General features: G+C 62.9%; 54 protein-coding genes (2 of these 54 running past the window's edge). 30 read left to right on the top strand and 24 right to left on the bottom strand.

What is annotated here, in order from left to right; all coding sequences use genetic code 11:
- Positions 1–39: the beginning of a 4'-phosphopantetheinyl transferase family protein gene (locus EKO19_RS09795; RefSeq protein ID WP_157995196.1), read on the bottom strand. The gene continues 711 nt to the left of window position 1, outside the view; only the first 39 of its 750 coding nucleotides appear in the window; it begins with the start codon at positions 37–39; its stop codon lies off the left edge, out of view.
- Between EKO19_RS09795 and EKO19_RS09800 the strand changes: the two genes are divergently transcribed.
- The 8 genes from EKO19_RS09800 to EKO19_RS09835 all read left to right on the top strand — a co-directional run bounded on the left by EKO19_RS09800 (position 38) and on the right by EKO19_RS09835 (position 7,041).
- Entirely contained in the window at positions 38–862 is an 825-nt protein-coding gene (locus EKO19_RS09800) for a lysophospholipid acyltransferase family protein (RefSeq protein WP_129776249.1), read from the top strand. The two genes, EKO19_RS09795 and EKO19_RS09800, sit on opposite strands and share 2 nt — an antisense overlap.
- A gap of 139 nt (positions 863–1,001) precedes the next feature.
- On the top strand, positions 1,002–1,250 hold the full coding sequence (locus EKO19_RS09805) for an acyl carrier protein (RefSeq protein ID WP_129776250.1): 249 nt from the start codon (positions 1,002–1,004) through the stop codon (positions 1,248–1,250).
- Between the two features lie 25 nt (positions 1,251–1,275).
- Complete coding sequence (locus tag EKO19_RS09810; protein ID WP_129776251.1) at positions 1,276–2,085, top strand: glycosyltransferase family 2 protein; 810 nt, start codon at positions 1,276–1,278, stop codon at positions 2,083–2,085.
- 17 nt (positions 2,086–2,102) lie between these two features.
- Complete coding sequence (locus EKO19_RS09815; RefSeq protein ID WP_157995197.1) at positions 2,103–2,546, top strand: acyl-CoA thioesterase; 444 nt, start codon at positions 2,103–2,105, stop codon at positions 2,544–2,546.
- Entirely contained in the window at positions 2,530–3,756 is a 1,227-nt protein-coding gene (locus EKO19_RS09820) for an NAD(P)/FAD-dependent oxidoreductase (protein WP_129776253.1), read from the top strand. The genes EKO19_RS09815 and EKO19_RS09820 overlap by 17 nt, the downstream gene beginning before the upstream one ends.
- The gene (gene fabG, locus EKO19_RS09825; protein ID WP_129776254.1) at positions 3,753–4,481 is read left to right on the top strand and encodes a 3-oxoacyl-ACP reductase FabG; all 729 of its coding nucleotides are present in this window, start codon (positions 3,753–3,755) and stop codon (positions 4,479–4,481) included. The genes EKO19_RS09820 and fabG overlap by 4 nt, the downstream gene beginning before the upstream one ends.
- Complete coding sequence (locus EKO19_RS09830; protein WP_129776255.1) at positions 4,481–5,704, top strand: beta-ketoacyl-ACP synthase; 1,224 nt, start codon at positions 4,481–4,483, stop codon at positions 5,702–5,704. The genes fabG and EKO19_RS09830 overlap by 1 nt, the downstream gene beginning before the upstream one ends.
- Positions 5,705–5,712: 8 nt before the next feature.
- On the top strand, positions 5,713–7,041 hold the full coding sequence (locus EKO19_RS09835) for an AMP-binding protein (protein WP_217705235.1): 1,329 nt from the start codon (positions 5,713–5,715) through the stop codon (positions 7,039–7,041).
- Here EKO19_RS09835 and EKO19_RS09840 read toward each other — a convergent pair.
- Positions 7,018–8,076: a chorismate transformation FkbO/Hyg5 family protein gene (locus EKO19_RS09840; protein ID WP_129776257.1), complete on the bottom strand. Its 1,059-nt coding sequence runs from the start codon at positions 8,074–8,076 to the stop codon at positions 7,018–7,020. The two genes, EKO19_RS09835 and EKO19_RS09840, sit on opposite strands and share 24 nt — an antisense overlap.
- Before the next feature lie 148 nt (positions 8,077–8,224).
- On the opposite strand from EKO19_RS09840, the gene EKO19_RS09845 reads away from it, so the two are divergent.
- The 5 genes from EKO19_RS09845 to EKO19_RS09865 are packed head-to-tail and all read left to right on the top strand — an operon-like array spanning position 8,225 to position 12,570.
- Positions 8,225–8,500: a phosphopantetheine-binding protein gene (locus EKO19_RS09845; RefSeq protein WP_129776258.1), complete on the top strand. Its 276-nt coding sequence runs from the start codon at positions 8,225–8,227 to the stop codon at positions 8,498–8,500.
- A 37-nt stretch (positions 8,501–8,537) separates the two neighbouring features.
- Positions 8,538–8,957 carry a hypothetical protein gene (locus EKO19_RS09850; protein ID WP_129776259.1) on the top strand — a complete coding sequence of 140 codons (420 nt, stop codon included), beginning with the start codon at positions 8,538–8,540 and terminating at the stop codon, positions 8,955–8,957.
- A gap of 13 nt (positions 8,958–8,970) precedes the next feature.
- A complete protein-coding gene (locus EKO19_RS09855; RefSeq protein ID WP_129776260.1) occupies positions 8,971–10,155 on the top strand; it encodes a beta-ketoacyl-[acyl-carrier-protein] synthase family protein in 1,185 nt (394 codons plus the stop codon).
- On the top strand, positions 10,152–10,946 hold the full coding sequence (locus EKO19_RS09860; RefSeq protein WP_129776261.1) for a beta-ketoacyl synthase chain length factor: 795 nt from the start codon (positions 10,152–10,154) through the stop codon (positions 10,944–10,946). The genes EKO19_RS09855 and EKO19_RS09860 overlap by 4 nt, the downstream gene beginning before the upstream one ends.
- A 4-nt stretch (positions 10,947–10,950) precedes the next feature.
- Positions 10,951–12,570 (top strand): NAD(P)/FAD-dependent oxidoreductase, encoded by a 1,620-nt coding sequence (locus EKO19_RS09865; protein ID WP_129776262.1) that lies wholly within the window; start codon positions 10,951–10,953, stop codon positions 12,568–12,570.
- On the opposite strand, the gene EKO19_RS09870 is transcribed toward EKO19_RS09865, so the two are convergent.
- The 6 genes from EKO19_RS09870 to EKO19_RS09895 are packed head-to-tail and all read right to left on the bottom strand — an operon-like array spanning position 12,554 to position 17,904.
- Positions 12,554–12,979 carry a hypothetical protein gene (locus EKO19_RS09870; RefSeq protein WP_217705236.1) on the bottom strand — a complete coding sequence of 142 codons (426 nt, stop codon included), beginning with the start codon at positions 12,977–12,979 and terminating at the stop codon, positions 12,554–12,556. The two genes, EKO19_RS09865 and EKO19_RS09870, sit on opposite strands and share 17 nt — an antisense overlap.
- A 4-nt stretch (positions 12,980–12,983) precedes the next feature.
- Positions 12,984–15,374, bottom strand: coding sequence for an MMPL family transporter (locus EKO19_RS09875; protein WP_129776264.1), 2,391 nt, complete (start codon positions 15,372–15,374; stop codon positions 12,984–12,986).
- Entirely contained in the window at positions 15,371–16,018 is a 648-nt protein-coding gene (locus EKO19_RS09880; RefSeq protein WP_129776265.1) for a LolA-related protein, read from the bottom strand. The genes EKO19_RS09875 and EKO19_RS09880 overlap by 4 nt, the downstream gene beginning before the upstream one ends.
- Entirely contained in the window at positions 15,930–16,895 is a 966-nt protein-coding gene (locus tag EKO19_RS09885; protein ID WP_129776266.1) for an LpxL/LpxP family acyltransferase, read from the bottom strand. Before EKO19_RS09885 ends, EKO19_RS09880 begins: the two co-directional genes overlap by 89 nt.
- A complete protein-coding gene (locus EKO19_RS09890; RefSeq protein ID WP_129776267.1) occupies positions 16,892–17,218 on the bottom strand; it encodes an ApeI family dehydratase in 327 nt (108 codons plus the stop codon). Before EKO19_RS09890 ends, EKO19_RS09885 begins: the two co-directional genes overlap by 4 nt.
- A 5-nt stretch (positions 17,219–17,223) precedes the next feature.
- Positions 17,224–17,904, bottom strand: coding sequence for a COG4648 family protein (locus EKO19_RS09895; protein ID WP_129776268.1), 681 nt, complete (start codon positions 17,902–17,904; stop codon positions 17,224–17,226).
- Between the two features lie 132 nt (positions 17,905–18,036).
- Here EKO19_RS09895 and EKO19_RS09900 point away from each other — a divergent pair, with 132 nt between their 5' ends.
- The 12 genes from EKO19_RS09900 (at position 18,037) to EKO19_RS09955 (ending at position 31,814) form a co-directional block, all read left to right on the top strand.
- A complete protein-coding gene (locus EKO19_RS09900) occupies positions 18,037–19,161 on the top strand; it encodes an NAD(P) transhydrogenase subunit alpha (RefSeq protein ID WP_129776269.1) in 1,125 nt (374 codons plus the stop codon).
- A 64-nt stretch (positions 19,162–19,225) separates the two neighbouring features.
- On the top strand, positions 19,226–19,552 hold the full coding sequence (locus EKO19_RS09905) for an NAD(P) transhydrogenase subunit alpha part 2 (protein ID WP_129776270.1): 327 nt from the start codon (positions 19,226–19,228) through the stop codon (positions 19,550–19,552).
- Between the two features lie 6 nt (positions 19,553–19,558).
- The gene (locus tag EKO19_RS09910) at positions 19,559–20,992 is read left to right on the top strand and encodes an NAD(P)(+) transhydrogenase (Re/Si-specific) subunit beta (protein WP_129776271.1); all 1,434 of its coding nucleotides are present in this window, start codon (positions 19,559–19,561) and stop codon (positions 20,990–20,992) included.
- Positions 20,993–21,130: 138 nt separating this feature from the next.
- On the top strand, positions 21,131–21,808 hold the full coding sequence (locus EKO19_RS09915) for a response regulator transcription factor (protein WP_129776272.1): 678 nt from the start codon (positions 21,131–21,133) through the stop codon (positions 21,806–21,808).
- Entirely contained in the window at positions 21,795–23,180 is a 1,386-nt protein-coding gene (locus EKO19_RS09920) for a sensor histidine kinase (RefSeq protein ID WP_129776273.1), read from the top strand. Before EKO19_RS09915 ends, EKO19_RS09920 begins: the two co-directional genes overlap by 14 nt.
- Before the next feature lie 78 nt (positions 23,181–23,258).
- Positions 23,259–26,447 (top strand): efflux RND transporter permease subunit, encoded by a 3,189-nt coding sequence (locus EKO19_RS09925; protein WP_129776274.1) that lies wholly within the window; start codon positions 23,259–23,261, stop codon positions 26,445–26,447.
- Positions 26,434–27,630: an efflux RND transporter periplasmic adaptor subunit gene (locus EKO19_RS09930; protein WP_129776275.1), complete on the top strand. Its 1,197-nt coding sequence runs from the start codon at positions 26,434–26,436 to the stop codon at positions 27,628–27,630. The genes EKO19_RS09925 and EKO19_RS09930 overlap by 14 nt, the downstream gene beginning before the upstream one ends.
- A complete protein-coding gene (locus EKO19_RS09935; protein ID WP_129776276.1) occupies positions 27,617–29,029 on the top strand; it encodes an efflux transporter outer membrane subunit in 1,413 nt (470 codons plus the stop codon). Before EKO19_RS09930 ends, EKO19_RS09935 begins: the two co-directional genes overlap by 14 nt.
- A 133-nt stretch (positions 29,030–29,162) precedes the next feature.
- On the top strand, positions 29,163–29,717 hold the full coding sequence (locus EKO19_RS09940; RefSeq protein WP_129777339.1) for an HNH endonuclease: 555 nt from the start codon (positions 29,163–29,165) through the stop codon (positions 29,715–29,717).
- The gene (locus EKO19_RS09945) at positions 29,711–30,625 is read left to right on the top strand and encodes a 5'-3' exonuclease (protein ID WP_129776277.1); all 915 of its coding nucleotides are present in this window, start codon (positions 29,711–29,713) and stop codon (positions 30,623–30,625) included. The genes EKO19_RS09940 and EKO19_RS09945 overlap by 7 nt, the downstream gene beginning before the upstream one ends.
- Before the next feature lie 130 nt (positions 30,626–30,755).
- On the top strand, positions 30,756–31,172 hold the full coding sequence (locus EKO19_RS09950; RefSeq protein ID WP_129776278.1) for a DUF4124 domain-containing protein: 417 nt from the start codon (positions 30,756–30,758) through the stop codon (positions 31,170–31,172).
- A 120-nt stretch (positions 31,173–31,292) separates the two neighbouring features.
- Positions 31,293–31,814: a tetratricopeptide repeat protein gene (locus tag EKO19_RS09955; RefSeq protein ID WP_175597009.1), complete on the top strand. Its 522-nt coding sequence runs from the start codon at positions 31,293–31,295 to the stop codon at positions 31,812–31,814.
- 53 nt (positions 31,815–31,867) lie between these two features.
- Here EKO19_RS09955 and EKO19_RS09960 read toward each other — a convergent pair whose 3' ends face one another.
- On the bottom strand, positions 31,868–33,649 hold the full coding sequence (locus EKO19_RS09960) for a M14 family metallopeptidase (RefSeq protein WP_129776280.1): 1,782 nt from the start codon (positions 33,647–33,649) through the stop codon (positions 31,868–31,870).
- Between the two features lie 139 nt (positions 33,650–33,788).
- Between EKO19_RS09960 and EKO19_RS09965 the strand changes: the two genes are divergently transcribed.
- The 3 genes from EKO19_RS09965 to EKO19_RS09975 all read left to right on the top strand — a co-directional run bounded on the left by EKO19_RS09965 (position 33,789) and on the right by EKO19_RS09975 (position 36,336).
- Positions 33,789–34,517 (top strand): 2OG-Fe dioxygenase family protein, encoded by a 729-nt coding sequence (locus tag EKO19_RS09965; RefSeq protein WP_129776281.1) that lies wholly within the window; start codon positions 33,789–33,791, stop codon positions 34,515–34,517.
- 106 nt (positions 34,518–34,623) lie between these two features.
- The gene (gene pyrF / locus EKO19_RS09970) at positions 34,624–35,457 is read left to right on the top strand and encodes an orotidine-5'-phosphate decarboxylase (RefSeq protein WP_129776282.1); all 834 of its coding nucleotides are present in this window, start codon (positions 34,624–34,626) and stop codon (positions 35,455–35,457) included.
- A 9-nt stretch (positions 35,458–35,466) separates the two neighbouring features.
- Positions 35,467–36,336: a fructosamine kinase family protein gene (locus tag EKO19_RS09975; protein ID WP_217705237.1), complete on the top strand. Its 870-nt coding sequence runs from the start codon at positions 35,467–35,469 to the stop codon at positions 36,334–36,336.
- Here the strand turns inward: EKO19_RS09975 and EKO19_RS09980 are convergent.
- From EKO19_RS09980 to EKO19_RS09995, 4 genes are all read right to left on the bottom strand, one after another.
- Positions 36,333–37,109: a DUF4097 family beta strand repeat-containing protein gene (locus EKO19_RS09980; protein WP_157995198.1), complete on the bottom strand. Its 777-nt coding sequence runs from the start codon at positions 37,107–37,109 to the stop codon at positions 36,333–36,335. The two genes, EKO19_RS09975 and EKO19_RS09980, sit on opposite strands and share 4 nt — an antisense overlap.
- A 98-nt stretch (positions 37,110–37,207) precedes the next feature.
- Positions 37,208–39,388, bottom strand: coding sequence for an acetyl-CoA hydrolase/transferase C-terminal domain-containing protein (locus tag EKO19_RS09985; protein WP_129776285.1), 2,181 nt, complete (start codon positions 39,386–39,388; stop codon positions 37,208–37,210).
- A gap of 36 nt (positions 39,389–39,424) precedes the next feature.
- On the bottom strand, positions 39,425–40,009 hold the full coding sequence (locus EKO19_RS09990) for a YceI family protein (protein WP_129776286.1): 585 nt from the start codon (positions 40,007–40,009) through the stop codon (positions 39,425–39,427).
- On the bottom strand, positions 40,009–40,569 hold the full coding sequence (locus tag EKO19_RS09995; protein WP_157995199.1) for a cytochrome b: 561 nt from the start codon (positions 40,567–40,569) through the stop codon (positions 40,009–40,011). Before EKO19_RS09995 ends, EKO19_RS09990 begins: the two co-directional genes overlap by 1 nt.
- Before the next feature lie 124 nt (positions 40,570–40,693).
- On the opposite strand from EKO19_RS09995, the gene EKO19_RS10000 reads away from it, so the two are divergent.
- Positions 40,694–41,413, top strand: a complete 720-nt coding sequence (locus EKO19_RS10000; RefSeq protein ID WP_157995200.1) for a YceI family protein — start codon at positions 40,694–40,696, stop codon at positions 41,411–41,413.
- A gap of 3 nt (positions 41,414–41,416) precedes the next feature.
- On the opposite strand, the gene EKO19_RS10005 is transcribed toward EKO19_RS10000, so the two are convergent.
- The 5 genes from EKO19_RS10005 to EKO19_RS10025 form a co-directional block, all read right to left on the bottom strand.
- On the bottom strand, positions 41,417–43,483 hold the full coding sequence (locus tag EKO19_RS10005; RefSeq protein WP_129776289.1) for a S46 family peptidase: 2,067 nt from the start codon (positions 43,481–43,483) through the stop codon (positions 41,417–41,419).
- Positions 43,484–43,498: 15 nt separating this feature from the next.
- On the bottom strand, positions 43,499–44,218 hold the full coding sequence (locus tag EKO19_RS10010; protein WP_129776290.1) for a hypothetical protein: 720 nt from the start codon (positions 44,216–44,218) through the stop codon (positions 43,499–43,501).
- Between the two features lie 5 nt (positions 44,219–44,223).
- Positions 44,224–45,309 carry a ferrochelatase gene (gene hemH, locus EKO19_RS10015; protein WP_217705238.1) on the bottom strand — a complete coding sequence of 362 codons (1,086 nt, stop codon included), beginning with the start codon at positions 45,307–45,309 and terminating at the stop codon, positions 44,224–44,226.
- An 87-nt stretch (positions 45,310–45,396) separates the two neighbouring features.
- Positions 45,397–45,945, bottom strand: a complete 549-nt coding sequence (locus tag EKO19_RS10020; RefSeq protein ID WP_157995201.1) for a PEP-CTERM sorting domain-containing protein — start codon at positions 45,943–45,945, stop codon at positions 45,397–45,399.
- A gap of 596 nt (positions 45,946–46,541) precedes the next feature.
- Positions 46,542–47,819 carry an acetyl-CoA C-acetyltransferase gene (locus EKO19_RS10025; RefSeq protein ID WP_129776292.1) on the bottom strand — a complete coding sequence of 426 codons (1,278 nt, stop codon included), beginning with the start codon at positions 47,817–47,819 and terminating at the stop codon, positions 46,542–46,544.
- A gap of 162 nt (positions 47,820–47,981) precedes the next feature.
- Here EKO19_RS10025 and EKO19_RS10030 point away from each other — a divergent pair, with 162 nt between their 5' ends.
- Positions 47,982–49,349: an MATE family efflux transporter gene (locus tag EKO19_RS10030; protein ID WP_129776293.1), complete on the top strand. Its 1,368-nt coding sequence runs from the start codon at positions 47,982–47,984 to the stop codon at positions 49,347–49,349.
- On the opposite strand, the gene EKO19_RS10035 is transcribed toward EKO19_RS10030, so the two are convergent.
- From EKO19_RS10035 to EKO19_RS10060, 6 genes are all read right to left on the bottom strand, one after another.
- Positions 49,331–49,708 (bottom strand): DUF2845 domain-containing protein, encoded by a 378-nt coding sequence (locus EKO19_RS10035; protein ID WP_157995202.1) that lies wholly within the window; start codon positions 49,706–49,708, stop codon positions 49,331–49,333. The genes EKO19_RS10030 and EKO19_RS10035 overlap by 19 nt on opposite strands.
- Positions 49,709–50,036: 328 nt before the next feature.
- Positions 50,037–51,221, bottom strand: a complete 1,185-nt coding sequence (locus EKO19_RS10040; protein ID WP_129776295.1) for an iron-containing alcohol dehydrogenase — start codon at positions 51,219–51,221, stop codon at positions 50,037–50,039.
- A gap of 11 nt (positions 51,222–51,232) precedes the next feature.
- Positions 51,233–52,615 (bottom strand): aldehyde dehydrogenase family protein, encoded by a 1,383-nt coding sequence (locus tag EKO19_RS10045; RefSeq protein ID WP_129776296.1) that lies wholly within the window; start codon positions 52,613–52,615, stop codon positions 51,233–51,235.
- A 166-nt stretch (positions 52,616–52,781) separates the two neighbouring features.
- Positions 52,782–54,152 (bottom strand): glutamine synthetase family protein, encoded by a 1,371-nt coding sequence (locus EKO19_RS10050; protein WP_175597010.1) that lies wholly within the window; start codon positions 54,150–54,152, stop codon positions 52,782–52,784.
- Positions 54,149–55,711, bottom strand: a complete 1,563-nt coding sequence (locus tag EKO19_RS10055) for an amino acid permease (RefSeq protein ID WP_129776297.1) — start codon at positions 55,709–55,711, stop codon at positions 54,149–54,151. The genes EKO19_RS10050 and EKO19_RS10055 overlap by 4 nt, the downstream gene beginning before the upstream one ends.
- Positions 55,712–55,838: 127 nt before the next feature.
- Positions 55,839–56,294, bottom strand: the 3' portion of a protein-coding gene (locus EKO19_RS10060; protein WP_129776298.1) for a diguanylate cyclase. Its footprint extends 423 nt past the window's final position; 456 of the gene's 879 nt are visible here — the last part of the coding sequence; its start codon lies off the right edge, out of view; the stop codon is at positions 55,839–55,841.

Consider the following 56,294-nt stretch of genomic DNA (forward strand, 5'->3'; position numbering starts at 1 on the left):
GTTGCCGTGCATGACCAGGGCATCATAATTCCTCCCCATGAACGCCGAACCGCAACTCGCCGCCGCCGCCGACGACGCCACCGAAGGCCGTCGGGACTGTTGGTATTGGCGGTTGTTCATGACGGGATTCAGCTTTTCCCTGTTCGGCCTGGGCGCGCTACTGGTAGGCGCGGTCTGGCTGCCGATCGTCAAGCTCCTGCCGGCCTCGCGTGCGACCAAGCGCAATCGTGCGCGCGCAGCCATGAGTGGGGCGTTGAGGTTCTTCATCTGGGTCATGCATCGGGGCGGCGTGCTGACCTATGAGGTCCACGGCCGGGAACGCCTCGGTCGATTCGGGCAGATGGTCGTGGCCAACCACCCGACACTGATCGATGTGGTCTTTCTCCTGGCATTCATTCCCACCGCGGGTTGCGTGGTCAAGCAGGGGCTGTGGCGCAACCCGTTGACGCGCTGGGCGGTGACGATGGCGGAATTCATTCCCAACGACCAGACCGCGGGCATGATCGAAGGCGCCGCCAGTGCCTTGCGCGACCGGCAATCGTTGATTTTCTTCCCTGAAGGGACACGAACCCGGCCGAATGAGCCCATGGTGTTTCACCGCGGCGCGGCCAATGTCGCCTTACGCGCGGCGACCGAGCTCACGCCCGTCTATATCCGCTGTCAGCCGACCACGCTGACCAAATCCGAGCCGTGGTACCGGATTCCGGCCCGGCGGCCCCATTTCAGCCTGGTGGTCGGCGAAGACCTGGACTTAAGTCCCTACCGGAACGCGCCGTTACCGCTAGCATCACGGGCCTTGAACGAGGCCATGCATCGGCATTTTCAGCAGGCATTGGCGGTGCGCCGAGCCCCGCAGGCGTAAGACCGTCCGACAGCCCGCGCGGCTGTACGGTGTGTGTGCCCCGAATTAAACTGCGCGCCGAGTTCACGGACCGGTGAAGCGCGCGCAGACGTGCTCGAGACACCGAGCCGCAGGCCACCGATCCCCAACAGAGCACTTCATGCAGTCGCAAGATCAAATCCTCGAACGTATCCGCCAGACGCTGGTCGAGCTGTTCGAGCTCGAGTCGGCCCGGATCACGCCCGAGGCGCGCCTGTACGAGGACCTGGAGATCGACAGCATCGACGTGGTGGACCTGATGGATGAAGTTCAGAAGCACACCGGGCGTAAGGTCACCCCCGAGGACTTCCGTTCGGTGCGCACGGTCAAGGATCTGGCGGCGGTCGTGCAGCGACTGCTGAATGCCTGACGCGCCTCGCGGTTGAGATCGAGCCATGCTTTCTCCGGCCAAGTTCAACGCCAAATTCGCCGTATGCGTGGTCGTGCCCGTGTACAACCACGAGCATGCGATCGGCACCGTCGTCAGCAGACTGCGCGAGCAGGGGCTGCCCGTGATCCTGGTCGACGATGGCTGCAGCCCCGCGTGCGCCAGGGTGCTGGATGAGCTGAGCGAATTGCCCGAAGTCACGTTGCTGCGTCATGAGGTCAATCGCGGCAAAGGCGTGGCGGTCATCACCGGTTTCCGTGGCGCTGCCAAGCTCGGCTTCACCCATGCCATTCAGGTCGATGCCGACGGTCAGCACACGCTGAGCGATGCTCGTCGATTCGTCGAAGCCGCGCGCGAAGCGCCCGACGCAGTGATCTGCGGCCGCCCGGTGTTCGACGCCAGCATCCCGAAGGCGCGCTACTACGGTCGTTATCTCACGCACGGCATGGTCTGGCTGCAGACGCTGTCGTTCGACATCGTCGATTCGATGTGCGGTTTCCGTCTGTATCCGCTCGAGACCACGCTGGCACTGGCGGACTCTCAACACATCGGTCCGCGCATGGATTTCGATTCGGAAATCATCGTGCGGTTGCATTGGCGCCAGGTGCCGATGCGCTGGATCGAGACGCGCGTGTCCTATCCCATCGACGGCGTGTCCCATTTCCGCATGTTCCTGGACAACGTGCGCATGACCTGGCTGCACATCCGCATGACGCTCGGCATGATGATCCGCTTGCCGGTGTTGCTGTGGCGAAAGATCGCGCGGCCCAAGCCCGCGGCCGGGGTGCAGGAACGGGAGCGCGATGCGAATGCTTGACGCTCATGCGCCCTGACATGCGAAAAGAGGGCGCGATCAGCGCAAGCATCGACGTGACCGTGGCCTTCCACGACATCGATATCATCGGTGTCATGTGGCACGGCCACTATCTGAAGTATCTGGAAACCGCGCGCTGGGCATTGATGGACCAGCTCGACTTCGGCTACGACACCATGGCGGCGTCCGGCTACGCCTGGCCCATCGTGGAAATGCACGTCAAGTATCTGCACGCCGCGCGCATGGGCGAGCGATTGAATGTGCGCGCTTCGCTGGTCGAGTGGGAAAATCGGATCACGATGAACTATCTGGTGACGCGCGTCGGGGATCGGGAACGGGTGGCGCGCGGCAAAAGTGTGCAGGTCGCGGTGGACGCCAGGACTCACGCTCTGCAGTTCGAGACGCCGGAGCCGCTGCTCGCCCGGGTGCGTCGGACATTGAAGAGGAATGAAATTGGAACGTGACGTGATCGTCATTGGCGCCGGCCCGTCCGGCGCAATCAGCTCGGCTCTGTTGAAGAAGCGTGGCTGGAACGTGCTGGTGCTCGAGGGGCAGCGCTTCCCGCGTTTCTCCATCGGCGAGAGTCTGCTGACGCATTGCCTGGATTTCGTCGACGAGGCCGGCATGATGCCGGCGGTGGAGCGCGCCGGCTTCCAGTTCAAGAATGGCGCGGCCTTCGTGCGCGGCGACGAATACGGCGATTTCGACTTCAGCGACAAATTCACCAAGGGGCGCGACTCCACGTTTCAAGTGCAGCGCGCGGCCTTCGACAAAGTGCTCGCCGACGAAGCGGAGCGGCAAGGCGTCGAGATCCGGTATGAAACTCGCGTGACTGCCGTCGACAACAGCGGGGACGAGCCTCGCGTGCGCGCGGTCGATGCAAAAGGTGTCGAATACGAAGTCGAGGGCAAGTTCCTGCTCGACGCCAGCGGTTTTGGCCGGGTGTTGCCCAAGCTGCTCGATCTGGAAACACCCTCGAAGTTTCCGGTGCGCAATGCCGTGTTCACGCACGTGGCCGATGGCGCCGCGCCCGGTGCTTTCGATCGCAACAAGATCCAGGTCATCGTTCATCCGCAGCACCGCGATGTGTGGTTCTGGCTGATTCCGTTTGCGAATGGCCGCTGCTCGCTGGGCTGTGTCGCGCGCAAGGAGTTTTTCGACAGGTACCCGGCGCAGCTGGAAGAGCGTTTGAAAAAGCTGGCGAGTGAAGAGCCGTTTCTCACTCGCGTGCTCGCGAATGCAACCTGGGATACGCCGGTGCGCGAGCTGACCGGCTACGCTGCCAATGTGAAGTCGATGCACGGCAAAGGTTTCGCGCTGCTCGGCAATGCCGCCGAGTTTCTGGATCCGGTGTTCTCCTCGGGCGTCACCATCGCGATGCGTTCAGCCAGCATGGCCGCGGCATTGCTGGATCGACAGTTGCGCGGCGAGACCGTCGATTGGAGCAACGATTTCGAGCTCCCGCTGCGCAAGGGTGTGGACACGTTCCGCGCCTACGTGAAAGCGTGGTACGACGGCCGCTTCCAGGACATCATGTTTGCGAAAACCCAGCCGCCGGGCATCCGCGCCATGATCTGTTCCATCCTGGCCGGGTATGCGTGGGATGAAACCAATCCATTCGTGGCCGAACCCGAGCGTCGTCTCGACATGGTTGCTAAGCTCTGCGCGGTATGAGCGACACGATTCTGGTCACCGGCTCCAGCCGAGGCATCGGCCGTGCCATCGCGCTTCGCGCGGCGGCGGACGGCTTCGATGTTGTCGTGCATTGCCGGTCACGGCGTGATGAAGCCGACGCGGTCGCGGGCCAGATCAAAGCGCTGGGCCGTCAGTCGCGAGTGTTGCAGTTCGATGTCTCCGATCGCGCCGTCTGCGCCGAAGCCCTGGCCGCCGATATGAGCGCCAACGGCGCTTACTACGGCGTCGTGCATAACGCGGGCATTCATTCGGACGCCGCCTTTCCGGCCATGACGGGTGAGCAATGGGATGGCGTCATTCGGACCAATCTGGACGCGTTCTACAACGTGCTCCAGCCTGTGATCATGCCGATGGTGCGTCGACGCGCGCCGGGTCGCATCGTCACATTGGCCTCCGTTTCGGGCGTCGTCGGCAATCGCGGTCAGGTGAACTACAGTGCCGCGAAGGCCGGGGTCATCGGGGCGACCAAGGCGCTGGCGGTCGAGCTGGCGAAACGAAACATCACGGTCAATTGCGTCGCGCCCGGGCTGATCGGCACCGAAATGGTCGACGAGAACGTGCCCACGGAAGAAATTCTCAAGGCGATTCCCGCGCAGCGCGCTGGAACCGCAGAAGAAGTCGCCGCGGCCGTAACGTTTCTTTTGTCGCGTGACGCTTCGTACATCACGCGTCAGGTGCTCTCGGTCAACGGAGGACTGTGCTGATGCGCCGTGTAGTCGTCACAGGCGTTGGCGGATTATGCGGGCTCGGCACGAGCTGGTCCGAGATTCATGCAGGGCTGCGTGCGCGCAAGAACGCGATTCGCACCATGCACGAGTGGGATCGCCACAAGGATATGAACACCCGGTTGGGCGGCCCCATCGAATTCGCTCCGCCGGCGCATTGGACTCGCAAACAGCTGCGAAGCATGGGTCGAGTGTCGCAACTCGCGGTGCGTGCCGCCGAGCTGGCGATTGCGGATGCTGGATTGACCGGCTCTCCCATCATTGCCAGTGGCGCGACGGGGGTTTCTTCCGGCTCCTCCACCGGCAGCACCGCGGACATCTCGGCCTTCGCGGCCATGATTCTGCACGCCGACTCGAGCGGGCTGAACGCGAACTCGTACGTGCGCATGATGCCGCACACGACCGCGGCCAACGTCGGGATCTTCTTTGGCGCGAAGGGCCGGATCATTCCCACCTCGAGCGCCTGCACGTCGGGCAGCCAGGGAATCGGTTACGCGTACGAGGCCATCAAGTTCGGCCGGCAGGATGTGATGATTGCTGGCGGTGCCGAGGAACTGTGTCCCACCGAAGCGATGGCATTCGATACGTTGTATGCAACGAGCCGTCGCAACGATCAGCCGCATACGACGCCGCGTCCTTACGACCGCGATCGCGATGGCCTGGTGGTCGGTGAAGGCGGCGCGATGCTGATCCTCGAAGAGTTGGAACACGCGCAGCGGCGCGGTGCTCGCATTCATGCGGAACTGGTTGGTTTCGGGAGCAACTCCGACGGCGTGCACGTCACCAAGCCGGAGGAATCGACGATGCGCGTGGTGATGGAGCTGGCGCTGCAGGACGCCGGCATTTCACCCGATGTCATTGGCTACGTGAACGGTCACGGCACGGCGACCGAGCATGGCGATATTGCCGAAACACGCGCGACCTCCGCTTTGTTCGGCAAGCGCATGCCGCTCAGCTCGCAGAAGAGTTACCTGGGCCACACGCTCGGCGCCTGTGGTGCGCTGGAAGCCTGGTTCAGCATCGAGATGATGAATGCCGGCTGGTTCGCGCCGACCTTGAATCTGGACAACATCGATCCGCGCTGTGGCGAGCTCGAATACATCACCGGCGAGGGGCGCGGCATCAGCACCGAGTACGTGATGAACAACAACTTCGCGTTCGGGGGCGTGAACACTTCGATGGTGTTCAAACGCTGGCAGTGAGTCGTCGAGTGACCACTGCCGGGGTCGAGACCCTGCCATTGTTTCTGTCGTCCGAGGCGCAGCGACCCATCGCGTGGCGTCGTGGCGCGCCGGTGCTGCTCGCCGAATTTCGAAGCCACGTCGCTTCGGTGGTCGCCAGGCTGCCGAAGCCCCCGGCGCCGGCGGCCATGATCAATCTGTGCGAGGACCGTTACAAATTCCTCGTCGCTTACGCCGCGGCATTGAGCGTTGGCCATACCGTGCTGTTGCCGTCGTCGCGCGCCGATCAGGTCGTGGCCGACGTGGCGGCTGCCAATGCGGGCAGCTATCGCATCGATGACAACGCGGTCGATGCAGCTCTGGCGCAGCCTTCAACCGACTCGATCAACGAGCGCATCCCGGCCGACACGACCGTGATGATCGGGTACACCTCGGGCAGCACCGGTCAGCCCAAAACATTTCCCAAGCTCTGGCGCACGGTGAACGGCAGCAACGCGCGCAATGCTCAGTCGATTCGCGCGGCGATTGCCGATAAGACCTCGACGGTGTGGGCGCTGGCGACCGTTCCGCCCCAGCACATGTACGGCATGGAGATGAGCGTGCTGTTGCCGTTGCTCGGCGACATGGCCGTTCATGCTGGCCGGCCGCTGTTTCCAGCCGATATCGCCGCCGCGTTGGCCGAAATTCCGAGGCCGCGCGTGCTCATCAGTACGCCAGTGCATTTGCGCGCCATCGTCGGTTCCGACCAGCAGTTTCCTGAAGTCGATGCGATCGTCAGCGCGACGGCGCCGTTGGATCAGTCGCTGGCAGCCGCGGTGACCGCAAAGCTCGGCGGTGAATTGGTTGAAATGTTTGGATCCACTGAAACTTGTGTATTCGCGAGCAGGCTCACCGCCGGTGAAGCGCAGTGGCGGCTTTACGAGGGCGTTCAGTTGGAGCCGCGCGACGATGGCACGCTGGTCAACGCGCCCTGGTTCGTCGAACCCGTGTTGTTACAGGACATGGTCGAGCTGCAGCCGGGCAATCGCTTCGTGGTGCGCGGGCGCAGCTCCGACATGATCGAAGTCGCCGGCAAGCGCGCCTCGCTGACCGATCTCACCAAACGATTGCTGACCATTCCCGGCGTGCAGGAAGCAGCGGTGTTTCAGCCCGATGCCGACGCGGTGGGCACGATTCGACGGGTCGCCGCGCTGGTCGTGGCGCCGACGCTCACCGCGCGTGAAGTGTTGGATCAACTCGCTGCCGGAGTCGACAGCGCATTCCTGCCGCGACCTTTGCTGATTGTGGATAGCCTGCCGCGGAACGAGCTGGGCAAGCTGCCGCGCGAGAATCTGTTACGAGCCCTGCGGCGCGAGTGAGATCGCTTCGATCTCGAGCAGCAGCTCGCGACGGCAGACATCCGCCGCCACGAACAGAATGTCGCTGGTGGGATAGAGCTGGCGCAGGCGTTCGGCGATGCGCGGCGTCAGCGCCGGGTCCCGCACGTACACTTTCAGCAAATCCCCGCGATTCGCGTGCCGGGGACGCCGGACGTGCGGTGCGAACGAGCTGAGATTGCGGATCGTCTCCTCGAGCTGCTCCATCGCGTCGTCGTGATGCTGGGAATGATGGCCGACGATGCTCGCCGTACCTGAAATCAGCAATGTATCGTCCGGCGCGATCAACGCGCGGGCGAACACGGGGCTGACCGGCCCGTGCACCCGGGGATAGTGATACGCGCTCACCTGCCGGGGATTTTCCAGCGATTGGCCGGCCACCGTGCCCGCCAGCCAGAACACCTGCAGGATGTGGTCGGAGTGATGTTTGCCGATGGCCGTCGCTGAAGGGTAGCTCAGGGACACTTCGCCCAGCCCGCGGCCGCGGCCGACATTGAACTGACGGTAGCGCTCCAGGTCGCCCGTGCCCTCGTTGATGGCGTCCATGTAATTCCACATGCGCAGCAGGTGGGGAAACCCCGATTGCTGCTGGAACCGCCGGATCGCGGCGTAGGCGCGCTCGGCTGTCAGCAGAATGCCGCCATGCTCGCGCTCATCCAGCTCCACGGCCGCGAACAGATAATGACCGTCGTGGGCATAACGCACCTGGCACGCGGCCGACCCCGAGTCGTCGGACCATTGGCCAGTGTGGACCGGTCCGGTTGCGAACCATAATTCCGCCCCTGGTGTCGGCGCCGAGTTGGCGGCGTGCAGCGGTTCCAGTCCCACATCGATGGTCAGCCCGGCGGGCTGGCTGCTCGCCGCAGCCTCGATTTCGGGCCGCAGGCGCGCCCCGAAACGGATGGCGGCCAGCACCCCGGCGGGCAACTCGTGGGCGCGGTCGAGCGGATGATAGGCGACGCGCAGGGCGGTGGCGGGAAGGGGCTGGGCTGGTTGCTCGCCAGAACTGCTGCGCATCACGTCGTCAAAATCAGTGGTTGGTTCGGGGGTTGGAAAACGTGCGCGCCATTCGAAGCGCGCGCGGGCCGGATGATACACTTCGCGCCCCGCGGTTCGCCGCTCCAACGTCGCAAATCAGCCTTTCGTACAAGGGCCTGTTTCGTTCATGTCAGCAACCCAAACCGCCGGTGAGCGCGAGCTCGCCGAACTCATCGTGACCGCCCTCAACCTGGAAGGCGTCGCGCCCGGGGATATCGATCCGGAAGCGCCGCTGTTCAAGACCGGCCTCGGGCTGGATTCCATCGACGCGCTCGAGCTCGCGCTGGAGATCTCCAAGCGCTACGGCTTTCAGCTGCGCTCGGACGATGAAAACAATGTGCGTATTTTCAGCTCACTGCGTTCGCTGGCCGCGCATATCGCCACGAATCGCGTCAACGGATGATTGATTTGGCAATCGTTTGACAAAAAGGGAGAGAACCATGGTTCGTTCGCAGCGGGCACGTTGGTGGTCGGGTCTGTTGTTGTTGCCTTTGCTGGCGTTGCTGATGGGCGCGCGGCAGGTCCCGTTGGTCGATCCGGAGCCGTTCCCGGTGCCGGCCGGCCTGAGCGAGGCCAAGGTGGTCAAGTCCATCAAGGTGGCGTTGACCGGTCGCCAGTGGCAAGTGACCGAGGAGCACCCCGGCAAGATCATCAGCACGCTGCATCTGCGCGAGCACATGGCCAAGATCAGCATCGATTACGACGCCAGCAAGATCGCCATCCGCTACCTGGATTCGGGCGAGCTGATGTACGCGCAGAAAAAGGGCGTGACGGTGATCCATCGGAATTATCTGAGCTGGATCCAGAATCTGGTGAACGACATCCAGCGCAACATGGTGCTGGTGGCGGACGCCACCTGACGACGCAGGACCGATGCAATCCCGACCTCTGAGAATCACTGCTTACACACTGTGCTCCGCGGTCGGGGATGGACGCGCGGCGACGCTCTCAGCACTGCGTGAGCGTCGCTCCGGTCTGAGCAGGAACGATTTCGGTGCTGCGCCCATCGACACCTGGATCGGGCGCGTCGCGGGGCTCGAAGAGCAGCCGCTGCCGGCGCAGCTCGCCAATTGGGACTGTCGAAACAATCGGCTCGCGTGGCGCGGCCTGACCACCGATGGTTTTCTCGCCGCGGCTCGTGAAGCTCGCGAGCGTCATGGCGCCGACCGCGTGGCCGTCGTCATGGGCACTTCGACATCGAGCATCGGTGCCAGCGAAGACGCCTATGCGCGACTCGATCCCGAGGGCCGTTATCCGGCCGAGCTGCGTCGCCCCATCATTCATACGCCGCACTCGTTGGGCGATTTCGTGCAAAGCGCGCTGGGTCTGACCGGCCTGAGCGTGACGGTCGCGACGGCGTGCTCTTCCAGCGCCAAAGTGTTCGCGCAGGCGGAACGTTTGATTCGCGCCGGCCTGGCCGATGCGGCCATCGTCGGCGGCGTGGATTCGCTGTGCGGCAGCGTTCTATTCGGTTTCAATTCGCTGGAGCTGGTGTCGCCCGAGCAATGTCAGCCGTTCGATGTGCAACGTCGCGGCATCAATCTGGGTGAAGCGGCTGGCTTCGCATTGTTGGAAAAGCAGGCGCCGAGTGGCGCGTGGCTGCTGGGCTACGGCGAGTCCAACGATGCGCATCACATGTCGACGCCGCATCCCGAAGGCGTCGGCGCGCGGCTCGCTTTGAACGATGCGCTCAAGCGCGCGGAGTTGCAGCCCGAGGATATCGATTACATCAATCTGCATGGCACCGCGAGCCAGAAGAACGATGAAGTCGAAGCAAAGGTGGTCGCCGATCTGTTTCCCGCGAGCACCTGCGCCAGTTCGACCAAAGGTTGGACCGGCCACACCTTGGGTGCTGCGGGTATCGTCGAGGCCGCCATCAGTCTGATCGCGCTCGAACATCAATTGTTGCCCGGCACGTTGAATTTGCGAGTGCCCGATCTGGCCTGCGGTCCGCAGATCCAGCGTGACAACGTGCAGCGCAAGGCGCGGCATGCGTTGAGCTTCTCGTTCGGTTTCGGCGGCAGCAATTGCGTGCTGGTGTTCGGGAGAGATCGATGACGCTCCGGGTCGCGATCGAAGGCGTTTCTTTCTGGGCCTCGCGTCTGCCGGGTTGGGAAATCGCACGCGCCGTGATTCGTGGCGATCAAGCGCCGCCTGAAGCGCCGAGTCCTCGTCCATCACCGACGCTGCTGGCACCGACAGAACGGCGGCGCGCTCCTGACACGGTTGCCGTCGCGCTGGAAGTCGCGGTTCGTGCGTGCGAAGCGGCCGGGCGTAAGCCGTCGGAGTTGCCGTCGGTGTTCGCATCGACCCACGGCGATCTCGCCATCAGCGATTACATGTGCTCGACACTGGCGACCACGCCCACGTTGATCTCGCCGGTCAAGTTTCATAACTCGGTTCACAACGCCGCGGCGGGCTATTGGAGCATCGGCACCGGCAGCCTCGCGCCGTACACCGCGATCAGCGCTTACGAATCCACCTTCGGCGAGGGCTTGGTCGAAGCGGCGACGCAGGTCGTCTGCGAGCAGCGACCGGTGTTGTATGTGGCGTTCGATATCGAAGCGAAGGGCGCGCTCTCCAGCATGGCGCCGAGTCGCGGTTTGCTCGGCGCGGCTTTGGTGCTGGCGCCAGTGAGCTCGTCGCAGCAGCAGCGCAGTTTGATTCTCACGACCGAACCGGTCGATCAATGCCAGCCGACTCTGGCGCGTTCCGCGGCAGCCCCGTTGGTTGCCGACAATGCGCTCGCGCCGTGTCTGCCCTTCTTCGAAGTCCTGGCGAGCTCGAGCCCTCGCACGCTCTGTCTGGCGCTGAGCCGGCAGCTGGCGCTGAATGTCCAAGTGAACTGAAAAAATGAATGCATCGACCGAAGTCCCCAAGGTGGATGTCACCCTGCTCGGGGGCGGCCTGGCGGGACTGACGCTCGCCATTCAATTGCGCCGGCAGTTTCCTTCGCTGTCGCTGCGGATCATCGAGCGCCGCCGTCATCCCGTGCCGCCGGCCGCGCACAAGGTCGGCGAGTCGTCGGTGGAAATCGGCGCGCATTATTTCGACACGGTGCTCGGTCTCAAGGAGCATCTGATGAGCGCGCAGCTGAAGAAATTCGGCTTCCGCTTTTTCTTTTCCGAGGGTCGCGAGGACCTGGATGGCGTCACCGAGCTGGGCGCGAGCCGTTATCTCTCGACGCCGAGCTATCAACTCGACCGCGGCGTGTTCGAAAACTATCTGGGCGAGCACGTGCGCGAGCTGGGCGTCGAGTTCATCGATGGCGCGGTCGTGCGCGGTTTCGACGTCGGCACACAAGGCGCCGAGCATGTCGTGCGCTATGAAGTCGATGGCGAGCAACACGAAGTTCGGTCGCGCTGGCTGATCGATGCTTCCGGTCGCGCAGGCTTGCTCAAGCGCAAGCTCGGCCTGCAGCAGGACAATGCTCACAACGCCAACGCCATCTGGTTCCGCATCGGCACGAAGATCGATGTGGACGAGTGGTCGTCGGATTCGACCTGGCTGAATCGCTGCGATCCGCCGTATCGCTGGCTGTCCACCAATCATCTGTGCGGCGCAGGCTATTGGGCGTGGTTGATCCCGCTGTCGTCGGGCTCGCACTCCGTGGGCATCGTCTGCGACGCGGTCGCTCATCCGCTCGAGACCATGAACACGTTCGAGAAATCGCTCGAATGGTTCCGTGTGCATCAGCCGCGGCTCGCGCGGGAACTCGAGGGTAAGCAGCACCTGCTGCAGGATTTCTGTTTCCTGCGCAATTTTTCCTATGGCTGCAAGCAAGTGTTCTCGGGCGATCGCTGGGCACTGACCGGCGAAGCGGGCGTGTTCCTCGATCCGTTCTACTCGCCCGGCAGCGACTTCATCGGCATCAGCAACACGTACATCACCGATCTGATCGCCCGCGATCTGCAGGGCGAGCTGATCAATGGTCGGTCGCACGTGTATCAGCAACTGTATTTCTCGTTCTACGAGAGCACGCTGTCGCTGTACACGGATCAGTACGCCATGTTCGGCGATCCGGAAGTCATGCCGGTGAAAGTGATCTGGGACTACACGTATTACTGGGGCGTGCTGTGTCAGCTGTTCTTCCAGCGTCGCCTGACCGATCTGGCCAACCTGAGCCGGCTCTCGGATCACTTGAATCATTCGCGCGCCTTGAACGTGGCCATGCAGAACTTCATGCGCGAATGGTCGAAGCTCAGCGCGCGTCGCAACGACGCCGTGTTGCTGGATCAGGCCTCGCTGCCCTGGTTCGCGGAGTTGAATCGCGGCTTGCGTGACGATCTCGATGAGGAAGGGTTCCGCGCCCGGGTGATCGAGTACACCGGGTTGTTGAACTCGCTGGCCGCTGAAATCATCGAGAAGGCATGCGGCGAGCATCCGTCGCTCGACGCCAGCGCAGCGCGCAAGCTGTTGAGCGCCGTCCCGGCGACGGTATCGGAATCGCTGCTGTTTACGAAGGCAGCTTGAGCAGCACGGCGGCGCGACCTTCCGCCGCCACTGCGCCGTTGTGAGTGATTTTGAAGCTGTACTGCTGGCTGGATTCCGCCGACTGCAGACAGACCGCCTCGACGCGTAGCGCGCCAGCCAGCCCGTCGATGTAATCGCAGGTGAACGTCACCGATCTCAGCGCCACCAGCATGCCCGGTCGCGCTTGCCTGGGCGCAGCCCTCAACGCGCCGTGCACTGCCATCGCCTGCGCTCCGTATTCGCACAGGTGAAGCGCGCGCAGCTTGCCATCCACACGCAGCGGGTTTTCGGGATCGCGATGGGAGGCGGTTTCCAAAACGATGCGCGTGTCGTCCCACTCGACGATGTGCTCCCACAGGCACATGCCGCCTTGGTGAGGAATCAGCGCTGCGATGTCGTCACGTGCCATGAGTTTACGCGGGCCGGTCCTGCGCATCCCTGCGCCCCCGGCATTCGGGCATCCTGCCCAGCACCGGTCGGGTGAGCAGGAGGGCGAGCACGAAATTGGAGATCACGCCAATCGATACCGTCAAGCCGAGCGCTCGGAGCACCGGCAGTGACGACAGCGCGAGCAGCGCGAACACCATCAGCGTCGAGATCGAGCACACGAGCAACGCGTGCAGAGTCCGCCGCTGTTCCATGGGATCGTCGGCCGCGTGCTCGAAGAACAAGGCGTAGTCGAGGCCGAGACCGGCGGCGAGGATCAGCGCGATCAGATGAAACAACGTCATCGATACGCCCGCGGCCTGCAGGATGCCGATGATGAGCAACGTGGTCAGCGCCATCGGCGCGAGCACGCGATAGACGCGCGAGGCCTGACGCAACGAGAACATCACGACGCCGGCGAGCAGCACGGCCGCAATCGCCAGGCTCCACAGGATCTTGATGCGCTGATGGGTCACGAGCGTTTCGGACGCGTCCTTCGTGTCCAGCAACGTCACGCCTTCCCCGGCGCCGGCGGCGAAACGTTCCAGCGCCGCGACGTCTGCAACGCCGCTGAATGTCACGAGCGCGGTTGTGCGCTGAGTGGTCTTATCCTTCTCCCTGGCGTGCTGAGTCAGCAGCATTTCGACGCTCACGCCGAGCGGTGAGTCGCGCAACCGATCGACGGTCAGCAAGCGCAGATGCCGTGCCTTTTCCACGTCTTCGAGGAACGGTTCGAACACATCCGGTCGGAATGGTGTGTCTTTCACCGCCGCATCGATATCGGCGCGCAGCGTCGCCGGCTCGGGCAGGCGAGCTTGTCGTTGACGCTGCTTCTCCGCCGTCGGCACGTAGCGAGCGGCGTGGTCATAGCCGGTGATCGCGCCATCGGCGACCAGCTTCTGCAGCGGCTCGTCCAGCTGTTCCAGTTTCTTCAGCGCATATTCGGTGTCGGCGGCGTTGATGACCAGCAGATAGCGCACATCCGGCGTACCCAGCTCAGTGCGCAGCGCTTGATCCTGGATCAACAGTTCCTTGGGCAGCGGCGTGAGCTTGCTCAGATCGCTTTCCCACATGGGCTGTGGCGCGAGCACCATGGCGCCGATGGATAGAACGACGGCGACCACGCCGGCCCAGAGCGGGCGTGGCAGGTTTTCCATTCGTTGCCACAGTTTGCCCAGCCACACCGAGTCGCCGAAGTCGCGACCCTTCGTAGCCATCAGCGGCGGCAAGCCAAATCGGGTCGTCAGGCCGGCGACGGCCAGGCCCGCGACCGTGAAGCACGCGAGCTGTGCCAGCCCGATGACTCCGGAGAGCAGGAAGGTGACATAGGCGATGCACGTGCTGGCGACGCCCGTGGCAAGCGTCGGCCACAGCGCGCGAGCGGCTTCATCGGGCGATCGATTGGCATGCGCGTGGCTGAGCAAATGAATCGGATAGTCCTGCGCGACGCCGATCAGCGTGAAGCCGAATGCCAGCGTGATGCCATGAACCTCGCCGAATAGCGCACTCACGGCGGCGAGCCCCGCCAGGCCTGCGCTGGCGAGCGGCAATGAGCTCAATATGACCGCGCCGATGCTTCTATAAGCGACCAGCAACAAGATGATCATGCCCACCGTCGCGCCCGCGCCGAGCAATGTCGCTTCGCCGCGGGTCCGCTCTTCCATCATTACGGAGAATTTGCCGGCGCCGCTGAAAGTCAGCGTCACGCCGTCGTCACGTTTCAGGCGCTCGCCTTCCGCGTTCAATTGCTCGACCGCAAGACGTTGCTGATCGGGATCGAAAGCGGCAGCGCGCGTTTGAGCAATCAGCAGCGCCCGCTTGCCTTCGCGATCGAACCAGACATCGAACAACCGGTTGGGCTCCTGCATCGGCTGCCAACGCTGCAGGACCTTCAGCAACTCGAGCGTCGGATCGCGCGGCAGCCACGGTTCCAGGAAGGCGCCCGCCGGTGACGCCAGATCGCGCGCGCGTTCCTGCAGCTCCGAGTGCAGATACTTTTCATCGAGCGGCCGCTCGTCCAACGTCGTCGACAGCAAGTATCGGTACGCCAGCAACTCGTCCGGGACGCTGTCGAGAGAAATATCGCCGTTGGTGACGATGCGGAAGTACGGGCTCGATTGCAGAGTCTCGACCAGCGTGCGCGACGCGTCGGCAAGCTGCTCCGGCTCCGCGCCTTCCAATGCGATCACCATCACGCGCGATGCGGGGCCCTCGCCGATTTCTTCCAACAACAGCTGTTGTTCGGGCGTCGTCGGGCTGGGAAGAAACAAACGCAGATCGGTGCTGACTTGCAGCTGCCGTTGCACGAACCAGGTCAGACCGGCCAGCAGCACCAGCCAGATGAACAGGATCAATAAAGCCGAGCGGGTGAGCTTCATGCACCACAGCGCCGCTGCAAGGCGACCAAGGTCACATCGGTGGCAACGGGCTCCGCCGCGTTCGCGCCCAGAAGCAACACACTGGAGGCGCCATCGGCGGTCGTCATCGAAAAGCAGCGCGGATCGCTCTGGTGGCCGTTCACTTCGATCCGCTGCAAGCGGCGGCGAGCTTTGGTATCGGTCGGCGTGAGCTTCAGGGTCCACGCATCGTCATTGCCACTCATTTCGACGTCGAATGTCTTGCGCAGCGACGCGGCGTCGCCCGAAAGCATGGCCGAGAATCCCGACAACAGCCCCCGCAGCTCCGGCGCATGTTTCAAAGCGAAGCTGCGCGGCTTCTCGCCTTCGCGTTCCACTTTGACGGACTCGCCGCGAATGGAGGTGTGCTCGCGATAAGGCGTCGTGACCCGTCGATCCAGGCTCTCCGGTCCGGAATATCCCAGGTCGCCCGACACGATCAGCGGCGCCCGCAGCAGCTTCGAGAAGCGGACTTCGGTGAAGGAGACCGTGGCGGGCGCGGGCTTGGCCAGGCGGCCGATCAGCGTATCGGCGCTTTCAGTCTGGCCGGCGCTCCACGCCGTCAGGGGCGCGAGCAGCGCCAGAATGGTCAGGGCCAGGGATCGAATTGAGGTGCCAGAAATCATAGAAGTTGAACCAATTGTACGGCGCAGCGCGCGTGTAATGGGCCAGCCGGTCCGCATACCGTTGAATGATGGCATTGAGACTCGCCTCGCGGTTGGAGCGTTCCACGCGCACCGTGTCGGCGAACGCTTCGAAGTGCAGGTCGTAGCGATTGCCGCCGCGGTACAGGCCGAAGCACAGGACCACCGGCACCTTGAGTGCCGCCGCGATCTGCCACGGCCCGGTCGGGAACGGCGCGGGCTCGCCGAGGAAATTCGCGAGCGACACTTGATTGCCCGGCCGGGCGCGATCGACCAGCAAGGTGACCAGAGCGCCTTCGTCCACCGCTTCCTTGATCGCCAGCGCGGTGACCGTGCCGTCCTGGCGGGCATTGATGATGGAGCGCGCCAGCTCCGGATTGAACGCGTGCAGGAAGTTGGTCAGCGCCGCATTGTGTTCGACGTCCAGCACGACGCGCACTTTCACGTCTTTGCGCACCTCGCCCAGCACGCGCAAGGCATCGAAGCTGCCCAGATGCGAGCCGAAGATCAGCACGCCTTGTTTCTTGGCGAACTGGGCACGCAGGACGTCAAGGCCATGCACGCGGACATCGAAACGTTTGAAACTTTCGAGCAGCAGGAACAGGCGATCGAGGATGACGGAGGCGAAACAGTGGAACTGCTTCGCGACATCTTTCAGCGTGGCCTTGCGTCCCAGCACCCGCTGCAGATAGTCGCGTGAGGCGCGTCGTTCCGGCGCGCGCTTCAGCAGAAAGAACGCGGTGATGGGAAAGAGCACCAGGCGCGCGGCCGAGCGCCCGCACAGCCGCGCGAACAGGCTGATCAGTCGATAACCGAAGACCGAGCCGGCTTCGGGACGGTCGAGCCATTGCTGTTTCACGCCGCCGGTCCGTGGTCGCCGGCGGCGATTCGAAATAATCCCTGTGCGATCGCCGAACCGTCGCGGCTGAGGGTGAAGCGCAGCTCTGCGGCGTCCAGTTTCAATTGCAGATCCGCCGACTCCTCGGGCAGCAGCGGCGCGGTGAACTTGGCGTTGGGGAGCGCAACCACGCGCACCGGGCGCCGCAGCCAGCGCTCCGCTTCCTGCAGGACGCAGTCGAGCAGGACGACGCCGGGCACGATCGGCTGGCCCGGAAAATGGCCGGGCAGCGACGGATGATTCGCGTCGACCCGCAGAACGGTGGCGTGGGCGAGGGGGCTCATGTCGTTCAATGACGAGGGGCAGCGACGTTGCTGACCAGGCGCGGCATGGCCGCGAATACCTTCAGAAAAAAATCCAGCATGTTGCGATAGGGCTGCCGCGGAAAGCGGTGGCTGCGGTAAGCGTACTCAATCAGGAAGAAGGCCGCGACCAGCAAATATCCGATGAGGTTGGCGAACAGCGACCACCATTCCTCCGGCACCGTGACCGGCGGCGTGAGCCCGGCGGCCAGCAGCATGCCGCCGGGTGCGGCGAGCAGCCCCAACACCAGATTGGTCGCCGACAGGCTGACGAAAAAGAATGTCCAGGTGGCCGTCAGCTTGCGCGCGTACTCCAGCACGTCCGGCTCGGGCTCGCCGATGCCCCCGGGGCCGGACTCCATGACCCGGACCAGCTGTTCGATTAGCGGAACCTGTCCGGCGAGCAGCGTGCTGCCAAATACGCCCGCCATGAATCCTGGCACCAGCACCGGTGCGATATACAGCGGCAATGTCGCGTGCGTGGAACGTGATAACCACCACAGGCCCGCGACCACCGGTGGCAGCGCCAGCCAGGCCGCGACATTGCGTCGGCCGAGGGCCGGCACCATGGGCAGGACGATCAATAGCCCCAATGCAATGGCGATCAGGGTCACGTCGTTCAAAATGACGCCGAAGTGGGCGACGAGCGGGTACGCGAGCACCAGCACGGCCCGGCCAATCGCGGTAAACACTCGGGAGTCAACTGCCATCATCGCAGGCGCGAAGCATGCGCGTGTTGCCGAGCGCGAACAAGGCATCCACAATGGTCTGAATGGATTAGTGGGGGAGGATCAGTCGGCATGGCGGTGAAGATTGCTGTTCTGAAAGAAACTCGCGCCAACGAGAAGCGCGTGGCTCTGGTACCGGCGGTGGCTGACAAGCTGAGCAAGCTCGGGGCCGAGATCCATATGCAGGCCGGCGCGGGCGACGCCGTCAAGCTGCCGGATTCCGCATTCAAGAATGTGAAATTCAGCGCCGATCCCATCGAGCTGGTGCGCGACGCCGACGTGGTCGCGAGCGTGCAGCCGCCCGATGCCAGCATCGTGAATGCGATGAAGCCCGGCGCCATCCTGATTTCATTCATCTACGCGCACAAGGAAGTCGAGCTGACCCGGCTGTTGCGCGACCGTCATATCACGACGTTTGCCATGGAGCTGGTGCCGCGTATCACTCGCGCTCAGGCCATGGACGCGCTGTCGAGTCAGGCGGCGCTCTCCGGATATTACGCAGCGCTGCTCGGCGCGACCCATCTGGCGCGGATTCTGCCGATGATGACGACCGCCGTCGGTTCGATTCGTCCGGCCCGCACGCTGGTGATGGGCCTCGGTGTCGCAGGCCTGCAGGCGCTGGCAACGGCGCGTCGCTTGGGCGCGATGACCGAGGGTTACGACGTACGTCCTGAAACAAAGGAACAGGCCGAATCGCTCGGCGCGAAATTCGTCGATACCGGCGTCGACGCCCGCGGTGCAGGCGGTTATGCCCGCGAGTTGACGCCAGAAGAAAAAGACAAGATTGCCGGTGTCGTGACCAAGCACATTCAGCAGGCCGATATCATCATCACGACCGCGGCCATTCCGGGCCGGCCCTCGCCGAAGCTGATCAGCAAGGCGCAGGTCGATGGCATGAAGGCCGGCAGCGTGATCATCGACCTGGCCGCGGAGGGTGGCGGCAACTGTGAATACACGCAGCCGGGCGAGACGATACAAGTGGGTCAGGTGACCATCGTCGGCCCGCTCAACGTGCCGAGCATGCTGGGCGAGCACGCGAGCGAGCTGTACGCGAAGAACCAACTCAACCTGATCGAGCTGTTCGTCAAGGAAGGCGGCATCCGGCTCGACTGGACCGACGAGGTGATTGCCAAGACCGCGCTCACCCACGACGGCAAGATCGTCAACGAGGCTGCCCAGAAAATAATCGGCGCATGACTGTAGCCGTCAGGCCTTCCGGCTATTCATTAGTCATTAGTCACGAGTCACTTCGAGGAAAACCATGGACCTCGCTACCACGCTGACGGGCTTCGTAGCCCTGTACATCTTCATGCTCGCGGCCTTCACCGGTTACGAGATCATCGGTCGCGTGCCGGCCATTCTGCATACGCCGCTGATGTCCGGTTCGAACTTCGTGCACGGCATCGTCGTGGTCGGCGCGATGTACGCGTTGCTCAACGCGACCTCCACAGTGGAGCAGGTCATCGGCTTTGCCGGCGTGCTGCTCGGTGCGGGCAACGCGGCCGGCGGTTACGTCGTGACCGAACGCATGCTGGAAATGTTCAAACCCAGCGACAGGAAGGGCGCTGGCGATCAGAAGAAGGCATAACCGCCCATGAACCTCACTGCGCAGTTCGTCATCGACGCCAGCTATTTCGCCGCGGCGTTTCTGTTCATCTACGGCTTGAAGCGCATGTCGTCGCCAGTGACGGCGCGCTCGGGCATCGTGGTCGCCGGCGCGGGCATGCTGGTCGCGGTGCTCGCCAGCTTCCTTTATTACTTCGGCGTCAACGACGCAGCGCTGCCGCACTTGGGAACGAACGTGGTGCTCGCGGCGGTCGCGCTGGGGCTCGGTACCGCCTGGGCGTGGTGGAGCGGCAAACGGGTCGCGATGACAGCCATGCCGCAGATGGTCGCGCTCTACAACGGCATGGGCGGTGGCGCGGCGGCGTGTATCGCGGCGGTCGAGTTGTTACGAACCTCCGCGGTTCATCAAACGATTCCGCTGTTGCTGGCCGTCGTCGGTGCGTTGATCGGCGCGATCTCGCTGTCCGGTTCGTTGATTGCCTGGGCCAAGCTCAACGGCAACATCAACGGTGTGTGGCGCATCGGCGGTCAGCAGATTTTGAATGGCATCGTGTTTCTGGCGACGCTCGGTGTGGGCGCGTACATCGTGTTCGTCGCGCACGGTCACGCCGATCCGGCGGTGGTCGCGGCGTTCTTCATCGGCGCGCTGATCTTCGGTGTGATGATGACGATGCCGATCGGCGGCGCGGACATGCCGGTCGTGATCTCGCTATACAACGCATTCACCGGTCTCGCGGTCGGCTTCGAAGGCTACGTGCTGCAGAACCCCGCGCTGATGATCGCGGGCATGGTGGTCGGCTCGGCGGGTACGTTGCTCACGCTGTTGATGGCGAAGGCGATGAACCGCAGCGTGTCGAATGTGATCTTCAGCAACTTCGGCGCTGGCGGCGGCGAACAGCAGGGCGAGATCAAAGGCTCGCAGAAGCCCGCCGAAGCAGGCGATGCCGCGATCAACATGCGCTACGCGTCCAAGGTCATCATCGCGCCGGGCTACGGCCTGGCGGTCGCGCAGGCTCAGCACAAATTATATGAATTCGTGAAGCTGCTGACGGATGCCGGCGTCGAAGTGAAGTTCGCGATTCATCCGGTCGCCGGCCGCATGCCCGGCCACATGAACGTGCTGCTCGCCGAAGCGGGCGTGCCCTACGACATGATCTACGACCTGGAAGACATCAACGCCGAGTTCAAGGAAGCGGACGTGGCCGTGGTGATCGGCGCGAACGACACGGTGAATCCGGCGGCGCGCACCAACAAGTCGAGCCCCATCTACGGCATGCCGATTCTGAACGTGGATCAGGCCAAGCAGGTGTACGTCATCAAGCGCGGTCAGGGTAAAGGTTACTCGGGCGTGGAGAACGAGCTGTTCTTCGCCGACAACTGCAACCTGGTCTACGGCGATGCGCAGAAGGTGATGGTGGCGATGATCCAGGCGGTGAAGTCGCTGGAGGGCGGCGGGCACTAGGGTCTGTTAAACCGCAATAGCTCGTCGCAGCCCTCCCAATGAGTGTTGACAGGCCCTGGTCCTACATAAACGTTCCTTAATTGCCCCTCCCCGGGAGGGGCGGTACTCTGCCATTTCCTTTCTCGCGGGCTCGGAGCCGTGGCCAGAGTACTCATCATCGAAGACGACCGCGTGACCGCTGATGAAATCTGCGCCGAATTGCAGCGCTATGGGCTGGATACGGATTGGGTCGGGGACGGTGCCACCGGGCTGGAACGGGCGCGAGGGGGATTTTATGACGCGATCACGCTGGATCGCATGCTCCCCGGCATGGACGGTTTGACCGTCGTCACCAGGCTGCGGGAATACGGCGTGCAGACGCCGGTGCTGATGATCAGCGCCTTGTCCGATGCCGACGAACGAGTGCGCGGCCTGCGTGCGGGCGGCGACGACTATCTCACCAAGCCCTTCAATCCCGACGAAATGGCGGCCCGCATCGAAGTGCTGCTGCGTCGGCATGCCAATGTGTCGCGCCCCATGGCGCTGCGGGTCGGCGATCTGCAGCTGGATCTGATCGACCGTACCGCCCGGCGTGGCGAGGTGTTGCTGGATCTGCTGCCCACCGAATTCCGGCTGCTCGAATTCCTGATGCGTCATAGCGGCCGGGTGCTGACGCGCACGATGATCTTCGAGGCCGTCTGGGGCTATCATTTCGACCCCGGCACCAATGTGATCGAAGTTCACATCGGCCGACTGCGGCGCAAGCTCGATCCGCCGGAGCGGGAGCCGCTCATTCATACTGTTCGCGGAGTAGGGTACGTGCTTGAAGCTCGGTGAGCTGTCACGCATCAGCACAGTTCGATTGCTGCCGGTCTATGGCGTTCTGTTCGTGTTGTGGAGCGTGCTGCTGATCGGCTGGGTGCAGTACGACACCAAACGCTATCTGTCCGGCGTCGTCGACGAAATTCTGCGTCAGCGCGTTCATTACCTGAGTCACATCGACCGTGAGCGCCTGCCCGAGGCCATGGCGCAGACCGACGCGCTCGATCTGCGCGGTGTGATGCTCTACGGATTGTTCGATCCCCAGGGCAACAAGATCACCGGCAACATCGAGCACATTCCCGAAGGCGTTTCGCTCGACGGCGTCGTGCATGCGGTGCCCGGCGGCATCCAGCGGATCGGTGCTCCCGAACCCGTCAATGCACGCGGTCTCGCCAAGCAAGTCGAGGGCGGCGACGTGTTGATCCTGGCGCGCGCCACCAGCGTGCTCGACCAGGTCAACACCATCATCTTCCGCTCGTTGCTCTGGGGGCTCACGCTCACCATCATTCCCGGATTGATTGGCGGGCTGTGGCTGGCGCGAGGTCCGCTGCGACGGATTCGTGCGATCGAAACGGCCGCGCAACCCATCATGCGCGGCGATCTGCATCAGCGTCTGCCCGTCACCGGACGGCGCGATGAGCTCGACATGCTGGCCGGCATCGTCAATTCGATGCTGGAAGAAATCGAACGGTTGATGAGCGAAGTCAAAGGCGTCTGCGACAGCATCGCTCACGACTTGCGCACACCGCTGACTCGATTGCGCTCGCAATTGCATCGCATGCATCGCGAGGCGTCCGACAGCGCGCACGCCAGCGTCGTCGAGCAGGCGATTCTGGATGTCGACTCGTTGCTGGATCGATTCCGCGCGTTGTTACGAATCTCCGAGCTGGAAGACATGCATCGACGCGCCGGCTTCACCGAAGTGCATCTGGCGGGCACGCTGGATCATGTGCGCGAGATTTACACGCCGCTGGCGGAAGACAAGCACATCACGTTCTCTTTCGAGATTGCGCCGAATACTCCCACCGTGCGCGGCGATCCCAATCTGCTGCTCGAAGCCGTTTCGAACATCGTCGACAACGCGATCAAATTCACGCCGGCGGGCGGCAGCATACATTTACGTCTGCTGCCGGATGCCGATGCCGGCGCGCGCATCGATGTGATCGACAGCGGACCGGGCATTCAAAACTCGGAACGGGAAGCGGTTCTGCAGCGGTTTTACCGAGGTACTTGTAGTAACAAGGATGTCTCGGGCTCGGGGCTGGGCTTGTCGATCGTGGCCGCCATCGTCAAACTGCACGGGTTCAAGTTGCAGATCGTCGATAATCCGGCGGGTGGCGCCTGGCTGGCACTGATGTGTGGGCCGGCGCGCACGGGAGCTACCTAAAAAAGCTTTCATCTGCTGGAGACTATGGCGGGGGAAGCGCGGACCCATAATGGTCTTTCGTAGGTTGCTCTCGCCCGCATGCTCGGTATCGTCAAAATCGCTCTGCGCCGCCCGTACACGTTCATCGTACTGGCGTTGCTCATCCTCATCTTCGGCGTGCTTTCCATCATGCGCACGCCCACGGATATCTTTCCAAACATCCGCATTCCCGTGATCAGCGTGGTGTGGACGTATACCGGCTTGCCGCCCGACGGCATGGCGGGTCGTATCACCACGAACTTCCAGCGCTTCCTGACCACCGTGGTCAACGACATCGAGCACATCGAAGCCACGTCGTATACCGGCTTCGGCGTGATCAAGATTTTTTTCCAACCTAACGTCGATATCAACACGGCCAATGCACAGGTGACGGCGGCCGCGCAAACAGTTTTGCGCCAGATGCCGCAGGGCACGGTGCCGCCAAACATTCTGAACTACAGCGCGTCCACCGTCAGCATCCTGCAGCTGGCGCTGTCCGGCGAGGGCATGACGGAGCAGGAGCTCAGCGACCTGGGCATCAACTCCGTTCGTACCTCGCTGATCACGGTGCCCGGCGCTTCGATACCGTATCCGTTTGGCGGTAAGAACCGGCAGATCCAGATCGACTTGAACCCGGCGGCTCTGCAGGCGCGCGGCCTGTCGGGCACGGACGTCGCCAATGCGCTGGCGGCGCAGAACCTGATCACACCGGTGGGCACGCAGAAAATCGGCGGCTTCGAGTACGCCATCAATTTGAACAACAGCCCGTCCGCGATCGAGGATCTGGGCCGGCTGCCGATTCGACTGGTCGACGGCGCGATGGTTTATTTGCGCGATGTCGCTCACGTGCGCGACGGCAATTCGCCGCAGACCAATATCGTGCATGTGGCCGGCAATCGTTCGGTGCTGCTGTCGATATTGAAGAACGGTGCCGCCTCGACGCTGGCCGTGATCGAGGGCGTGAAGCAACAGATCGAGAAGGTGAAGGATCAGTTGCCCGAGTCGCTGCAGATCAAGCTCATCGGCGATCAATCCATTTTCGTTCGCAGCGCCATCACCGGCGTGGTCGCCGAGGGCGCCATCGCGGCGCTGCTGACCAGCCTGATGATCCTGCTGTTCCTGGGCAGCTGGCGCTCCACGGTCATCATCGCCATTTCGATTCCGCTGGCCATTCTCGGCTCGATCTTCCTGCTGGCGCTGACCGGCCAGACGCTCAACATCATGACGTTGGGCGGCCTGGCGCTGGCGGTCGGCATCCTGGTCGACGATGCGACCGTGACCATCGAGAACATCAACTGGCATCTCGAACACGGCAAGGACGTGAATACCGCCATCCTCGATGGCGCGGCGCAGATCGTGACGCCCGCGTTCGTCTCGCTGTTGTGTATCTGTATCGTGTTCGTGCCGATGTTCTTCCTCGAAGGCGTGGCGCGTTTCCTGTTCGTGCCCATGGCGCTGGCGGTGATCTACGCGATGGTGTGCTCGTTCATCCTGTCGCGCACGCTGGTGCCGACCATGGCGATGTATCTGCTCAAGCCGCACTCGCACGAGGATACGACCGCGCCGACGTCCAATCCGCTGGTGAAGTTCCAGCGTGGCTTCTCGGAGAAGTTCGAACGTTTCCGCGGCAACTATAAAGAGACTCTGACGATCGCGATGTCCCATCGGCGCGGCTTCGTCACCGTCTTCATGTTGTTCGTGGTCGCGTCGTTCGCGCTGGTGCCGTTCCTGGGACGCAATTTCTTTCCGTCGGTCGATGCCGGTCGCATCATGGTTCACTTCCGCGCGCAGTCCGGCACGCGGGTCGAGGAAACGGTGGCGATTTCGGCGCGCATCCAGGATGTCATCCGGCAAGTGATTCCGCCGCATGAGCTGGCGCTGGTGGTGGACAACGTCGGCATGCCGTTCTCCAGCATCAACATGACCTACAACAACACCGGCACCATCGGCACGATGGACGGCGATATCCAGATCACGCTGGAAGAAAATCACCGGCCCACCGCGGACTATGTGCGCAAGCTGCGTGAGGAACTGCCGAAACGATTCCCCGGCACGACGTTCTCGTTCACGCCGGCCGACATCGTCAGCCAGATCCTGAACTTCGGCACGCCGTCGCCCATCGATCTGCAGATTCGCGGCAACAACTTCGCGGCGAACTTCGCTTATGCCGAGGCGCTGCTCGCCGACATCAAACGGATTCCGGGCATCGCCGATGCGCGCATCCAGCAGGCACGTGGCCTGCCGACGTTCAATGTCGATGTCGATCGCACGCGTGCGCAGTACGCCGGCCTGACCGAGCGCGATGTCACAAACAGCATGGTGGTGAATCTCGCGGGCTCGGTACAGGTCGCGCCGACTTTCTGGCTGAACCCGAAGACCAATATTCAGTACCCCATCGTGATGCAGACGCCGCAGTATCAGATGGACGAGCTGAGCTCGCTGGAGACGCTGCCGATCACCGGCGCGAATTCCACAACGTCACATCTGCTCGGCGGCATCGCGGACATCAAGCGCACCACGTCGAGCGGCGTGGTCTCTCAATACAACATTCAGCCCATCGTGCAGATCTATGGCACCACACAGGGCACGGACCTGGGCGCGGTGTCCACGCAGATCCGCAAGATCCTGGATGCGCACGCCAAGGATCTGCCGAAGGGTTCGTCGGTGGCGCTGCTGGGCCAGGTGCGCACCATGGAGAGCTCGTTCTCGGGATTGATGTGGGGTCTGATCGGCGCGGTCGTGCTGATCTATCTGCTGATCGTCGTGAACTTCCAGTCGTGGAGCGATCCGCTGGTCATCATCAGCGCGCTGCCGGCGGCGTTGGCCGGCATCATCTGGATGTTGTTCACGACATTCACGACGCTGTCAGTGCCTGCATTGACTGGGGCGATCATGTGCATGGGCGTGGCTACCGCGAACAGCGTGCTGGTCATCAGCTTCGCGCGTGAGCGGCTGGAGGAGTTGGCCGATCCGGTCGCCGCCGCCATCGATGCGGGCTTCGTGCGTTTCCGTCCCGTGCTGATGACGGCCTTGGCCATGATCATCGGCATGGCGCCGATGGCGCTGGGTCTCGGCGACGGCGGTGAGCAGAATGCGCCGCTGGGTCGCGCCGTGATCGGTGGACTGATCTTCGCCACCATCGCCACACTCATTTTCGTTCCTGTCGTTTTCAGCATCGTGCACCGTAATTACGTTCGTAAGTCCGCGGAGCATCCGCAGCTCGCCGGAGAGCCCCATGCCGCCCACTGAGTCACATAGCGGATTGCGCCGCGCCGGCATCGTCATCGCCGTCATCGCTGTCGTCATCGTCGTCTCCGGCATCGGGATCCGCGTCAGCGACCATCGTCAGATGACCGAGTGGACCGACGAGCAGGCCATTCCGACGGTCGCGGTCGTCACGCCCACTCAAGGCGATGCCGATGCGCGGTTCGAGTTGCCAGGCCGGTTGGAAGCATTCGCGCGCGCCCCGCTGAATGCGCGGGTGTCGGGCTACTTGAAGACGTGGAAGGCCGATATCGGAACGCCGGTGAAGGCCGGCCAGCTGATCGCGGAGATCGAAGCGCCGGATATCGAGCAGCAGTTGCTGCAGGCGGAAGCGGATCTCGCCAGCGCCGAAGCGAATGCCGCTCTGGCGTCGAGCACCGCCAGGCGCTGGCAGTCGATGCTCGGTCGCGATTCTGTTTCCAAACAGGAAGTGGAAGAAAAGGTCGGCGATCTGGCGGCCAAGGAAGCATTGGCCAAAGCAGCGCGCGCCAATGTCGAGCGTTTGCGAACGATGCGCGGCTTCACTCGCATCGTGGCGCCTTTCGACGGGGTGGTCACGGCACGCAATACAGATATCGGTGAGCTGATTACCGCTGGCGGCGGCTCGGGTCGCGAGTTGTTCGTCGTTTCGGATACGCGAAAGTTGCGCGTGTATGTGAATGTGCCGCAGTCGTACGTGAGTCGGCTGAATACGCAAGCCAATGCGGTGATCACCGTGCCTGAGCATCCTGGCAGGGAATATTCCGCAGCGGTCGCCGCGTCGGCGGGTGCTGTGAATGTCGCGACCGGTACGACTCTCATGCAGCTCTCGGTCGACAACAAGGCGGGCGAGTTGCTGCCGGGCGGATATGCCGCCGTCAGCTTCGAGCTGGCGGGCGGGGCGAAAGCGTTGCGTGTGCCGGCCAGCGCATTGATCTTCGATCAGTCGGGGTTGCGAGTGGCCACTGTCGATGCGCAGAACCGCGTCGTCATGAAGCCCATCACCATCGCTCGCGATCATGGTGCCTTCATCGAAGTCGGCGGCGGCATCGAAGCCACCGACCGGGTCATTTCCACGCCACCGGATGGATTGATCGCAGGCAGCGCCGTACGTGTGCTGGAACCCACTGCGAAGGACGCAGATGCATCGTTGCCCAACGGCAAGCAAGGCAGTAATGCAAAGGGCTGAGTGGGTACGCGGCGGCGTGTTGGCCATGGCGCTGACGCTGGCTGGCTGCTCGTTCGCGCCCAAGCTCGAGCTGCCGGAGATTCCCGTTGCCGACGCTTACAAAGAGCCCGCGCCCTGGACGCAGGCCGCGCCGGCCGACCGGTTGCCGCGCGATTCGTGGTGGCTGCTCTACGGCGACGAGGAACTGAACCGTCTGCAGACGCAGCTCGTTCAGAACAGTCCCGATCTGCAAGCCGCGCTGGCGCGTTATCAGCAAGCGAAGGCGTATTCGGATCAGTTGCGTTCCGGTTTGTTTCCTTCGCTCAATGTGCGGGCCGATGGCGCTCGCGTGCGTCAATCCGAGACGCGTCCGCCGACGGGTCAAGCGGCGCCTCGTTACTACAATTCGTACGCGACCAGCGTCGAGGCGGCGTATGAAGTCGATCTCTGGGGGCGGGTTCGCAACGACGTGACCGCCGGCAAGCTCGAAGCGAGCGCGGCCGCCGCCGATCTGGAATCGGCGCGCCTCAGCCTTCAGGCACAACTGGCGGACTATTACATCGCGCTTTACGGCCTGGACCGCGAGGCGGCGCTGCTTGCGGATACGGTGACTGCCTACGATCGCGCGGTGTCGCTCACCAAGGAGCGGCACGACGCGGGCATCGTTTCGGGGTTGGACGTAGCGCGAGCTCAAACGCAGCTGGACACCGCGCGCTCGCAGGTTTCCCAGAACCAGGCACAGCGCGCGACGCTCGAGCATGCGATTGCCGTGCTTGTAGGCGAGTCACCTTCGCAATTTTCCCTGGAGCCTCGCTCCGTTCCCTTGCGGCTGCCACAGATACCAGGCGACGTACCGACCAATCTCCTGCAGCGCCGGCCGGACATCGCCTCCGCTCAGCGTCGCACGGCTGCTGCCAATGCCAGTGTCGGTGTGGCGCGCGCCGCCTATTTCCCGTCGATCACGCTGAACGGCGCTTACGGCTTCGAGAGCAATCGCTCCAGTGAGTGGCTGACCGCGCCCAATGCGGCCTGGTCCGTCGGTCCCTCGATCCTGCTCCAACTGCTCGATTTCGGTGGCCGTCGGGCGCGGGTGGAGCAGGCGAAAGCCGTGCTGGATGAGGCGGGCGCTACTTATCGCGGGGTGGTGTTAGGGGCGTTTCAGGAAGTCGAAGACAACCTGGCCCTGCTTTATCACTACGGCAACGCCGCGCAGTCCGAGCGTTCCGCCGTCACTTCGGCACAACAGTCGCTGGATTTCGCCATGAACCGCTATCGGGAAGGCGCAGTCAGCTACCTGGAAGTGGTTCAGTCTCAGACCACCGCGTTAACTACGCAGCGTGAGGCATTGGACCTGGAAACCAGGCAGTTACGGGCCAGCGTGGCGCTGATCCGCGCGCTCGGCGGGGGCTGGGAAGGCTGACCAACCCCGGCCCGTTGAATCTTTACAGGTGGGTCGCGTATCTTAGGATGTAGTGCCCCTTGCTGCGTCTTAAGTCGTGCAATCACAACTGTACAACTTGACCCAAGAGATCCTGCGGACCGATGTCTCAGGAATGCCCCTGGAGTGGATCGACTACCGGGATGCGGTACGGCTGTACCATACGGAACAGGTGGCATACACCTGTGGGACGCGGCTCTACCGGCTGCTCGGTGGCACCAACGCCCGCTCCGGATTGCAGACTGTCGTGGAAGTGAATTCCATCATCGCCACGGTCGGTCACACCCACAATCCCGGCAACCTGCGGCATGACTACACGCCGCCGTTGAACAACCAGACCTTGTTCAAGCGCGACGCGCACTTGTGCATGTACTGCGGGCAGCGCTTCCCGTCCAGTATGCTGTCGCGGGATCATATCCGGCCGCTCAGCCAGGGCGGGCTGGATCTGTGGACCAATGTGGTGACGGCTTGCCGTCGTTGTAACAACCAGAAGGCGTCGCTCACGCCTGAACAGGCCGGCCTGCAATTGATCGCCGTGCCGTTCAAGCCGACCTACGCCGAGTACATTTACTTGAAAGGCCGCCGGGTGCTGGCGGACCAGATGGAATATCTGCTGGCGCATTTCCCGCGCTCGAGTCCGTTGCACGCCCGTCTCAAATTGCAGTGTTGAATTCTGAATTCGTGGTCCAGCAGCCGGTGTATCTGATCGATGCATCGGTGTTCGTGTTCCGTGCCTGGCATTCCGTCCCGCTCGATCTGGTCGACCCGGACGGCAACGCCGTCAACGCACTCCATGGCTTCAGCCGCTTCCTCGGCGATCTGATCGAGCAGGTCCGCCCGCAGCACATGGCGGTCGCTTTCGATGCCAGCCTGGTCACGTCGTATCGCAAGCGTATCTACCCCGCCTACAAAGCCAATCGCGAGCCCGCGCCCGAGGATTTGAAGCGTCAGTTCCTGCAATGCCAGCGGGTCTGCGCGGGGCTCGGCATTGCCTCGTTCGTCAGCGGTGAATACGAGGCCGACGACGTCATCGGCACGCTTGCGACTCGCGCGCGAGCCGAGGGACGCAAGGTCGTGATCGTCACGCGGGACAAGGATCTTTCCCAGCTGGTGCGCCCTGGCGATGAGTACTGGGATTACATCAGCGATAAACGTTTCGGCTACGACCGGATCGCCGATCGCTTCGGCGTGCAGCCTGAACGGATGGCTTGCTTCCTGGCCTTGATGGGAGATGCGGTCGACAACATTCCCGGCGTGCCCGGCGTCGGCCGCAAGACCGCGTCCACGTTGTTCTATCATTTCGAGTCGTTGACGCATCTCTATGACGACCTGGACCGCGTGCTGAAGATCAAGCTGCGCAATGCCGGCTTCGTATGCGGCCAGCTGCGTGACCATCGCGAGTCCGCGTTTCTCGCCCGGCAGCTCACCGAAATAGCCTGCGATATGCCGCTCGATGTCGAGCTGGAGCAGCTGCGTCGCCGGCCACCCGATCTGAGCGAGCTCAACCGGCTCTACGACACCGTCGGCTTCGGTCGCCTGCTGCGCAATCAGGCCGAACGCATCATCGCGCTCAGCTAGGGCCTGTTCACAGGCCCTAGCGCATTTCGCCCGGCTTCGGGCACGCGATTGAGGACGCAAAACCCACTAATCCGGCGGTTCGCGCCGGCGCGCCAATCGCATGCTGGCGGCTTCCAACCAAGGAGCTGTCATGCGAGTTGCCGCAATCGTGTTCGGGTTGTCGCTGTTGACGAAGGCCGTCGGGGCGTCGGCCGCGATTTACCGCTGCGCCGGTGAGAATGGGCCGGTGTATTCGGATCAGCCGTGCGGGGCCCATGCCAATCGCCACGAAATCGACGACAGTCGAGTGACTGTCTATACGCCACCACCGGCGGAGAAAGGCCGCGCCGTGCCGGCGACGCCGGCCAAACCAGCAAAAAACAAGCGTGCCAGAGCCGCGCGTCCTCCCGATCCCGCCAGGCACGAAGCGGCCTGCGCCAAGCTGGCGCAGGCATTGCGTGACGTGCGTACCAAGATGCGTACCGGCTACGGGGCCAAGGAGGGCGAGCGCTTGAAGGAGCGCCGTCGCCAGCTCGAGGAGCGGCGACGGATCGAAAAGTGTGGTTGACGAAACTTCCACCGCTTGTGAGGTAGTACCAGCGGCGTGTGCTGTGAGCGCATAATGTCGGCGTACGGAGTCAGCCACACCTCAGCAAGTAATAAGCAACGGCATAGTCAGGGGGTCGTCATGGTTGCGTTTGCTACTACACACATGGGATTGAAACGAATTGCGGCCGGCCTGCTGGCGGCGGTCTGGTTGCTGGCCGCGCCACTGGCGGCGCAGGCGCAGGACGACAAGGCCGTGGACGACCTGATGGCTCAGGCGAACAAGGCCATGCAGAAGGGTCAGCCGCGCGATGCGGAGAACCTGCTGCGCAAGGCGATCGAAGCAGCACCCACTCGCTCGGATCTGTACGCGCTGCGTGCACGCGCGCGCGACTCTTCGGGCAAGTTCGACGCCGCGCTCGAAGACGCCAACAAATACATCGAGCTGGAGCCGAAGGACGCGTACGGTTACCTGACCCGCTCGCGCATCTACGTGTCGCTGGACAAGCCGGAAATGGCGCTGGCCGATGCCAGCAAGGCCATCGAGCTGGAGCCCAATGAGCCGGATGGCTACTACCGCCGCTCGGACATCTATCGCGACATGAACAAGGACGCCGAGGCCAAGGCGGATGAGAAGAAGGCCGAGGCGCTGGAGAAGCGATAGTCGGATGCCGGCCGATCGGGCGGCCCGAGAGCGCCGCCCGGTGAGCCTCGGTTCTAGCGGGGCGTAGTGGCCACCCGGAACACCGGATACAGGTTGTAACGCTCGTCCCACGACGAGTGGCGTCGATAGAAGAAGTCCAGCCGGGCGTTCGGATCGGCCGCGAACTTCGGATCGTCCAGGCGGCGCTCGAATTCACGGCGCAGCGCCGGATCCTTCTTCAGCATTTCTTCGGCCACTGCCTCGGCCACGTACGCTTCCATATATTCCTTGCGCTCGAACGCGGTGGCGAAATAACCCCAGCTCACCAGCGAGTCCGGATCGCGGGGTTCGAGCAGGGTCATCGCCAGCTCCGACCTGGCTTGCGCGATCGGCACGAACAGCGCGCCCGCGGCCACATCCCGCTTTTCCCTGGTCCAGTCGCCCTCGACCGAGAAGTTGCTGCGACCCTCAAAAGTCGAGCTGTCCATTGCCGCCTTGGTGGCACGAAACACTTCGACATCCGCTCCGGTCTGCGCCTGAGCGACCGTACGAAACTCGATGCCGTGCAGGGTGAGCTTCTCGGCGACCATGTGCGCATGGCTCGGCGGAACCAGATATCCGCCACGCGGCGCGCTCACGGTGATGGCCGGCTGAACTTCATCCCGCAACGGAATGCGCCAGATTTGTGGACGCTTATCGTTGTAACGGGTCATCAGCGCGCCCGACACCGCCGAAGGCACGCGCTCATACTCGTAGCCGCGAAAGTCGATCGTCTTGACGTGCGGCGTGTTCGTGTACGTGATGTTTGCGGTGGATCCACCGATGCCTGCCGATTCGCGGTCGGCCGCTTGTGCCGCTGCCAGCCACTGCCTGCCGTCGCGCGCCGCCATTTCCATCAAGGAAATGATGGTGTGATGAGTGATGCGCACGCGGGTGGGATAGTCCTTCCACGAATGCGTTTCCACCAGGATGCCGAGGCGGTTGCGGCTGGCCCAGTACGCTTGTGAGAAACGTTTCGGGCCGACGGCCACGGCGAAACCCGACGTCGGGTCGTCGTCCTTGAGGAACGAGGGATAGAAGTCGACCGGCAGCGAGCCCTTTTCGGTGGCGCGCTTCATCAGTTCGTCGCGCACGGCCACGGCGACCTGGCGGATGGGTTCGCGCCCGGCCAGCGTCGGTGCGACGCTGTAAGAGATGTCGTGCTCGAACTTCGCGCCGTCGGTGACGTGCAGGTCGACATACAGGATCGGATCCCACTCGCCCAACAGACGCAGCATCGCTTGCATCTCGGGCGCCTCGGCCTTGACGTAGTCGCGATTCAAATTGAGGTTCTGGGAGGTGACGCGCCAGCCCATTGCTTCCGGGCCCACCTGATTGGGGCGATTCCAGCGGCCGAAGCGTTCATGGCCGTCGACGTTGAACACCGGCACGAACACCAGCGTCGCGGTCTTCAGTGCATCCTTGGCCAGCGAGCCCTCGAGCATCTGGCGCAAGGCGAGGAAGCCCGCGTCCTTGCCATCGATCTCGCCGGCGTGAATACCGCCCTGCATGAGCACGACCGGCCGCCCGGCGCGATGCGCGGCGGTGGCGTCGAGCGTGCCATCGGCAGAGGCGGCCAATGCCAGCATGGGCCGGCCTTCGGGCGTGCGGCCGAACTCGAAACAGCGCACCTGCTGCGGCCACTGTTGCTGGAAGGCCGGACACAGGCGTTCGACTTCCTCGTAGCGGCCGGTGCGCTTGTTACCGGACTGCTCGGCGACGGTGCGCAGGGAACTGGTACTCGGCGCGGCGACCGCTGCCACCTGGATGATCGAACAGATGAGCAGGGCGAGCGCGCTGGTTTTATGACCCATCATTAGTCAGTTCCTGTACGGGCAGGTGCGCAAGACTACTGTATTGGCCGGTCTGAATCTGTCTCGTTTCCTGCGCCGGAGGCGCTAAAATTACGCGTCGGCCGCCGATGTGGTCCATTGGGGCGGTCGTCCGGAGTGCGCCTTGAAACTGAGCAGATCGAACGGGGATGCGGCAACGACGCTGCATGAAGTTGGCTGTGTGTTGTTACAGCCGGACGAGCTGGCGGCGGAGTGCCGCGTCGAGCTCGCTGACCTGGGCAAGCTGGCGCCCACCTGGAATCAGTTGCCTCGCGACGCGTATCTGCGCGACGGCGGTCGCTATCGGTCGCGGCGTCACAGTTGTTTCATTCAAGAGCAGGGCAATGGGCTGCAGCTCGTTCCTCATCGCGCGCACTGGCAGCCCACCGAGTACAACGCGCTTCACGGCGGCATGGAGCGCTGGTTCGAGCCCATGACCGCCGAGGTGCTGCAGGCGCCGGCGTGGAATCAGCTCATTAGTGGACTTGCCCGGCTGTTCGCGCGCGCGCGGCCTGTGCCGCGCTGGTATATCGAAGCTCATCAGTTTCGTATCGATACCGCCGAAGGCATCGGCCGGCCGACGCCGGAAGGCGCGCATCGCGACGGCGTCGATTACGTCGCCGTGATTCTGGTGAATCGTTTCAATGTGCGCGGCGGTGAGACGCGCGTGTTTGAAGCTGAGGGTACTTCCGGCGTGCGCTTCACCATGAGCGCGCCGTGGTCGGCGCTCCTGCTGGACGACGCGAAGGTGATTCACGAGACCACGCCGATCCAGAACGACGGCCCGGGCGGCGTGCGGGACACCTTGGTGGTCACGTTCCGCGAGCGCGGGTTCCAGGCGCCCGGGGCTTGAGCGCGCGTTATTGAATCACCAGTGCCCGAATGCGGCGGGCGCTCGGGCCTCCGGGCTCGCCGGGTGCGCTGGTACAATGGCTCGTCGCTGAACCAGGTAGCCGCTCATGTCCACGTTCGCCGCCCGACTGCATCAGAAAATCGTCGAACACAGCCCGCTGTGTGTCGGCATCGATCCTTCGGCGGCACTGCTCAAATCCTGCAATCTGCCGGACACGCCCGACGGTGCGTTCGAGTTCGGCAAGCGCGTGCTGGAGGCGGCCGAATTCCGTATCTCGCTGCTCAAACCTCAGTCGGCGTTCTTCGAGCGTTTCGGCAGCGCCGGGTTGCAGGCGGTCGAAGAGCTGACGACGCTTGCACGCAGTCGCGAAGTGCTGGTGCTGCTCGATGGCAAGCGCGGCGATATCGATACCACGGGTGCCGCTTACGCTGAGGGTTATTTCTCATCGACGACCACGCTGCGCGTCGATGCGGTCACGACTCATGTGTATCTCGGCCTCGCCGCGCTCGATCCGTTCCTGGACATTGCCGTGCGCGCCGAAGGCGGCGTGTTCGTCGTCGTGCGTTCCTCCAATCCAGAAGGCCGCGAGTTACAAACGGCTCGCCTGGCCAATGGCGAAACTGTCGCTCAGAACCTGTGTCGCGAGATCACTGCCCGCAATCGCAAGCAGGGGGAAGGGCTGCAGTACATCGGTGCCGTCGTCGGTGCCACTTGTGACGATGCTGCCGAGACCGTGGATGCTTTGCCGCAGTCCTTCATTCTCGCGCCGGGCGTCGGTGCGCAAGGCGCAACCATTCAGGATGTGTTGAAGCGCATGCCCTCGGCGCGCGGTCGCGTGTTGCCGAATGTTTCCAGAGCGATCCTGGCGAATGGCGGCTCGGTCTCTGATATCAGAACCACCATCCGCAGCTTGCAGGAACAAGCCCGCGGACTGCTGTAGCCCATCGCCATGCCGCTTGCTGCCGTACTGAGTCGCGCGTTAAAGACTGAGGTTACGGCAAGCTCTGAGCGGGTCAGCGGCGGCTCCATCAATTCCTGTGCTCGCTTCGACAGCGACATCGGTCCGTTGTTCGTCAAGTATGGCGAGCCGTCGAGTCTGGAAATGTTTCAGGCGGAGGCCGACGGGCTGAGGGAGTTGACCAGGACCGGAGCGGTGCGCATTCCTGGCGTCGTGGCAGTCGATGAGCTCGATGGCATGGCCTTCCTTGCGCTCGAATGGATCGAGCTGCGCACCGGCGTCCGCAGCAGCGCGGAATTACTGGGCAAGGGGCTCGCCGCCCAGCATCGGGTGACGCGCGATAAGTTCGGCTGGTATCGCGACAACACCATCGGCTCGACGCCGCAGTCCAATCGCGACAGCGCCGACTGGGTCGAGTTCCTGCGCGAGCAGCGGCTGCGTCCGCAGTTGGAGCTGGCGAAGAGCAATGGCGCCGGCACGGAGCTCCTCGATAGCGGTGAGCGTCTCTGCGAACAGCTCGCGCATTTCTTCACCGACTATCGACCATCACCATCGCTGCTTCACGGCGACTTGTGGGCGGGCAATTGGGGCAGCGACGCGTACGGCTCGCCGGTGCTGTTCGATCCCGCGGTGTATTTCGGCGACCGCGAGGCCGACCTGGCGATGACGCGTCTATTCGGCGGCTTCGGGCCGGCGTTTTATGCGGCCTATCGGAGTGAGTGGCCGCTGGATGCAGGTGCGACGTCACGAGTGCCGCTCTACAACCTCTATCACGTGCTGAATCACTTCAACCTGTTCGGCGGCGCCTATGGCCGACAGGCACAGGGGATGATCCAGGGTCTGCTCGCCGAGCTGGCTTAACTCTTCGCGGGAATTCGTACCCAGCCGCCGACGCGTTCGTACAGGATGTTGCCGCTGCCTTTGGCACGAACGCCGAAATTGCCGCCGACATCGCTCACATCGACAGTGCCGGAGCTGTCGTTGTCGATGCTGACGTTCTTTTTCACATTGCGAATGGCAATGTCGCCGGAGCTGTCGGTAATGATTTTCACATCGCCGCGCACGTCTTCGATGTCGATGTTGCCGGAGCTGTCTGCCACTTCGACATTGCCGACGACGCTGATCACGCGGATCTCGCCGGAGCTGTCGTTGATGATCAGATCGCCGTTGATGTTCTTCAACAGCTGATCACCCGAGCCGTCGTCGACCCTGGCCGCGCCGACATCGCTCAATTCCAGGTCGCCGCTGGTGTCCTTTACATCGAGCTCCGAGTCGCGCGGCACTGTGATGTCCAGATCCAGCGAGGTGTAGCGGCCGAAGCTGAACATGTCACCCATGCCTTCAGCCATCACCACTGTCAAATAGATTGTGTCGTTCTCACGGCGACTCTCCAGTGCGATCTTGCCCAGCAAAGCTTCGGACGAGGCGCAGGCGCGGCCCGTCGCCTTGACGTCGCCGTTCGAGTCGCCGCGAATCTTGAGATAGCCCGCGCCGGCGGACAGCACCACTTTCTTGACCGGGCCGTTGAAGTTGGCCGTGCGATCCGAGCTGAACTTGCATTCCTCCGCCCGAGCCGAGGCGGCGACGGCGCTCAGCAAACCGACGCTCAACAGCTGGGCCGCAAACTTCTTCATGAACGACTTCCTTGTGCGAATAAGTAAAGCTGAATGCTCATGCGCACAGGAACGGCTCATCCCTGGGCCATGCGGAGGGCAGCAAAGATAGGAGCTGATCAGCCGGTTTGCAAAATTTTGCGGAGCGCGTTGGTCAGCAGCCGGCGCTGAATGGCCTGTGACAAAGAATCGGCACGAGCCAGGCCCATGCGTGCGAGATGCGGCTGGACGGCGGGCACAGGCGATCCATTTAACAGTGCATCGAACAGTGTCAATACGCGACCCGACCACGACTGGGTCGAGGCTTGCAAGGAACGCAAGGCTTTGGAGAGCACGACCTCCTCGGCGGTGAAGTCGGTGCCGAACGGCAATTCAGCAAACAAGCCGCGCTCGCGCCACGGCGCGAATTTCCTGGCCAGCTGTTCTGGAGTATTGGCGCGCGCTGCTTCAGGAATGCTCCAACTCTTCGGCAATTTGCCGGCGCGCTGCGCGTCGGCGACGAAGGCTTGCTGGAATCGGGCGTCCATGAGGCCGACCAGTGCTTCGACGATCTCACGATCGGTGCGGCCACGCAGATCGGCGATGCCATATTCGGTGACGACGATGTCGCGCAGATGGCGCGGCACGGTGCAATACCCATAACTCCAGACGACGTTGGATGAAGTGACATCCCCGGCCGTGCGGGTCGAGCGCAAACAAAGAATGGAGCGCGCTTCAGGCAGCGCGTGCGCCATCGCCACGAAGTTATATTGACCGCCGACGCCGCTGACGACGCGTCCGTCCGCGAGCCCATCGGAAACGGCGGCGCCCAGGCCCGTGACCATCATCGTGGTGTTCACGAAGCGCGCGTAACGACGCTGTGCGACCTTCAATTCCCATTCATGCCCGTACAGCTCATTCACGAAGCTGATGCCGCGCATCGCGAACATTCTGCGCTGCACGGCGGGCAGCTCACGCAGGCCAGCGTAGAAACCTTTCGGGCCGAAGAAGAAACCCGCGTCGGCGAGCACGCCGTTGCGCAGTGTTTCGCCCAGACAGTACTGCGCAATCTGTGCGCGTTGTTCGGGGTCGGAGAAAGTCGCTGGCAATTGCTGACCGTCCGGCGTGATCAGCACGCCGCGATCGTATTCGACGTCGTCGCGAAACAAGCCGACTTCACGGAATTCCTGGAAGTCGGCGAACGACATCCGGTTCATGCCCGCTTCGACCAGCGCGTCGAGCGTGTGCAGACTGACATTCTCATCGATGTGACCGTCGTCGATGAGTCGTTGTAGCTTGGCGCTCGGATAGACGCGACGTTTCAGGATGCCGCTGCGATACAGATCCAGGAAGCCGTCGGCCAGCATCTCGGTGCAGCCATACAGGCCGCGCTCGAACGGCGCGGTGCCGCCTTCGGTCTCGATGAGCCGGCGATGTCGGGCGAGGATGCCGGTCGATTCCAGGACCTCGCGATAAAGCGCAGGCTGCTGCTGGCGAAGCTGCAAGGCGTAGCAAATGCCATCGCCCAGCTCACCGATGCCCAGCTGCAATGTGCCGCCGTCGCGAATCAGCGTGCTGACATTGAGGGCGATCGCATGTTCCGTCGGCGGGATCGGCATGTTGGGCGGGCTGAACAGCGCCGTGTCCGGATCCTTGACCAGGAAATCGAACGTGTCGGCGGTGACCAGCGCGTCGCCGTACATGAAGGGCAGATCACGGTGCACCTGGCCGATCAGTACGAACGGCTTGCTGCTGCCGGCCGCGCGCATCGCTGCGACTTGCGGCAACAGATCGGCGGTCATGTCCGCGTTGGAGCCGAGGCTCAGCAAGCCCGGCGCTTCGTTGGGCGGCGGAGCGGCGACGAGCTGCGCGATCACGTTGAGCCCACGGCGCAAGGCATCGCGCGCAATGTGTGTGTAATTGCTGCTCAGGTAATGCTGCTGTAAATGTTCGTTACGCAGCCAGGCGCCGGGTTCCATGTAGAACTCGAGCACTTCGATGTTCGCGGGCAGCTGCTGTCGCTCGATGAGCCGCAGGTAATCGAGCTCGGGATAGTTGCCGAACACCCGACGCGTGAACGGCTCGATAAAGCGCTTCTCCAGATCGCTACGGCCGCGCGGTACTCGCAGCGACAGTGCCGTGATGATGGTGAGCTTTACATGAGGATCGGCAACGGCGCGGGCCACGAACGCGTTGACCAGCGTGTTCGGCTTGCCGATGGCGACCGGCAAACCCAGCACGACATGCTTGCCGACGCGATTGAGCGTGGCTTCGACGCATTCGTCGGGTGCCGTGTATTTGAGCGGCGCGGCTGCAATCATCGGTGTGTCGTTACCGCAGCCGGGTCGTGGCCTGACTCATGAAGCGCCTTTCAGTCGCAGCGAGAAGCGCACTTGCACGTCGTTGCCGACCGTGGACGTGTCCTGCCACTCGCCCTGACCGACGCCGAAATCCAGACGTTTGATTTTTGCCGTGCCCTTCAGCCAGGCGCCGCCGTCCTTGCTTTCGAAGCTGAAATCGATGGGCACGTCCTTGGTGACATTGCGCAGCGTGAGCTTGCCGGTGGCCGAATATTTGTTACCACCCTTGTCAGTGAACTTGTCGGCGACGTATTGCGCGGTCGGGAAGCGTTTGACGTCGAACAGGTCGGCGCCCTTGATCGTGGTGTCGCGCTCGCCGTCCTGCGTATTCACGGAGGCCGTGTCGATTTTCACATCGAAGCGGCTGGCCGCCAGGTTCTTGGGATCGAAGCTGATGTCGGCGGTGAACTTGTCGAAGCTGCCTTCGAACTGCGCGCCGGCCTGTTCGCCGACGAACGTGAGTTTGCTTTCCTTCGGCTGCAAGCTCCACGTGGCGGCAGCCAAGGCCGCCGCGGCGGCGAGGCCAGCGGCGAGACCGGCCACCAGCCGGCCGGCGAGACGATGAGATTTCGAGCAGATCATTATCGATCCCGTTTCAGGTTGACCGGCAACATGCGGCGAAGCACGTTGTCCTTGTCGATGAAGTGATGCTTGAGCGCCGCCGCGATATGCAGCACCGCCAGCCAGAACAGTGTCAGCGCCAGCAGCTCATGAGTCTCGTGAAGAAAATCATAAGCCGGGCGGTTGGGCGCGATGAAATCCGGCAGGGTCACCAGGCCGAACCAGCTGACCGGAAAGTTGCGGGCCGAAGACATGAGCCAGCCGGCCAGCGGCGTGATCAGCAACAGCGTGTACAGACCGATGTGCGACACGCGGGCCGCGATTCTTTGCCACTGCGGAACATCCAATGGCTCGGCCGGCACCGGATTGAACCAGCGCCAGATCAGGCGCAGCAGGGCCAGGCCCAGAATGGTGATGCCGAACGATTTGTGCTGGGCGAGCACGGCGATTTTCGCCGGGCCCAGCGGCAGGTCGTCGGCCCGGTTGGCGAGAATGAACTGCACTATGATCAGGACGACGATGGCCCAATGAAATAACTGCGCGACGACGCCGTAGCGCAATTCGTCGTTCTTCAGTTGCATCACTTTCGGGATCCAGTGGGTACTTAGAGACGACAGTGTAAGCGATTCGGGGAGCCGGGCCACCGGGCCTGCAAATCTGACACGATCGAAGGGCTCGAATGGATCAGGTATGACGACAGATCGAATGAAATCAACTCGAATCGGCGCGGTCCTGGTGTTGTGCCTCGGACTTGTCGCTTGTCCGCGACCGGTGCGCCCACCCGCGCCCACTCCCCAAGTTCCGCCGCAACCAACGCAGCCCGCGCCGCCACCGCCACCCGCCGAGGCGGGCGCGACGGTTTACCAAGTCGATCCGCAGGCCTCGGTTCTGCATGTCTTTGTCTATCGCGGCGGGACTTTCGCTCGGCTGGGCCACAATCATGTGATGACCAGCAAATCGGTGACCGGTCGGGTCTGGATGCGTTCCCCATTCCCGGCGTCCGGTTTCGAGCTGTCGTTTCCCGTGGCGGACCTGATCGTCGACGATGCGGACGCCCGGCGCGCTGCCGGCAGCGACTTTCCTCCTGAGATTGCCGCCTCGGACAAGGAAGGCACGCGCAAGAACATGCTTCGCAAGGAAGTGCTCGACGCCGAGACCTATCCGAACGTCACCGTTAAATCGGCGACCGTCGTCGGCTCGTTGCAGGCGCCGAAGATCACCGCGCGCATCACCATCAAGGACGCGAGCAAAGAGGTGGTCGTGCCAACCGACATCGTCGTGAACGGCGACCGACTCACCGCGAGCGGCGAGTTCGACCTGCTGCAGACCGACTTCGGCATGAAGCCCTTCAGCGTCGCGCTGGGGGCTTTGGAAGTTCAGGACCGGTTACACGTGCGCTTCAACCTGGTCGCGGTCAAGCGCTGACGTTCAGCGCTTGCCGAGCAATTCCTTGGCCAGATCCCCCGCGCCATAAACATCCTTGAGCGCGGTAATGATGATAGAGGGATGCACGGCGACGGTGCGGTTCATGGTGCCGTCGTACCAGAAGCTGCCGGCGATGGAATGAATGTTTCCATCGAATGCCAGGCCGACCAGCCGGCCCTGAGTGTCCACCAGCGGGCTGCCCGAGTTGCCGCCGACGATGTCGTTGGTCGTCACGAAACAGAACGGCGTGTTCATATCGAGCCGATCGCGCGCGTCCAGCCATGCTTGCGGCAGGCGGAACGGATCCTTGCCGGTGGCGCGTTCGTACAAGCGTGACAGTCGCGTGAATGGCTCGACTCGCTGGCCTTTCTCCATCCAGCCTTCGACCGCGCCGTAGCTCAGGCGCAGCGTGAACGTCGCGTCTGGATAGGTGTTCGTGCCGTACACGGCGAAGCGTGCTTTGGCGATGCGCTCTTGAGCGGACGCGACCGGTGCCTGCACTTCGTCTTCGAAGATCTTCCGGACCGTGCGCGATTCCTCGTCGATGTCACGAGCCAGCACGATCATCGGATCGTTCGAGCTGGCGATGGCCGCGCCGCCGCCGTCCCACAACGCTTTGCGAACGGCCGGATCGCCCAGTTTGGTTTCAGTAATCAGTTTGTTGGCGAGTGAGTCGGGCGACTCCTTGCTCAACAGCTTGCGAACGATGGAGTCATCCGGACCCAGCGCTTCACGAAGTTTGTCGAGCGAGAACGACAGCGTGACTTGCTCGAAGTCCGGATAGAGCGGGGTGGTCGCGAGCAGGCTCGACGACACCTTGGGCAGATTGGAATCGGCGAACTCGCGCAGCCGTTGCTCGTTGGCCTTGGTGCGCTCGGCGGCACTGCGCACCAGTGTGCGCGCATACGAGAAGAGCTTGCTGTTGAAGCCAGCACCGCCTTCCAGATACAGATAACGATCGTAGATCTGGCGATAGCGCTCTTGCGCGGCGGCCGCATCGTTCCATGCATTGCCGACGGTGCCGGCGAGCTTCTGGTCGCTCTTTACCCGCTCGCGCAACTCTCGCTCCTGTGACGTCTTGCGTGCGAACAAGCTGTCGTCGAGCAGTGCGGTCTGGAATCCGCGATAGACCTTCAACGAGTTCTCCACGCTCTGCAGATAGTCGCTGGCGATGCGCGCGGGCTCGTCGCCGGTCTTGCCCCATTGAATCAGCCTGCCACGCAGCTCGGAGTTGCGAATCAGATAAGAGGGGACGGAGGTGTCGCGCTGAAAGCGCAATTGCTCGACGGTCAGCAGGCGGCTGGTGCTGCCGGGATGGCCGGCGACGAAGGTCGCTTCGCCCACCTGCGGGCCTTCGGTGCGCCAGCTCAGATGATCCGGTGAGCGCAGCGGCTTGCCGTTCTCATAGACGCGGAACAGGCTGAAATCCAGGCTCCAGCGCGGGAAGTTGAAGTTGTCCGGATCGCCGCCGAACGCCGCGATCGCGTGCTCCGGGGCGAACGCCAGTCGCACGTCGTCGTAACGGCGATACTTGTACAGAAAATATTGGCCGCCCTGATACAGGGTCACCGACTCGCACGCGAGGCGATTCTTTTCGGAGCTTCTGGTGCACGCGGCTTCGAGCTTGCTCAGCTCCTGTTTGCGCGCTTGGTTGGCTTGCGCGTCCGGCATGCCGGCGGTGGCCGCGGCTACTTTCGCGGTGACGTTCTCCATCTCCACGAGCACCGACAGAATTTGCGTCGGGCACTTCTTCTCGGCGCTGCGCGTGGCCGCTTTGAAACCGTCGTCCACGTAGTTCGCGCGCTCGCTGGAAATCTCCGCGAGGCATTGCATGGCGCAGTGATGATTGGTGAGGACCAGACCGTCCGGCGACACGAACGATCCGGTGCAGCCGCTCTCGAAACGTGTGATGGAACGTTGCAGCTTGTTCAGCCAGGGCTTGTCGAGCGTCGCGTGGTATTTCTCCTGGATCGCGGCCTGCGGCACGTTGTCGAAGGTCCACATGCCTTCGTCGGCCACGGCGGCGGTGGCAAGCAGCGCCATGCAGGCGGCAGCGAGACTCCGGAACATCGAATTCTCCTTGGTTCAGTCTTCGGACTGTATCAGCAGCAGCCGTGTTCCTTCCGGCGCAATCAGGATGGCGTTGCACGACTCGTCGAGGCTGTCGGGCATTTCGTCGGAAAGCTGGAAGCCGCGCTCTTTCAGCCGGGCCAGGCGTTCACGCATGTCGCGATCTTCGAAGGTCAGCACCGGCTGGCGGAATGCCCGGGAACGATACAACGACAGATTCAGATGGTCACTGGTGAGCGCCGTCCGCGCGAATGGCTCAGATTGCTCATCCCACGCCACGAAACCCAGCGCTTCCCAGAATACGCGCATGGTGCCTTGCTCGCGGACCGGCAGTCCGTATTCCGTAAAGTAACCGCAGGTCGTCGCCGGATGGGTTTCGAATTGAGGCGGTGAAAATGTGCGGGCCTCGAAGACGTTGACGCTCTGACCCGAGGGGTCGCGAAAGCTCACGCGATTGAAGACTTCATTGCCCAGCTGCAGGTCTTCGAGCTCGATGCCCAGTTGTTCCAGCTGCTCGATGCCATGCATGAGCCGTGGCATCACGAAGGTCAGCGCCGGAGAGGGCAGCGCCCGGCCGTGGAGGCCCAGAAACAATCGGCCATCGGTGACCACCGCGTACTGATGTTGGAATGTTTCACCGACCGGTGCCTGCGCGAACCCCAGCGCTTCGTAGAACGCCAGCGAGTCGCGAATCTCGGGCGCATGCACGCTGATCTCCAGGAACCGGCCGAACATCGCTGTTACGCCCAGCCTTGCATGTGTCGTTCGAGCAGCTGAGCCAACGCGGCAACGTGCGCGTCGCCGGCGTTCAGCGCGGGCACGTAGTCATAGGCTTCGCCACCGGCGTCGAGAAACAATTGTCGATTGCGAAGCGCGATTTCTTCGAGCGTCTCCAGACAGTCGGTCGCGAAGCCCGGGCAGACCAGCGTGACCTTCTTCGGGCCGCTGCGCGCGTACTCGAGCAAGCGCTCGTCGGTGTACGGCCGCAGCCACTCCTCTCGGCCGACCTGCGATTGAAAGCTCACGCTCCACTCTTGCTCGCCCAGAGAGAGGCGCTCGGCGACCAGGCGCGCGGTCTGCATGCTCTGGCTGTAATAGGGATCGCCCGAGGTGACGTAGCGTTTCGGGATGCCATGGAAAGAGAACAGCAGATGATGCTTTTCATGGGCGCGCCAGTGGTGATCGATGCTGGCGGCAAGGGCATCGATATAACCGGCGTCGTCGTGATAGCTGCCGATGAAGCGCAGCTCCGGCACCCAGCGCCAGCGTTGCAGGTATCGAGTGACACGATCGAAGACGGATGCCGTCGTCGTTCCGGAGTACTGCGGGTACAGCGGCAGAACGACGATGCGGGTTGCGCCTTGGCGGCGCAGTTCATCCAGTGCCTGGGGAATGGACGGTGAGCCATAGCTCATGCCGAGCGCCACCGGGGCATTCCAGCGTGACTCGAGGGCTTCGCCGATTCGTTTGGCCAGGGCTGAGCTGTACACGAGCAAGGGTGAGCCTTCGGGCGTCCAGATCTGTTGATACGCGTGAGCGCTCTTCGATGGCCGGATTCGCAGGATCACGCCGTGCAGAGCCAGCCACCAGATCAGCCGCGGCGCTTCGACGACGCGCGGGTCCCAAAGAAACTCAGCCAGGAAGCGCCGGACCGAAGACGGATCGGGACCATCGGGTGTCCCGAGGTTGGCCAGCAGCACACCGACGCGGTTGGCGCCGCCGTTCTGGTGAGAAGAATCGCCGAGGTAATGAACCATGGGGCGCAAGTTTAATGACTGCCCCGTGCCCGACCAATGATTGCTGACAATGGCCACCATCGGGTACATGGATGTACCCCGCCGCCGCAGGTGACCTATAGAAAAGAAAAGGCCCCGCCGAAGCGAGGCCCTTCCCACCAGGATTGGTTTCGCGAGTTAAGCGCGAGCCGCCTGCTTGCGACGACGCTTGCTCAGCGCGATGCCGACCAGGCCGACGCCCAGCAGGCCCAGAGCGCCCGGCTCCGGCACGTTGGTCACGTTGCTCAGGCCCTGCGCCGTGATGGTGGAGCTGACCAGGTTGAAGTCACCGATGATGGAGCTGATGGTGACCGTCAGAGTGCCCAGCGCGTTCAGCTGCAGCAGGCCCACGATGGAGAAGCCGCTGTACTCCGGACCGCTCAGGCCGAAGCTGCTGACGAAGGAGTCGCCGGTGAAGCCCGGGATGTCCACGAACGCCAGCTCGTAGCCGTCGTTGCGCTGGTCATCGGCCAGGTTGATGGACAGGTTGAAGCTGGTGATCAGGTCGGTCAGCGGGCGGAAGCCGTTGTCGTTCAGGTTGTGGGTGTAGGTGTACGACTGGCGGTCGCCGATGTACACGTTGTTCGCCTCGGGAGCCACGTCGACCCAGGTGGCGGGGATGTAGTCGGCACGGGCGGCGCCAGCAAACCCGAAGGCAAGCAGCACCAGAGCAAAAAATCGGTTCATCTGAGAATTCCTGTGGGCGTTTGTGGCACGCGTGGTAGATAAAGCAACCGCTATGCCACGGGTAGTTATTTCCTTGTACTTCAGGGCAGTAGGTACAAAGGGTGGTTGCGGTGCGGGGGCCGTTGCGAAGCCCTTGTAAGACAGGCCGACGCATCGGCACATATATGTTTACGGGAATAAGTAAAACCGCCGCATCCGCCCCATGCCTCGTTGCGAAAGAGTCTGTTGCGCTGTGAGGGCATTTCCCTCGGTTTGTCGCTATACCTCATAGGATCTGCGTGCGTGTGATCAAGGATGTCTTCACAAGGACCGGCGTGGCCGGGGCATGCAACCGGGCAGGGATGCCCTTCACTTCTTTTTCCTAATTCTTTTACCCGGGTCGGCCGCTCCGCCACCGATCTGCCTCTATCGATTGCTCGAAGTGTCGCGATTCGTTACTGCCCCCTCCCCGGGATCGCGGCACCTCGCGCAGGCGACTGGGTTCTGGTTTAACTTATTCCAGACCTCGGTCCGGACGGCGGTCGGCAGGTACCCTTCCATCAAGCCCTGCCGACCGCCTCCATTTTGACCCTCCCGCCGGAGGGTGGTGGCTCGGTTTAGCGTTCGATGATGGCGGTGACGCCCATGCCGCCGGCCGTGCACACGGAGATCAGGCCGCGGCCGCCGCCGCGTTGGGCGAGTTGCTTGGCCAGGGTGGCGATGATTCGAGCGCCGGTGGCGGCGAAGGGATGGCCGATGGCGACGCTGCCGCCTTTGAGATTCATCTTGCTCCGGTCGATGCTTCCGAGCGGCGCGCTGAGACCGAGCCGGTCGCGGCAGAACTCCGCGGACTCCCACGCCTTGAGCGTGCATAGCACCTGAGCTTCGAACGCTTCATGGATTTCGTAGATGTCGAAGTCCTGCAGTGTGAGTTTGGCGTCCGCGAGCATGCGAGGCGCTGCATAGGCGGGCGCCATCAGCAGTCCTTCCTTCTGCACGAAATCGACCGCCGCATATTTGCCGTACGTGAGATACGCGAGCACCGGCAGTCCGCGCGCCTTCGCCCATTCCTCGCTCGCGAGCAGCACGGCGGCCGAGCCGTCGGTCATCGGTGTCGAGTTGCCGGCGGTCAACGTGCCATTCGCCGCGAACGACGGCTTGAGCTTCGCGAGCTTCTCGATCGACGTGTCGCGACGAATGTTGTTGTCCTGTTTCAAAGCGCGGAACGGCACGACCAGGTCGTCATAGAAACCTTCATCCCACGCCGCGCCGGCCTTGCGATGACTCTCGAGCGCCAGTTGATCCTGATCGGCGCGCGCGATCTGCCAGGTCTGAGCCATCTTTTCGCAATGCTGTCCCATCGACATGCCGGTGCGGGGCTCGCTGACACCGGGCAGCTGCGGCTTGAGGAAGCTGGGACGAAAACTCGTCCACGGCGACAGGCGTTCGCCGAGCGATCGGCCGCGCGCACTGCGCAGAAGCACTTTGCGATACGAGCTGGGATAGACGATCGGAACATCGCTGGCCGTATCGACGCCGGCCGCGATGGCGGAGTCGATCTGTCCGACTGCGATCTTCAAGCCGAGCACGATGGCGGTATCGAGACTGGTGCCGCACGCGCGCTGCAAATCGAACGCGGGGGTTTCCGGCGCGAGGCCGCTGTCGAGCACGCTCTCGCGCGTCAGGTTGAAATCCTTGGAATGCTTGAGCACCGCGCCAGCGCCGACATCGCCGAGCACTTCGCCGCGGAGATTGAATTTATCCACCAGGCCTTTGAGCGAGGCGGTGAGCATTTCCTGGTTGCTGGCCTCGGCGAACACGCCCATCGAGCGCGCGAACGGAATGCGCGCGCCGCCGATGATGGCGACGCGTCGGATCGACGAACCTACGAGCATGATGGCTCCAGTTGCGGGCAACTAAGGGTGGCAAGCATGCCAGCCGGAATCGCCCGAATATAGTTGGGATCGCTGTTGGCGCGGAGCGCTGAAGTCCGTACGCTGTGCGGCCCGCGATCCGTAACGCCACACAGTTTCCCGCCAACGCCGGCGGTCAGCCACATGAGTATCCACCGCCGCGCCCGCCTGGGCGTGGACGCCCGAGCTATTGTCGCGCTCGGCGCCCCGCTGCTAGGTAATAACCTCTCGATCACCGGCATGGCGTTTGCCGACACCGTCATGGCGGGCCAGCTGGGCGCGGTCGATCTGGGTGGGCTGGCGATCGGTGCCGCCAGTTTCAACCTTTTCATGTTCGTGGGCTTCGGTCTGTTGATGGCCACCTCGCCCTCGGTTGCGCACGCCTACGGCGCCAACGATACGCACAAAGTGACGTCCTACGCCCGGCAGTCATGGTGGCTGGTGCTGGCGCTTTCAATCCTGTTGTTCACGGGCATGCAACAGGCCGATTGGTTCCTGCCGGCGATCGGTATCGGCGAGGACGTGCTGCCCGTGGCGGTTGGATACATTCACGCCATCAGTTGGGGCATGCCGGGGCTGCTCGCGTACTTCTCGCTGCGTTATATGAGCGAAGGGCTCGGGCGCACCAAGCCCATCATGTTCTCCGGGTTCCTCGGCCTGACCGCGAACGTCATCGGCAACTGGATCTTCATGTACGGCAAGTTCGGCGCGCCCGCGTTGGGTGCGGTGGGCTGCGGCGTCGCGACGGCTATTTCGATGTGGCTGATGTTCTTCGCGATGTTGCTCCACATGCGCATGCATCGCGCTTATCGGCCGTTCAACCTTTTCGCACGCATCGATCCGCCGAACTGGGCTGTGCTCGGTGAGCTGACTCGCATCGGTGCGCCCATCGCCGGCAGCATCCTCGCCGAAGGCGGTTTGTTCGTAGCGGCGGCGTTGATGATGGGCGGCATGGGTGCGGTGACCGCGGCCGGACATCAAATCGCGCTGAACTATGCGGCGTTCATGTTCATGGTGCCGTTGGCCATCAGCTCAGCCACGACCATTCACGTCGGCCACACGCTGGGACGCGGCGATCTGGCCGGTGCGCGCAGTGCCGGTCTGATTGGCGTGGGGATGTGCGCGATCGTGATGACCGTGTCGGCGATTGTGATTTTGTTGTTCAACGATCACATCGCGGCGCTGTACACGCGCGACGTGCCGGTGCGCGAGCTGGCGGCCAGTCTGTTGCTGATGGCCGCGTTGTTTCAATTTTCCGATGGTGTGCAGGTCGGCGCGGCGGGTGCGCTGCGCGGCTTCAAGGACACGACCATTCCCATGGCCTTGTGCATCTTTTCGTATTGGGTGGTCGGGTTCACCTTCGCGTACTACTTCGGCGTGCACCGAGGCGAAGGACCGAAACTGGTCTGGGTCGGGCTGAACGTCGGACTGTCGATCAGCGCGGTGCTGCTGTTGGCGCGCTATTGGATAGTGACGAAAGCGCGCGTGCGCGATCAGCTGCCGGGGCCGTAGGTGCCACGCTGCGGATCGTTGTAGCCGTAACCCAGCGTCTCGACCTCATCGACCACGCCGTCGACGAATTTCACCCGGCGCATCAGCTTGTTCGGGCCGAAGTTGTAGGTCCAGGTTTCCACCGGGATTTCGATCAAGCCATCGCCCGAATAAAAGATGCGACCGCCGACGGTGTAGGTCGGACGGCGAAGAATGGTGCGCGTCTGCACGTCGGCGGGCTCGCCACAAAACGCGCGTACTTCGGCGCGTGCATCGCCGTCACGGATCAAACGGCTGCCACAACGCATACCGTCGGCATGCGCCGGTGCCGCGAGCGTGCCCGCGACGACCGCCAAACCAATGAGCAGTGGGATACGCATGGTCTTCACTATGCCTCGCGGCTCATGAATTGCCAATGAACCATGGCTGAATAGGGGCCTGTTAACACTCATTTGATGGGCTGCGACGAGCTATTGCGGTTCAGGGCTAGGCGGGACGACCGCCGTGTACTCTGCAGTACATAAGGGAGGACTAACGACGTCCTGAACCGCAATAGCTCGTCCCATCTAATGATATTTATTCATTAAATGGGTTGCGCCTCGAATCGCCCACAGCTGCGTTACAAAGCTTGCCCATATCGACATATGGGCTGCGCTTTGTGCCTTGCTGCAGGCGATTGGAGGCGCAACGCAACCCATCAAATGAGTGTTAACAGGCCCCTGCCGCCGTATTGAGCTTGCCCTCGACGCAGTTCAGATAGAGCTGAGCAAAATCAGCGACCGTCACCGGGATGGGATTGCCGCCGGTGGAGGGGTCGTCGAATGCCTGTTGCGCGAACGTTCGCGCATGCTCAGGAGTAACGCCCAGCTCCGACAATGTATCCGGGACACCGATGGTATTTCGCAACTCCAGGATCCAGTCCAGGACGCCGTTGAACGAGTGCTGAGGCAGGTTCAGGTAGGCGGCCAGCCGCTGCATCTTCGCGCCCAACGCCGGACGATTCCATGACAGCACATAAGGCATGACGACGGCATTGGTCAGGCCATGATGCGTGTTCAGGTTCGCCGAGCACGGATGACTCAGGCTATGCATGGCGCCGAGCCCTTTTTGAAACGCCGTCGCGCCCATCAACGACGCCGCCATCATTTGCGAGCGGGCTTCGATGTCGTTGCCATCCTGCACGGCGGTGGCCAGATAGTCGTGCACCAGACGCATGCCTTCGAGCGCGATGCCCTCCGCCAGTGGATGATACGAGGGCGAGCAGTACGCCTCGAGATTGTGAGATAGCGCGTCCATGCCGACTGCCGCGGTGATTTTCGCCGGCAAACCCAGCGTCAGTTCGGGATCGGCAATCACGATGGACGGCAACATCTTGGGATGAAAAATGATCTTCTTGGTGTGATCGCGCACATCGGTGATTACGGAAGCGCGCCCGACTTCGGAGCCGGTGCCGGATGTCGTCGGCACCGCGACGGCGGGCGCCATGCCTGAAACATTCACTCGCGTGAACCAATCCTCGCGATCTTCGAAGTCCCAGATCGGACGCGTCTGGCCCACCATCAATGCGACGGCCTTGCCCGTGTCCAGCGCGCTGCCGCCACCGAAAGCAATCACGCCATCGTGCGAACCGCTGCGGTAGGCATTCACTCCATTCGTGACGTTCGACTCCACCGGATTCGCTTGCACGTCGCTGAATACTTCACACGCGAGTCCCGCGGCCTTACACGCAGCGACGGCGTTGCCGATCATCGGCAGCTTCGCCAGCGCGGCGTCCGTGACCAGCAGAGGGCGTTTCATGCCCAACGATTTACATGCGTCCGGCAACTCGGCGATGCGGCCGGGGCCGAAGCGCACGGCGGTGGGATAGTTCCAGTTGCCGCGTAACGAAGCCATGATGTGTTCCTTCAAGTGCGCGTGCGCAAATGGAATGACTTGGGGCGGGTGAGATGCTCGTAACCGACGACTGACAGCGTGCAGCCGCGGCCCGAGTCCTTCACGCCCACCCAGGCGAGCGCCGGGTCGAGATAGTCGCAACGATTCATGAACCATGTGCCGGTGTCGATGCGATCGCCGATCGACAGCGCCGCGCCCTGGTCGCGAGTCCAGATCGCGGCGGTCAAGCCGAATGCGGTGTCGTTCATCAGTTCGATGGCCTGCTCGTCCGAGCTCACCTTCATCAGACCGGCGACCGGGCCGAAAATTTCCTCGCGCATGACGGTCATCGAATGGTCGACGTTCAACAGGGCCTGCGGGGCGAGGTAGGGTGTGCCGGGTTTGCTGTCAGCGAATTTCGCTTCGTCGATCGCGGGCTGCGCGCCGGCGCTGATCGATGCGGCGATCTGATGACGGATCGTGTCGGCGGCAGCGGTGCGGATTACCGGACCGAGCGTGGTGGTCTGGTCGAGCGGGTTGCCCAGTACATATTGGTTGGTGAGGTCGAGGAAGCCTTCGACGAAAGAGTCGTAGATGCGTTCGTGAACGTAAATTCGTTGTAAGCCACAGCAGGATTGGCCGCTGTTGAAATAGGCGCCATCGACGACGTTCTCGATGGCGTGCGCGAGGTCGGCGTCGTGTCTCACGTACACCGGGTCGCATCCGCCGAGTTCCAGACCCACGCCGATGAAACGTTCCGAGGCCGCGCGTTGCACGGCGTGTCCCCCGGCGACTGAGCCGGTGAAGGCGACGAAGTCGATGCGGTGGTCGCGAATGAGTTTTTCGGTGTCGGCGTGGCTGAGGTGCAGAACTTGAAATACGCCATCGGGCAGGCCGGCTTGCTTCAGGCAGGTGGCGAAGCGTCCGGCGCACAGCGGCGTTTGCGCGGAATGTTTCAGGATCACGGCGTTGCCGGCCATCAGGGCCGGGATGACGCTGTTCACGGCGATGAGATAAGGGTAGTTCCAGGCGGCGATGGTGAGCACGACGCCCAATGGTTCTCTGCGAACGAAGCGAGTGAAGTTTTCTTTCGGGCCGGCGTCGATGTCGGCGAGCGCTTGCGGAGCGATGGCGATCATGTGTCGCGCGCGCTCGAGCGTGCCGTTGACTTCGCTGGGTGAGTAGCGAATGGGGCGGCCCATTTGCCAGGTGAGTTCGGTGGCGATGTCGGCGCGCTGGCTTTCGAATATTTCGCAGAAGCGGGAGAGGACGGTTGCTCGCTCGGCGACGGAGGTGCCGCGCCACGCGCGCTGCGCCGCGCGGGCGCGATCCAGAGCTTCGTCTATGACCGCAGGGGTTGCCAGCTCCAGCTCGACGTAAACGCGGCCATCAATAGGACTGATCGTCTTTTGCATGTCGTCATCCGAAGCTGCACTGCCCGTGCCTGCGGCCGGGCCAAGTTGGCGACCCGGCCTTCGGCTGGGCGCCACGACGTTCCTCGAAGAGCGCGCATCCAATCTATTCCAGCCGCGTAGCTTTCCTGAAGCAGCGGCCCGGCCGCAGGCCGGTGCCGCGACTCGCTCAAATGATCTCGAAGTACCGCGCCAGCTCCCAGTCCGTAATATGCTTGCGGAACTCGCGTTCTTCCCACTCTCGGGTCGCGGCGTAGTGATCGACAAAGGCGTCGCCGAAGTATTCGCGTGCCATGCGCGACTGTTTCAACCGTTGTGCGGCATCCCACAAAGTCCGTGGCAGCGCCAGCCGCTCTGGAAACTTGTGGTCGTAAGCGTTGCCTTCGACCAGCGGCTCCGGCTCGATCTTATGCTCGATGCCATACAGTCCCGATCCGAGGGCCGCTGCAAGAATGATGTAGGGATTCGCATCCGCCGCCGCGACTCGATACTCGACACGCTGTGACTTAGCGCTCCCCGGAATGACGCGCAACGCGCACGTTCTGTTCTCGACACCCACCGTCGAATCCGTCGGTGCCCAGAAGCCCGGGATCAATCGTGTATAGGAATTGACCGTCGGCGCCACCATCGCGAGCAGCTCCGGCATCAGCTGCTGCAGGCCGCCGACGAAATAACGCATCGTCTGACTCATCTGATGCGGCTGGTCGGCGTCGTGGAACACCGGTTTGCCGTCACCATCCTTCAGCGACAAGTGAATGTGACCGCTCTGGCCCGGCCAGTCGCGCGACCATTTCGCCATGAAGGTGGCCATCATATTGTTACGCTGGGCCAGCACTTTGATGAACGTCTTGAACAGCGACGCCTTGTCCGCCGACGCCAGCGCCGCGTCGAAGGCGATCGCCGCTTCGATCACGCCCGGCCCGGTTTCTTCATGCAGCCCTTCGATACCGAAGTCCATCGTGTCGCAGGTCGCGAGCAGATGACGATAGAACTCCGACGCGGTCGAATTGCGAATCACGGAATAACCAAACCAGCCCGGCGCCATCGGTTTCAGATCGCGATAATGCTTGGCGCGCACCGACTCGGGTGTCTCGTCGAAAAAGAACACTTCGTACTCGAAGCCCGCGTACGGTTGGAAGCCGAGCTTCGCGGCCTTCTCGAGCACGCGTCGAAGCACGCCGCGCGGGCAGATCTGTTCGGCCGGCCCGGTGAACTCGCTCAGGAACAGCAGATTGTCAGCTTCGAACGGCAGCGGTCGGCAGGTTTCAGGAAGGATGCGCACCGGTGCGTCGGGGTAACCCGTGTGCCAGCCGGTGAACTTCACGTTGTCGTAGAGCTGATCCTGGCAATCCCAGCCGAGCACCACATCGCAGAAGCCGTAGCCGCTCTCCAATGCCGAGATGAACTTCGCGCGCGACATGTATTTGCCGCGCATGATGCCGTCGACATCGAACACGCCGACTTTGACGTGCGACAGACCGCGCTGCTCGACGATGGCTTTGGCGTCGGCAGCGCTCTTGACCTGGCGAGGTTCCATCATGATGCAGTGTCAACCTTGGTGGTGCCGTAGCCTTCGCGTTCCGGATGACCATGCTGCCCCCCGGTCATGGCGAACTCTTCCTCGGGCGACAGCACGAGTTTGTGACGCCCCACCAAGGCGAAGTACAGGACACCCGCGACATACCAGGCCAGCGCCGAGTACACACCGGCTCGATACACCGGATCTTGCAGCTGGAAGTACAGTGTGACGATGGCGATCACGACCGTCGCCGCCGCACCGGGAATGCCGAGGGGGCTGCGATACGGCCGCTCGATGTTCGGCATGTTCTTGCGTAACAGGATGAATGAGATGCCCTGGAACGCGTACGAGATCATCGCGCCGAACACCGCCATGTTCAGCAACGTCGCGCCAATGATCGCGCCGCCTTTCTCCGCGCCGCGCGAGAACCATACAGCGAGGATCACAGCTAGGCCGATGGCTGCGCCCGTGAACAAAGCGATGTGCGGAGTCTTGCGCGAGCCGTGCGTGATCGACATTACCGCCGGGTAGTAGCCCGCGCGTGACAGCGAATATATCTGTCGACCGAACGCGAAGATGATCGTGTGGAAACTGGCGATCAGGCCGATCACCGCCAACAACGCGAGCAACTTCGCGATGTCACCCGCGAAGATCACGCGGAAGCCATCGAGCAACGGCTCGGCGGAAGTGGCCAGCGAATACGCGCCGTGCAGCTTGCCTTCGTCGGCGGAGCCGATGGATGCATTCAGCAGCATGATCATCAGTGCCGAGACGATCAGCGTGAACATGCCGAAGATCAATCCTTTCGGCATGTCCTGTTTCGGGTCGACCGACTCTTCAGCGGCGAGCGGCAACTCCTCGATCGCCAGGAACAGCCACACGGCGAAAGGCAGGGCAGCGAGCACGCCTTTCCAACCGAAAGGCAGGAAGGTGCCGCCGCCTTGGGTCAGCTCGATGGGCTTGCCGTCCGGGCCGGCGGCGATGTTCAGTGCCCAGCGCGAGAAGTCCGCGTGGGGAATCGCGCTGACCCAGAACACCACCAGCACCGCCAGCGCCATCACTGTGACGACCACGGAAATCTTGAAAGACAGCTCCACGCCCGCGTAATTGAGCAACACGAACACCAGATAACAACCGATCCACCACAACGGTTGATACGCGGCTGGAGTTTCGAAGATGCCGGTGAGATAGGAGCCGATGAAGAACACGATCACCGCCGGCGTCATGATGTATTCGATGCTCTCGGCCAGGCCGGTGATGAAGCCGCCCCAGGGACCCATGGCGCTGCGAGCGAAGGAATACGCACCGCCCGTGTGCGGCAGTGCTGGAGACATTTCCGCCAGGCTGAAGATCAGCCCCAGATACATGATGGCGATGATGATGGCCGCGATGAACAAACCGCCCCAGCCGCCGGCGCCGATGCCGAAGTTCCAGCCGGAGAAATGCCCCGAGATCACCGCGCCGACACCCAGCGCCCATAACGACCAGACTCTCGCGTGGCGCCGTAGCCCGCGTTTCTCGAAGTAATCCTTGCCGGCGTTCTGATAGGTCACGCCGCCAACCGTCTTCTTGTCTGTCATGCGATTCTCCCTTTCAAAGGAATGCAAATCGCTCGCGACCCACATTCCTTGTCACTGTTGTTCGAGGATGAATGCGACGAATCGACTATACGCCGACCGTGTGGGGAGGGCGCAAGGGCGGGAAAGATCAGGAAGCCAGTTCGACGACCGGTCGTTCGGCGCTGGTCGTTGCTGGTGCATTGGCCATGGCGATCCGGTTCCTTCCCTGGCATTTGGCCTTGTAGAGCGCCTGGTCGGCGGCCCGTAACAATGTATCGGGTGCTGTATCGTGGAAGCCGGGGCTGCCGGGCGCGATGGCGGCGACGCCGCCGCTGATGGTGATGCGCTCACTGGATTCGGCGGAGCCGCTCGAGATGGCCATCCGCCAGATCCGCCGGCGCAAGCGTTCTGCATACAGGCCGGCGCGGTGAGCATCGACGCCGGGCAATACCACCGCGAACTCTTCACCGCCGTAGCGGGCGACCAGATCGCCGCCGCGCCGGAAGCTCTCATCGAGGGTGCGTGCCACCCGGCGCAACACTTCGTCGCCGTGGGCATGACCGTAGGTGTCGTTGAAGTGCTTGAACTCGTCGAGATCCAGGAA

This window comes from Peristeroidobacter soli (genome assembly GCF_004138485.1).
Lineage (GTDB): Bacteria > Pseudomonadota > Gammaproteobacteria > Steroidobacterales > Steroidobacteraceae > Steroidobacter > Steroidobacter soli.

What these genes read in the sequence shown, in the direction of transcription:
- EKO19_RS09800 (WP_129776249.1), top strand. Translation starts at nt 38, where the DNA reads ATGAACGCCGAACCGCAACTCGCCGCCGCCGCCGACGACGCCACCGAA.
- EKO19_RS09805 (WP_129776250.1), top strand. Translation starts at nt 1,002, where the DNA reads ATGCAGTCGCAAGATCAAATCCTCGAACGTATCCGCCAGACGCTGGTC.
- EKO19_RS09810 (WP_129776251.1), top strand. Translation starts at nt 1,276, where the DNA reads ATGCTTTCTCCGGCCAAGTTCAACGCCAAATTCGCCGTATGCGTGGTC.
- EKO19_RS09815 (WP_157995197.1), top strand. Translation starts at nt 2,103, where the DNA reads ATGCGAAAAGAGGGCGCGATCAGCGCAAGCATCGACGTGACCGTGGCC.
- EKO19_RS09820 (WP_129776253.1), top strand. Translation starts at nt 2,530, where the DNA reads ATGAAATTGGAACGTGACGTGATCGTCATTGGCGCCGGCCCGTCCGGC.
- fabG (WP_129776254.1), top strand. Translation starts at nt 3,753, where the DNA reads ATGAGCGACACGATTCTGGTCACCGGCTCCAGCCGAGGCATCGGCCGT.
- EKO19_RS09830 (WP_129776255.1), top strand. Translation starts at nt 4,481, where the DNA reads ATGCGCCGTGTAGTCGTCACAGGCGTTGGCGGATTATGCGGGCTCGGC.
- EKO19_RS09840 (WP_129776257.1), bottom strand. Translation starts at nt 8,076, where the DNA reads ATGCGCAGCAGTTCTGGCGAGCAACCAGCCCAGCCCCTTCCCGCCACC.
- EKO19_RS09845 (WP_129776258.1), top strand. Translation starts at nt 8,225, where the DNA reads ATGTCAGCAACCCAAACCGCCGGTGAGCGCGAGCTCGCCGAACTCATC.
- EKO19_RS09850 (WP_129776259.1), top strand. Translation starts at nt 8,538, where the DNA reads ATGGTTCGTTCGCAGCGGGCACGTTGGTGGTCGGGTCTGTTGTTGTTG.
- EKO19_RS09855 (WP_129776260.1), top strand. Translation starts at nt 8,971, where the DNA reads ATGCAATCCCGACCTCTGAGAATCACTGCTTACACACTGTGCTCCGCG.
- EKO19_RS09860 (WP_129776261.1), top strand. Translation starts at nt 10,152, where the DNA reads ATGACGCTCCGGGTCGCGATCGAAGGCGTTTCTTTCTGGGCCTCGCGT.
- EKO19_RS09865 (WP_129776262.1), top strand. Translation starts at nt 10,951, where the DNA reads ATGAATGCATCGACCGAAGTCCCCAAGGTGGATGTCACCCTGCTCGGG.
- EKO19_RS09870 (WP_217705236.1), bottom strand. Translation starts at nt 12,979, where the DNA reads ATGGCACGTGACGACATCGCAGCGCTGATTCCTCACCAAGGCGGCATG.
- EKO19_RS09875 (WP_129776264.1), bottom strand. Translation starts at nt 15,374, where the DNA reads ATGAAGCTCACCCGCTCGGCTTTATTGATCCTGTTCATCTGGCTGGTG.
- EKO19_RS09880 (WP_129776265.1), bottom strand. Translation starts at nt 16,018, where the DNA reads ATGATTTCTGGCACCTCAATTCGATCCCTGGCCCTGACCATTCTGGCG.
- EKO19_RS09890 (WP_129776267.1), bottom strand. Translation starts at nt 17,218, where the DNA reads ATGAGCCCCCTCGCCCACGCCACCGTTCTGCGGGTCGACGCGAATCAT.
- EKO19_RS09900 (WP_129776269.1), top strand. Translation starts at nt 18,037, where the DNA reads ATGGCGGTGAAGATTGCTGTTCTGAAAGAAACTCGCGCCAACGAGAAG.
- EKO19_RS09905 (WP_129776270.1), top strand. Translation starts at nt 19,226, where the DNA reads ATGGACCTCGCTACCACGCTGACGGGCTTCGTAGCCCTGTACATCTTC.
- EKO19_RS09910 (WP_129776271.1), top strand. Translation starts at nt 19,559, where the DNA reads ATGAACCTCACTGCGCAGTTCGTCATCGACGCCAGCTATTTCGCCGCG.
- EKO19_RS09925 (WP_129776274.1), top strand. Translation starts at nt 23,259, where the DNA reads ATGCTCGGTATCGTCAAAATCGCTCTGCGCCGCCCGTACACGTTCATC.
- EKO19_RS09930 (WP_129776275.1), top strand. Translation starts at nt 26,434, where the DNA reads ATGCCGCCCACTGAGTCACATAGCGGATTGCGCCGCGCCGGCATCGTC.
- EKO19_RS09935 (WP_129776276.1), top strand. Translation starts at nt 27,617, where the DNA reads ATGCAAAGGGCTGAGTGGGTACGCGGCGGCGTGTTGGCCATGGCGCTG.
- EKO19_RS09940 (WP_129777339.1), top strand. Translation starts at nt 29,163, where the DNA reads ATGCCCCTGGAGTGGATCGACTACCGGGATGCGGTACGGCTGTACCAT.
- EKO19_RS09950 (WP_129776278.1), top strand. Translation starts at nt 30,756, where the DNA reads ATGCGAGTTGCCGCAATCGTGTTCGGGTTGTCGCTGTTGACGAAGGCC.
- EKO19_RS09955 (WP_175597009.1), top strand. Translation starts at nt 31,293, where the DNA reads ATGGTTGCGTTTGCTACTACACACATGGGATTGAAACGAATTGCGGCC.
- EKO19_RS09960 (WP_129776280.1), bottom strand. Translation starts at nt 33,649, where the DNA reads ATGATGGGTCATAAAACCAGCGCGCTCGCCCTGCTCATCTGTTCGATC.
- pyrF (WP_129776282.1), top strand. Translation starts at nt 34,624, where the DNA reads ATGTCCACGTTCGCCGCCCGACTGCATCAGAAAATCGTCGAACACAGC.
- EKO19_RS09975 (WP_217705237.1), top strand. Translation starts at nt 35,467, where the DNA reads ATGCCGCTTGCTGCCGTACTGAGTCGCGCGTTAAAGACTGAGGTTACG.
- EKO19_RS09980 (WP_157995198.1), bottom strand. Translation starts at nt 37,109, where the DNA reads ATGAAGAAGTTTGCGGCCCAGCTGTTGAGCGTCGGTTTGCTGAGCGCC.
- EKO19_RS09985 (WP_129776285.1), bottom strand. Translation starts at nt 39,388, where the DNA reads ATGATTGCAGCCGCGCCGCTCAAATACACGGCACCCGACGAATGCGTC.
- EKO19_RS09990 (WP_129776286.1), bottom strand. Translation starts at nt 40,009, where the DNA reads ATGATCTGCTCGAAATCTCATCGTCTCGCCGGCCGGCTGGTGGCCGGT.
- EKO19_RS09995 (WP_157995199.1), bottom strand. Translation starts at nt 40,569, where the DNA reads ATGCAACTGAAGAACGACGAATTGCGCTACGGCGTCGTCGCGCAGTTA.
- EKO19_RS10000 (WP_157995200.1), top strand. Translation starts at nt 40,694, where the DNA reads ATGAAATCAACTCGAATCGGCGCGGTCCTGGTGTTGTGCCTCGGACTT.
- EKO19_RS10005 (WP_129776289.1), bottom strand. Translation starts at nt 43,483, where the DNA reads ATGTTCCGGAGTCTCGCTGCCGCCTGCATGGCGCTGCTTGCCACCGCC.
- EKO19_RS10010 (WP_129776290.1), bottom strand. Translation starts at nt 44,218, where the DNA reads ATGTTCGGCCGGTTCCTGGAGATCAGCGTGCATGCGCCCGAGATTCGC.
- hemH (WP_217705238.1), bottom strand. Translation starts at nt 45,309, where the DNA reads ATGTACCCGATGGTGGCCATTGTCAGCAATCATTGGTCGGGCACGGGG.
- EKO19_RS10020 (WP_157995201.1), bottom strand. Translation starts at nt 45,945, where the DNA reads ATGAACCGATTTTTTGCTCTGGTGCTGCTTGCCTTCGGGTTTGCTGGC.
- EKO19_RS10025 (WP_129776292.1), bottom strand. Translation starts at nt 47,819, where the DNA reads ATGCTCGTAGGTTCGTCGATCCGACGCGTCGCCATCATCGGCGGCGCG.
- EKO19_RS10030 (WP_129776293.1), top strand. Translation starts at nt 47,982, where the DNA reads ATGAGTATCCACCGCCGCGCCCGCCTGGGCGTGGACGCCCGAGCTATT.
- EKO19_RS10035 (WP_157995202.1), bottom strand. Translation starts at nt 49,708, where the DNA reads ATGCGTATCCCACTGCTCATTGGTTTGGCGGTCGTCGCGGGCACGCTC.
- EKO19_RS10040 (WP_129776295.1), bottom strand. Translation starts at nt 51,221, where the DNA reads ATGGCTTCGTTACGCGGCAACTGGAACTATCCCACCGCCGTGCGCTTC.
- EKO19_RS10045 (WP_129776296.1), bottom strand. Translation starts at nt 52,615, where the DNA reads ATGCAAAAGACGATCAGTCCTATTGATGGCCGCGTTTACGTCGAGCTG.
- EKO19_RS10050 (WP_175597010.1), bottom strand. Translation starts at nt 54,152, where the DNA reads ATGATGGAACCTCGCCAGGTCAAGAGCGCTGCCGACGCCAAAGCCATC.
- EKO19_RS10055 (WP_129776297.1), bottom strand. Translation starts at nt 55,711, where the DNA reads ATGACAGACAAGAAGACGGTTGGCGGCGTGACCTATCAGAACGCCGGC.